The sequence below is a fragment of the Pseudomonas sp. 5.2 genome (genome assembly GCF_059025405.1).
In genome coordinates, this window is sequence record NZ_JBYBHH010000026.1 from 1 (window position 1) to 50,045 (window position 50,045).

Consider the following 50,045-nt stretch of genomic DNA (forward strand, 5'->3'; position numbering starts at 1 on the left):
CACAAGGCTGCTCCTACAAAGGGCGGGTCATGTGATCACTGCGGTACCGGCATCGCCAGGGTGATGCAGAAGGTAGTACCGGCCTGCTCTGTCGATGTGACCGAAACTTCACCTGCATGCGCCTGGGCTATCTGCCTGACAATAAACAGCCCCAGCCCAATGCTGCCGGCCTTTGCAGCCCGTTGCTGGCCACGTACCAGCGGCTCGAACAGGCGCCCAAGCAGCTCGGCAGGGATGGGTACGCCCCAATTGTGCACGCTCACGGTAGCTGCACGCCCATAACTGCGCGATGTCACTTGTATGGGCGCACCGCGCTCGCCATAGGCGACGGCATTGGCGACCAGGTTGCTGACGGCTTGATGAAGGCGGTCCTTGTCGAACAGGGCGCTGCGCTCGCCCAGGTGCAGGTGAATCAAGGGGTAATCGGGGCAGGTCAGGCGCAGCTCTTCCACGCATCTCGCAACAGCCTCTGACAGGTCGCACAGCACAGGATGCAGGGCAATGCCCCGCCCTTCTTGCAGCAACGTGTAGTCCAGAAGGTCCGCCACCAGCCGCTGGGCCCGCGCCACCGAATCGCTGATGGTGCCCAGCAGCTTGAGCGTATCGGCAGTGTGCTGGCGACGCGACAGCAGCTCTGCAGCCATGCTCACGGCCTGCAGCGGTGTACGCAGGTCATGGCAGACCATGCCCAGCATCTGCTGGGGCGACACGGTCGGCTTGTACATCGGCGCCGGTAAAGGGGGCATAAGGGCGAGGGAAAGCACGGGGCAAACTCCTATGGCGGAACAGGTTCAACGGGAGGCAGGAGCAGCATGTGCCCTCTACCCGGGCGGGTCTGTTCGCTACCGTACAGACCCAGCCTGCCTGCCCCACGCACACTGCTTATCTACCGGTCAGCTCACGGCACCCGACACCCATGGACAACCCTTGGCTTCGCGCACTCAGCTACGTGCAACGCCTGGCCAACCGTGCCCGGCGCTGGCGCGCGCCACGGCACGCGTTCACCTACGAAAGCCTGCTGCGCTCGGAGCTGTACAGCGCCAAGCAACTGGCCGAGCACGGCACCTGGCTCGCCAGCCAGCACCGCTTGAGCCAGTTGCCTGCCGACGATTCGCTGCTCGACCGCCTGGCCGATAACGAACGCATGCTCTACGCAAGCTGTACCGCCCTCGCCGCCGCCCCGCCCGACTCACGCCCGACGCTGCCTGCCGCGCAGTGGCTGCTCGACAACTTCTACCTGGTCGAAAGCCATATCCGCATCGCCAAACGCCACCTGCCCAGCGATTACAGCCTGCAACTGCCCCGGCTAGACAATGGCGCCTCTAGCGGCTTGCCGCGGGTCTATGACATTGCACTGGAAACCATCTGCCACGGCGATGGCCGGGTCGACGTCGAGAGCCTGAGCCACTTTGTCGAGGCCTATCAGCAAACCGCCACGCTGACCCTGGGCGAGCTCTGGGCGATCCCGATCATGCTGAGGCTGGCGCTGATTGAGAACCTGCGCCGCGTGGCCGCCCGGGTCATGGCCAACGGGGCGGACCGCGACCTGGCCAATGGCTGGGCCGACACCCTCAGCGAAACCGCCGAACGCGATGCCAAAAGCGTGGTGCTGGTGGTCGCCGACATGGCCCGCTCAGAACCACCGATGACCGCCGCCTTCGTCGCCGAGCTGGCCAGGCGGCTGCAGGGCCACAGCAGCGCGTTGACCCAGCCACTGGCCTGGATCGAGCAACTGCTGGGCGAGTCGGCAATGAGCATCGAGCGCCTGGTGCAGCTCGATGCGCAACAACAGGCCATCGACCAGGTCTCCATCAGCAACAGCATCGGCAGCCTGCGGCTGCTGTCGACCGTGGACTGGCGGCTGTTCGTCGAACACCTGAGCCATGTCGAGCAAGTACTCGGCCAAGACCCCGCCGCCGTGTACGCAGCCATGGACTTCGCCAGCCGTGATCACTATCGGCACATCGTCGAACGGCTGGCGCGGCACAGCGCCTTCAGTGAAGAACAGGTGGCACACACCGCCATCGAACTGGCACGTGCCGCAAGCGCGACGTCGCACTCACAGGCAGCCCACGTCGGCTATTACCTGGCAGGCGCTGGCCTGGCGTTGCTGGAACAGCGCCTGGGGGCGCGGGTGGCGCTTGCCGAGCGCTGGCAGCGCCTGTTGCACCGGGCACCGCTGGCGTTCTACCTGGTGCCATCGGCACTGCTCTCGTGCCTGCTGGCCTGGGGCTTCGTCGCGGGCATGGCCGCCGAGGGCTGGCCTGCCTGGGCAGTGGCGGCCATGGCCCTTCCCGTGCTGCTGACCACCAGCCGGCTTGCCATCGGCCTGGTCAACTGGCTGGTGACCCTGACCGTGAAGCCTGCGTTTCTGCCACGGCTGGACTACGCCGCGGGGATTCCCGTCGAGGCCCGCACCCTGGTCGTGGTGCCGAGCCTGCTGGGCAACGCGGCCGACGTCGAAGAGCTGGTCGAAGGCCTTGAGGTGCGCTACCTGGCCAACCGTGATGACCACCTGCATTTCGCGCTGTTGAGCGACTTCATGGACGCCCCCACACAAACCTGCGCCGAAGACACGGCCCTGCTCGACCTCGCCAGTGACGGTATTGGTGCACTGAACAAGAAATACGGTGAGCGCTTTTTCCTGTTGCACCGGCCGCGGCTGTGGAACCCCACCGAACGATGCTGGATGGGCCACGAGCGCAAGCGCGGCAAGCTCGCAGCGCTCAATGCCCTGCTGCGCGGACGCGGGGCCGAGTGCTTCATGCGCATCGTTGGCGACCTGCGCACGCTCGATCGGGTGCGCTACGTCATCACCCTGGACACCGACACCCAGTTGCCACGCGATGTGGCGCAGAAGTTTGTCGGTGCCATGCAGCACCCCTTGAACCGCGCCTGCTTCGATGCCGACAGCGGCCGCATCCAGTCAGGCTACGCGATCCTGCAACCACGGGTCGGCATCAGCCTGCCCAGCGTGTCGCGCTCCTCCTACGCCCGCCTGTTCGGCAGCGATGCCGGGGTCGACCCTTACACCCTGGCGGTGTCGGACGTGTACCAGGACCTGTTCCTCAGTGGCTCCTTCATTGGCAAGGGCATCTACGCCGTGGATGCCTTCGAGCGGGCCCTGGACGGGCGCTTTGCCGACAACCGTGTACTCAGCCACGACCTGATCGAAGGCTGCTACGCCCATGCCGGCCTGCTCAGTGACGTGCAGTTGTTCGAGGCGTATCCGGCGCGTTACAGCGCCGATGTAAAGCGCCGCCACCGCTGGATACGCGGCGATTGGCAACTGCTGCCGTGGCTGGTGCCGTGGCTGCGCACCGGCGTCGAAGGCCAGGCGCAGCGCCCGCTGAGCGCGCTGTCGCGGTGGAAGATCTTCGACAACCTGCGCCGCAGCCTGGAGCCGGCCGCGCTGCTGACGGCATTGCTGTGGGGCTGGCTGGCCAGCACCACGCCGCTGCTGTGGACCGTCGCACTGCTGGGCCTGCTGCTGACCCGCCCACTGCTGGACACGCTGCTCGAACTGGTGCGCAAGACCACTGATGTGCCACTGGCCGAGCACCTGCTTGCCGCCCTGCACACCTCGGGCATCTACTTCGTGCGGGCCGGGTTGTCGCTGGCCTGGTTGCCGTTCGAGACCCGCTACAGCCTGGATGCCATCGCCCGCACGCTGTGGCGGCTGACCGTGAGCAAACGCCGGCTGCTGCAGTGGAACCCTTCGCGGGAGGATGAACGCAACAGTGCCGATACCCTGCAGGCGGTGTATCGCGAGCAATGGGTACAGCCCGCCCTGGTGCTGCTGCTGACGGGCGCCTTGGCGCTACACCCCAGTGTCCTGCTGCTGGCGTCGCCCATTCTCGCGCTGTGGCTGCTTGGCCCGGCCCTGGCCTGGTGGCTGAGCCGCACGCGCGGGCGCAGCGTGTTTGCACCGCAGCCCCAGGACTTGCGTTTTCTGCACCGGCTGGCCAGGCGCAATTGGGCCTTCTTCGACCGCCATGTAGGCCCTGCCGACAACTGGCTGCCGCCCGACAACCTACAGGAGCCGCCCTTCCCCAACATCGCTCACCGCACGTCGCCGACCAACATCGGCATGGCCCTGCTCTCGCACTTGGCCGCCCATGATTTTGGTTACCTGACGGCCGGCCCCCTGTTCCAGCGCCTGACCCAGATGCTCGACAACCTGGACCACCTGGAGCGCTACAAGGGGCACTTCTACAACTGGTACGACACCCAGACCCGCGCGCCCTTGCACCCGCTGTACATTTCTGCGGTGGACAGCGGCAACCTGGCGGCCCTGCTGCTGACGCTGAAGCCCGGGCTGCTGGCGATGGCCGATACCCCCGTGCTTGACCGCCGCCTGAGCCAGGGCCTGCTGGACACGCTCGATATCCTGCACGAAACGTTCGCCACCGCAGGCCGGGCTGGCGAACCGCTGGAAGCGCTGGGCAAACAGCTGCGGAAAGCCCATGAGCAATCGGCCCCGTTGCCTGCCTCGTTGATGCAGCAGCTCGCCGAGCAAGTACAAGGGCTGATCCAACAATACGCCCCGCCCGCTACCGAGGCCGACGATTGCCTGTTCTGGCTGGAGGCCCTGCATCAGCAATGCCTGGACCTGGCTGGCGAACTGCACGCCTTGCAACTGCCACCCGGCAATGCGCCGGCGCTTCAGGCAGCGTTGAGCTGGCGCCAGCTTGCGCAGCTAGAGCCGGACCACTGGCCCGCCGACGAACGCCTGACCGTGGCCACCGTCCGCACGCAGGCCTGCCAGCGCATCGAGCAAGCGCACAGCCTGGCGCAGCGGATCGCCGCCATGGCCAGCATGGACTTCAGCTTCCTCTACGACACCCAGCGCGACCTGTTCGCCATCGGCTACAACGCCGATGAACATCGCCTGGACACCGCGTTCTACGACTTGCTGGCCTCGGAAATGCGCCTGACCAACTTCGTGGTCATCGCCCAGGGCCAAGTCCCCCAGGCCAGTTGGTTCGCCTTGGGCCGGCTACTCACCAGCAATGCCGGCGTGCCGGTGCTGTTGTCGTGGTCGGGGTCGATGTTCGAATACCTGATGCCGCTGCTGGTGATGCCGAGCTACGAAGGCACCTTGCTCGACCAGACCTGCCGCGCCGCGGTCGAACGGCAGATCGACCACGGCAACCTGCTGGGCATCCCATGGGGCGTTTCTGAGTCGGCCTACAACGCCTTGGACGCTCACCTGAACTACCAATATCGCGCGTTTGGCGTACCCGGCCTGGGCCTCAAACGCGGCCTGGGCGAAGAACGCGTGGTCGCCCCCTACGCCAGTGCGCTGGCCCTGTTGGTAGCGCCGGGCGCCGCCTGCCGTAACTTGCAACGCCTGAGCACCCTGGGGCTGGCTGGCCGCTTCGGGCTGTACGAAGCCATTGACTACAGCGAGGCGCGCCTCCCCCCGGGCCAGAGCGCCGTGGTGATCCGCTCGTTCATGGCTCACCACCAGGGCATGAGCCTGCTGGCCCTGACTTCCTTGTTGCTGGACAAACCCATGCAACGGCGCTTCACCTCCGACCCGCAATGCCAGGCCAGCCTGCTGCTGTTACAGGAACGCGTGCCGAAAACCGCCGCGCCGTACCTGCATACCCTGCAGGCACCGGCCGTGGACGCGGCAGGCCACACAGGCGAAACCCGGCTACGGGTGTTCAGCGAACCGAACCGGCGCCACCCCGCCGTGCAACTGCTTTCCAATGGCCGCTACCACGTCATGGTCAACCATGTCGGCAGTGGCTACAGCCAGCGCAATGGCTTGGCCGTGACCCGTTGGCGCGAAGACGCCACCCGCGATGACCTGGGCAGCTTCTGCTACCTGCGGGACGTCGCCAGCGGTGCATTCTGGTCAACCACTTACCAGCCCACGCGGCACCGCGGCAGTAATCAGGAGGCTATTTTCAGCGATGGCCGCGCCGAGTTTCGCATCCGTGAAAACGACTTCGACTGCCATACCGAAATAGCCGTGTCCCCCGAAGACGACATCGAACTGCGACGCCTGCACCTGACCAACCACAGTGACCAGCCGCGCACCCTGGAGCTGACCAGCTACGCCGAAGTGGTGCTGGCACCGGCGCTCAGCGATGCCCTGCACCCGGCATTCAGCAAGCTGTTCGTGCAGACCGAACTGGTCCGCCCGCTGCAGGCCATCATCTGCACCCGGCGGCCGCGCTCGCAGCAGGACGCGGTGCCGTGGATGTGCCATGTGTTGGCCGTGCATGGCGCCGACATCGATGCGGTGTCTTACGAAACCGACCGTGCGCGTTTCATTGGCCGTGGCCGCACCCTGGTGGCCCCGGCGGCACTGGACCGCCACACCGAGGCCTTGTCCGACAGTGCCGGGGCAGTGCTGGACCCGATCGTGGCGATTCGCTGCCGCATCAGCCTGGCGCCTGGCCAGAAGGCCACGGTCGACCTGGTCACCGGCGTGACCGACAGCCGCGACGCCTGCCTGCAGCAGATTGCCAGGTACCGCGACCGGCACTTGGCCGACCGGGTGTTCGACCTGGCCTGGCCCCATAGCCAGGTGCAGTTGCGACAGCTGAATGGGTCGCTCAACGATGCCCGGCTGTTCGAGCAGATGGCCGCGTCGGTGCTCTACCCCAACGCAGCGCTGCGGGCCAGCGGCGCCCTGCTGGCCAGCAACCGGCGCAGCCAGTCGGGCCTGTGGGGCCAGGGGCTGTCGGGGGACCTGCCGATCGTGCTGGTGCAGATTGCTGACCCGGCCAACCTGCACCTGGTCAAGCAAATGGTGCTCGCCCATGCCTATTGGCGGCAGAAGGGCCTGGCGCTGGACCTGGTGATCTGGAACGAAGACCAGGCCGGTTATCGCCAACAATTGCAGGAGCAGATCATGGGCATCGTCACCTCCGGCAGCGAGGCTGCGCTGCTCGATCGCCCCGGCGGGATCTTCGTGCGCCCGGCGCAGCAACTGTCGGCAGAGGACCGCACCCTTACCCTGTCGGTGGCGCGGCTGGTGCTCAGCGACAGCCACGGCACGCTGGCCGAGCAATTGCATCACCGCCACGCGCCGCCTGCCCCCGCCGTGTTCGAGGCAACCCTGGCCTACCCCCCGAGCAAACTCGATAGCCGCTCGCTGGCAGACGCACCGGCGCGGGTGCTGGGCAACCGCTACGGCGGTTACAGCGCCGATGGCCGTGAGTACGTCATCGCCCACGCTGATGGCCTGCCACCCCCGGCGCCGTGGGTCAATGTCCTGGCCAACCCACAATTTGGCAGCGTGTTGTCGGAGGCCGGCAGTGCCTATACCTGGTACGAGAACGCCCACGAATACCGCCTGACCCCTTGGCACAATGACCCGGTTTGCGACCCCAGCGGCGAAACCCTTTACCTGCGTGACGAAGACAGCGGGCAGTGTTGGTCGCCCACCCCGATGCCTTGCCCAGGCCCTGGCCGTTATCGCACCCGGCATGGCTTTGGCTACAGCGTTTTCGAATACGCCGACGACGGCCTGGACAGCGAGCTGTGGGTGTATGTCGCGCTGGATGCGCCGATCAAGTTCAGTCGGCTCAAGCTGCATAACCGCTCGACGCAGGCGCGACGGTTGTCGGTGACCTGCTTTGTCGAGTGGGTGCTGGGCGATCTGCGCAGCAAGTCGGCCATGCACGTGGTGACTGAAATCGACCCGGCCAGCGGCGCCGTGTTTGCCCGTAACCGCTATGCCGAGGCGTTTGCCCGGCATGTGGGCTTTGTCGATTGCGACCTGCCCTTGTATGGCATTACCTGTGACCGCAGCGAGTTCCTCGGGCGCAATGGCGATTGCCAAGCCCCGGCAGGCTTGCGCCAGGCGCGGCTGTCAGGGCGCACGGGCGCCGGGCTGGACCCGTGCACGGCCGTGCAGGTCAGCGTCCTGCTGCAAGCGGGCGAAAGCCGCGACGTGGTGTTCCGCCTGGGTGCCGGGCCAAACGCCGAAGCCGCCAGCCACTGCGTGCAGCAATACCGAGGGCTGCGCGCGGCCCTGGACGCTCTGGCAAAGGTCCAGGCCTACTGGCGCGACACCTTGGGCAGCGTGCAGATCGAAACCCCCGAGCCGTCCCTGGATGTGCTGGCCAACGGTTGGTTGCTGTACCAGGTGATTGCCTGCCGTTTCTGGGCGCGCAGCGGCTTTTACCAGTCCGGCGGCGCCATCGGTTTTCGCGACCAACTGCAAGACAGCATGGCCATGCTCCACGCCACCCCAGCCTTGGCACGCCAGCACCTGCTGGCGTGCGCTGCGCACCAGTATGCCGAAGGCGATGTGCAGCACTGGTGGCACCCACCGCTGCAGCGCGGGGTGCGTACACGCTGCTCCGACGACTTGCTGTGGCTGCCGCTGGCCACCAGCCGTTACGTGGCGCTGACAGGCGACCACGCGGTGCTGGACGAGCCGGTCGGGTACCTGCAAGGGCGTGCGCTGAATGCCGGCGAAGAGTCCTATTACGACCTGCCCACCCAGGCGAACCTGGTCGAGAGCCTGTACCAGCATTGCCAACGCGCCCTCGGGCATGCCCTGCAATACGGGGTTCACGGCCTGCCATTGATGGGCAGCGGGGACTGGAACGACGGCATGAACCGCGTCGGTGAACAAGGCCTGGGCGAAAGCGTGTGGCTGGGGTTCTTCGGCCACGAGGTGTTGCGGGCGTTCGCCAGCGTCGCCCTGGGCCACGGCGACAGCGCCTTAGCCCTGCAGTGCAGCCGCCAGGCCGCCACCCTTGCCGAGCACCTGGAGCAGCATGCCTGGGACGGTGGCTGGTACCGCCGCGCCTGGTTCGACGACGGCCAGGTGCTCGGTTCGGCCAGCAACCAGGAGTGCCGCATCGACTCGCTGGCGCAGAGCTGGGCAGTGCTGTCCGGGGTTGCCCCGCATGGACGGGCACGGGCTGCCATGGCCGCGCTGGACAAACACCTGGTGCGCCGCGACATCGGCATCGTCAAGCTGCTCGACCCCCCCTTCGACCACGGCGACCTCGACCCCGGCTACATCAAAGGCTACCTGCCCGGCGTACGCGAAAATGGCGGGCAGTACACCCACGCGGCCATCTGGGCGAGCATGGCCTATGCCAGCCTGGGCGATGCCGCCAAGGCTTGGGAACTGCTGCGCTTGATCAACCCGGTGCGCCAGGGCAGCAATGGGTTGATCGACACGTACAAGGTCGAGCCCTATGTGATGGCCGCCGATGTCTACGCCGTCGCCCCCCACGCAGGGCGCGGGGGCTGGAGCTGGTACACCGGCTCCGCTGGCTGGATGTACCGGCTGATCGTAGAGAGCCTGCTGGGCCTGCAACGCTGCGGGGACACCCTGCGGATTCAGCCGCTGCTGCCAGCGGACTGGCCCGGGTACACCCTGCACTACCGATTCGGCAGTACCCCGTACCGCATTGAAGTACGCAACGGCGCTAATGCCGAACTGACCCTGACCCTCGACGGCCAGCGGCTGGCCCAAGCAGTGCTGCCGCTGAAGGATGATGGCGTACTGCACCAGGTGATCGCCGAGTACCAGCCGTCCCCTTTGCCTATCAACTGAAGGCAGCCAGGAGGCAGCATGTCGTGATCGCTTTTTATCCCGACGACAAGACGTACTGCGTTCAATCGTAACCAACCCATCGCCCCTCCCCACCGGAGGATATGTCCAGCTCGGCCAAGCTATCAATAGTTATACGAGAGTCAGGACTGAGTGCATGTTTGGTTGGCGCTATAGGGTCATCTGGCCCCTGAGACGCTTCGAAAACCTAGCTAAAAAACTAAGCCACCATGGGTTCCCCGGCTTGCCCGATACGGCGTTTCCGATATCACGCGTCATACAGAGCCTATGTTCTGCATGAAAACCTTTGAAACCTCGCCAAAGCCACTAGAGGCCTAATTTTTCGCGAAACGCAATCGAACGGCTACTGGGTTGGCTGAAGGAGAACCGCCGCCTGGGTCCACGCTACTGGAATCTGGCGGCGGTATTTTAGCATGACCCGACATCAAGCTTAAGGAATTGCTTCGGCACTATTATCAACTAAAAATCCTAAACGATTTTAGCGGGTCATAGCCTTCCTCCAGCGAGTCTAAAAACTCCTTAACTTCCACATAAGGATTTCGATAGAGCTTGGCGTACACGTCCGCATTCTTGTTCCATCTTGCCAATACTTTTTCATGGGTATGATCACCTGGAATTTCTGTAACAAAATAGCTTCCCCTCACCCCCCTGAATGTTTTAGGCTTGAAGTTTGCAAATGACTCCACAGCAGCCGTGTGGTTTTGATCGAGAACTGGAACTCCTAAATGAGACCGTTTAAACTGCACTTTTTGAGGGCGCCAGCTTTGGAGAAGATCATCAACGCCTTTGCGAGTGGTAATTAATTTGGAAACTTGGGGATCGTCCCAGAACAGTATATATTTCGAATCCCCGAATCTCTCACCCACCTTTCCAACCAGCTGCATTTTCCCTTCGTAACCTTTTACTTCTATTTTTAGGTGATATGCGAGGTCCCTAGCAAATGATGAGAATGCGTCATAATTTGATGCGGAATGGCATACATGCAGTTTTATTTTTTCATAACTTCTGACATTCACTCCATGCTTCTCGAGATAAAAGACAAACTCATCTGCCCTGAGGGCACCCTCTGGCGTGTATATATGGCCGGTCGCCCTTCCCAACTCGTCCTCACCACCGTGCGCATCAACCACGAGACGGCGAACCCCTTTATGTGTGTCCTCCCACACCCTCACCTGCTCATTTAGCGTTCTAGGATTTGAGACACCGGCCATCGTCCGCTCCATCACTGCCACGTTCGATGTTGCCTTTACCGTCCGATTTTTTTTAATTACTAGAGCGATCTTATGTCGAATACTGCGCAACATCTTCCAACCCGCTCTGAGGCCATTAATAACGGTAGTGCCTACCATCCCCGCGAAACTGACAGCCATCGATGCCCAACCTAGTTTTTCTGCCAGCTCGGGATTACTACGCTGAACTGCAACCTTGGCGATTTCAAGCCCAGCAAAGGCAATTGTGGACGCATACATAACCCATTTCGCCACTCCAAGCATCTGCGTGCCAATGGCCGGTGCACTTGCCAATGCCATGACGACGTGGCCAATCGGCTCGAGTGTAGCGGATAGGCTCGGATTGCTCTGCCGTAAGGCCATACCTGTTGCCGTGATTCCTGCACCAACAGCAAGTCCAATCATGAGTACCCCCACCACTACTGGAGCGAGTAAGCCCGCCGACGCGATAATCGCGGCAGCTGAAAGCGCTACCATCACTCCCAACATTACCCACTCACCGACGCTAGCAGCCTGCGGCGGTGGTGGTTTGGTGGCTTCGATCAGGTCATCAAGATAGGCCAGGTTATTGGCCGCATCGCGACGGCTGATCATGATATGACCGCTGGGGTCGTGCCAATTGACCGGGTCGCCTGCAGCGCAGTACGCGCGATCATTCAACCCACCGGCACCGAAGGGGCTCCAGTCGTCGGGTTGATAAAACGCTTTGTGCCGCGGGTCATAGACCCGATAGCCGTTGCCCAGGTGATAACCACCCGTTACCGGATCCGCTCGCTGGCCGTTGTAACCGAGGCCGGTTTTCAGGGCATTCATGCTTTCAAGATGGGTCTCGCCCCAGGGTGTGAAGCTCACCGAACTTCGCTGCCAGTCGCCTTGGGCGTTCTGCTTGTACTCATCACCGCCGCCATTCTGAGGATCGGTCAAGGTGAACAGCAACTGATCATCTAGGGCAACAGCAATGCCCGCCATGTCATCGAGAGTCACCCGTTTGATAACCGTACCCTGTGAGTCCAGCCAGGTTTCCGCGCAAACACGCCCCTCTGCGTAACTCAGAATACGGCGCTGTTGGGTGGCGGCAACATACTGAGCGATCAGTTGATCGGCCTCATCGTACTCATAATAAGTCAGCGGCAGCGTCTGACCTTTCGCGGTTACCGAGCGAAGCTTACCGGTCTCGCTATAGGCCAGCGTTTGTTCATGTTCATTGGTTGTGAGGTTGCCATTGCGGTCGTAAGCCAATACGACCAACTTCTGTTCTCGCTTAGTCGTCCCTTCGAGCTTATGGCATTTGTAATGGGTACGGCGAGTCGGGTGCTGGGCATCTGTGTACTCATAACTCTGCTGGACAGTACTTCCATCCGCAAGCAAGGTCGTGCAACTACTCATATTGCCCAACACATCGTACGTGTAGGACTGCTGACTGATGGCTTCACCGGCAGCATCCTTGACGTCATTACCGTCGGTGGCGACGACCGTCCATTTCTGCAGTTCGTCGGTTACCCCAGTGACTGTAGTGTTGTAGGTGAATTTCTCGGTACGGGCTGGATCCATGGCGCCGTCCCGATAGAGTGTTTTTCTCAAGAGCTGGTTCGCAACAGACCAAGTCTGGTGATAACGGACCTTTATTTGCCCGCCTACACGGTAAATGCGCTCGCACTCGCGGCCCAGCGCATCGTAGCTGAATGCAACACTCATCCGCTGCCCAGTGCGCATGTCTTGAACCGTCACCAAGGCACATTGGCCGAAGGCTGTGTACTGGTATCGATACTCCAGCGAACCGCGGCGCACGCGGCTACGCTGCCCCTGAAGATTGCTCCAGGCTTCGCTGGATACCCCGCTGGCGTGCCGTACACGCGTCAGTTGCCCACGCAGCGAATAAAGCGCTTGCTGTCGCTGCTGAATCCTATGCACCGTACGCTCGAAACGCCAGGTGCCTAGCAATAGCGGCGACAAGAATTCACTGGTGACTTGACTTTGCTGGTTACCTTGCGCTTTGCGCTCGCCAGATATTCCACGGGTCAGGGCTGAATACTTGAAAGTGATCAGCGCAGTACCTGCCCCTGCCTCACCGGCCTTTTGGACGTACCAGCAAACCGAATTACCATTTTCTTCCTTCGGGTACACAACTGAACCATCAGGCTGATGGAACTTATCCGCCTTCAACGTGCTTTGATTACTGGTATCAGCGCCGCGAATAAAAGCCAGCACCACGTCACCCTGGTTGCCATTGCCCTCCAATGTCCGGCGGCCAAGCACTTTCTCGCTTCCACCGGCGGCCGTTACACTAATCTTGACCGGCACTGAACTTAGCCCTTCATAGCTCCATTTCACCTCCGAAGCGTCGGGCCGCATGAGACTGGTCTGACGTGCCAGTTCGTCCCACGCCAACGTCCACTCACGCTCTTTCAGGCCACCCTCAGGTGAGCTTTGTTTAACACTGGTAGCCAGGCCTCTGGCATCTAAATTTTCGACGGTTTTGACGCCAGCACTCTTGGTGCCCAACCAGCTCTCGCGAGCCAATGTCACAGCACCGTCCTTGTGGTTAGTCTGTACCTGCTGCTGGGTGAACAAAGGTCCTCCAGCATAACGTCCCAGTACTGACTGAACCTTGCGCGAAACAGCGCCTGTCGCACTGTTGTTTTCAACCTTCGCACTGCCATGGCCCTGCCAGTACCAGTCTTTCAACTCCTGCGGTGGTGAAAGTTGCGGATTGCCTACCCGCAACCCACCGGGCTGATAGTCATAGGCTTCCTGCCCCTCGACTTCCCCATCACTTCCCCAATTGATTTCCTCTAGCAGGCAATAATTCGCGGCGGTGTGATCATTGCCCGGCTCGCGTTGCAGTTCCCTGCGAACGACGCGCTGCAGGCCGTCGTACACCAATCTGCTGTGACGTCCCATGGCATCAGGCAGCCTGACCTGAGTACCATCGGCGGTCTGCTGATAGTCTACGGTCTGCGTATGCGTCACCTCGAGCGTTGACACATCCCCACTGTCGAACGCCTCCTGGTCGAACGCATAGGTCTTGCTACGCAGGCCCCGCCCACGGCTGTCATAGGCATGGCAAATGAAGCTGATCGGCTTGCCCTGCTCATCCTGCTGGCTCTCGCGCAGCACACGGCCTGTGCGTACAGAGACGATCTGCTGTTGCAACACCGCCTCACCGCCACCTGTAGCGAGCTTGGCGGTCTGGCGCAGTTTATTGGTACCGGATTGCTTGCCCTTGTACAACGCCTCGGTCATGGCTTGCGTGTTGCGTGCAGTGTCATCTTTGTACCAAGATGTGATCGTACGCGTCGTGCTACGGATGGCGTCTCTGACCTCGTTGTATGCGACCTGTGCCAGGGAAACACTCAAACCTTTGCGCTTTGCTTGTTTGGCAAGCTTCAACGTTTCGTCTTGGTTCCACTCGCCCACCGGCTCGATGCCCTCAAGGGTGAGCACCGTATTAGGTAGCAAGATGCCATTATCATCCCGATTACCCGTTGCGTAGCCAAACAAGGTTAGGACCGGGTCCGATTTGTTTTCAACCGAAAACTTCAAGTATTCGTACTGCGCACACAGCGGTAAAAGCGCACCCTGCTCCGTGGGCAGGCGGGGGCACGTCAGCTTCACCGCCTCTGCAAGAGTGCTACCGTCGGCCAGCGTAAGTCCGACAACGACGGCACTGACGTCCGGGACCTGGTGAGTAACAGGCAATGTGGTCGCTGACGGGGCTTGGTAGTACCACAGTTGTGTACTCATACCGTCGTCGGTGGTGAAATGGGTCGGCTCGAAGCGGCCTTTGGCATACTCGACGCGATTGGTCTCAGTCTGGCTCTTCGCAAGCGCTTGGTGGGCATCACTCATGATTGCTGCTCCTGAACTGGCAAGGTGTCGAGTGCCTCGACCGTGACGATGGTGGACACCTGCAGTGCCCGAGCCAGCGGTTTGAGTTCCAATTGATAGTCGGTCGTATCCTGCTGGTAACTGTACTGAGTAGTCCGACGCTGTTGGCCCGGTACCTCCTCGATAATGCGATCAAGCAACGATCCACCGTCGTCACAAACTGTCCAATCCCAGCGGGTAAACGGCGCATCACCGGCATCAACGCCACCGTTCAAGATCGGGGTTTTCATTGCTGAGATCACATAGTCGTAGCCCGACCATTTCCATGCATGGGTGATGTTGGGCTGGTTTGCCCCTGGGATAATCGTGTGCAGGCTGACGCGGGGTAGTATCCTCTCGCTGCTAGCTCCGTACTTGACCACCTCAACCGAACCGTCTTCCTCTGCCACGGTGGTGAGCACCCGGTCCAGTGCAAGATCCCTTGAATAACCAAATTTCACGCATTGATCGACAGTGCTACCGTCCGCATCACGGTATCGTGTCAAGGTCTTGAGCAAGCAATCTTCAATATCCAGTACGACCGTGCATTGCTCATCGGTGTCTGGCCAGAGGGTAAAGGTTGTTTTGGTGGTGCCCTCAAGGACAGGCTTTTCACCGTGACTGGCATTGAGTAATACAGTGTCTCCATCCTTGATATTTTTCAGCCGTACGTGCCCTTCCACCCCTTGCCACTCGAATGTAAGCGTTTCACCTTGCGCCGAGGTAATGCTTGACGTGGTCAAAAGCAATGCTGGGCGGTTGAGGTTTTCCAATGTTTGAACGAACTGAGCGCGCAGGCGCGCCATGGCGGCAACCTGTTCTGCTTGGGCGCGCTCAACTTCAAGCTGCTGTTTGAACTCACCCTCTGGACGTCCACAGTTCTCCCACAAGGCGTACTCGTATTTTTTTGTCAGCTTTTTAAATTCTGTTATCGCCGCTGTCGCTGCTGCTGATACAGGCGCACCTACACCATGGAAAAAAACGAATGCTGCCCCAAATAGCGCGAACATGCCTGGGTTTCCCTTCTGATCCGGCTCAGGCTCCGATTGCTTTAGAAAAACCCTGACCTTCTCGGCAAAGGATTTAACGTAAGCGCTGCCGCTCTCCTTAAGATCATGATCGCAAGGCTGACTGATCACCTCCTTACGGCCATCTGGGAACTCAAGGGTTAAGCTGGAAAGCCGGTCCTCGCTGCCTTGCGCATCAGTAATGGTAAAGCCGACGCACTGAACCCTGCTCTTTTCACCCGCAATCAGGGTTTTGATTTCACTCGGGGTCAACCGTACAGTACGGCCCGTACTCAGGGTCAACTGCCGCTCGCGGTTGTCAAAGGACGAGAAACGAAACGCCCAACCGTCTCCCAGTGCACTCTCATTGGCGCGATGGGCGGAGTAATGCAGCGATAAATCAATGACAGGGCCCCGGCCAGCCAACCCCTGTAATGTGCAGAGGGGATAGTACGCGTGGAACAATCCAGTTCGCTCGTCAACGCCATTGGTGCATGCGCCGGTGGTATCGTAGAGCTGAGAACCATTGGTGGAGGCGTAGTCAACACAGAGCGTGTCGGCCGGAAAATACTTCTTAGCAACGGGTAAGATGACTGGATTGAGCCCTACGCACTGCCAGATTTTCTCTGCGGTTACGTACCCATTCCAGATTTCTGGGTGAGTGTGCGACGAATCATTGGGGCGATGAATATCGAACAACAATTGATCAGCATGTGCCTCAGAAAACTGAAACTTGTAACCCGACGCAATGGCAGGGGGGGCAAGCATTGAAGCCAGTTGCAGGCGTTCATGGCCATGAACAGTGACCGCCACAGAGCGCCCGGACACGTTAGCCACCGTAAACTTTTCTGGCTTGACAAAACTAACGGAGCACGAAGCGCTAGCATTTTCAGGTAAATTTATGTTGCTAGGGAACGCACACAGATCAAATAACTCGATCAACTGTTTCTGGTCAGCATACTCCTCACCATCGATAACATACTTAAACATCTTGTCACGCCCCGACGCAAGCTGTCTCTCTACGTAATCATAGCCACTGACCGAGAGGTACTTCCACGCTGCCTTCGAACTAAATAGTGCCCACAGCACCTCATCCGGCATAATATTATTCAACCGAAGATCCATAGGCCATCGCCCTTTTGGATCGCGATTCTTGTAATACTCAGAAACTGGACTCTTGCAAGTTTCGTAGTCGCACAGCAATCCACTAGACCCACCTAGCCCATGATGAAAATCCGCACGATCAAAACTACTCAAATTAAGCAGCACTGTCTTTCTAAGATACCTCTCCACCATGTTGCTTACTTCACTTTGCTCTCGCTGCGCTGCCGTAAGATTTGCCTCTGCGCTTTTGTCCTTAGACGATACGCGACTTTCAAACTTATCACTTAATTTGATCCGGAGGTTTTTACCCCCCACCTTAACATCCCTAGCCCAACAATCATTCAACCGAAGCGTCGCCAAGAATTCATCATAAATTTCTCTAGGCAGCTCATTTTTCTCGCCAAAAATAAGACCACGCGCACAGAGCAGAAACACCCCCAAAACCTGATTACGCACTTCAGCAGTTGACATCGTCACCTTAACATCAGGAAGCTCAACTTCTTTGCTAATTACTCGGCCGCGAAGTTTCAACAAGACATCTGCACTGCCCTCCAGCCAAAGCGCACGAGATGACGCTGGAATTTCTTGCGCTTTTTCCAACACAGCATGCGTCGAATCGCCAACACTAGAGGCAATACCCAGGGCCTTCAGTTTGGCTTCAAGGGTTGCCTGAAGAGTTTCCACCCAACCCGACACATAGTCAGCGCTGTCACCTTTCGCCAAGGTCACCGTCCAGTTGTGACATAAGTTCCCGCTGCGACGATCACGCAGTTCAACGTACAGTTCAGTATCAGCATTGGCCTGCGCTTCTAGCATTTTGTACAGCGATATTGCTTTATTTTGATCCTTTACCTCCGAAGCTGCCGGCACCCACAGAGGGGCCCCTCCCAGCGGCTCGCTCATCCAGATCCGCAGCGGTACTCCAGCTTGCCACCACTGATCGGTAGTGGCGTTTTCAGTACGGTCCTTGTTGAAATCTTCCGCCTTTCCCAGGTGTATGTAGTCAGCGAGTAGGGACTGCTTCAGCGCTTGACTCAACGCGGAGGGCCACACGGCCTCAGCTATTTCAGCCACCTTTGGCGTGAACGTGAACGGCGAACCCGGCATCGGCACTCCGGACACATCATCGTGTACGTTCAAACAAATGGTTTCGCCTGCCGTCAGCGACCCTTCCACTGCAAAACCATCCAGTGCAAACCACATAATTGGTTCAACCGTGACACTTAGGTTCGACCCTTGAGGCACCCACAAGGCATTAGCTTCAATGGCTGCCTTGATGGTAACTTCGTCGTTTTTCAGCACCCCGGCACGAAGCAGTTTTGAATGTTGATTGATTATATTGCACACGTGTTTCTGCTGGTCCCCTTGCTCATCATGTAGGGGGTTACAGGCGACTCTATGTGATTCATGCAGGTATTGACTGGTTCGGTCGCGGACTTGAATGCAAATTCCTTCAGCCCAAGCAGGGAAGGCGTCAGGCACATAGCCTGCAATGACCTGATTGGCGACAAAAGGCGCATTGGTATACATCCGCGCGAGCGCCTCAAACACCCAGAGCCGATCAAACTCAGCACGTCCGAGTTCATCGGCTGCACAGAACTGATTACTATCAATACCCTTTTCAGCAATGATGAAACCGTCTTTGCTCAGGTGACCTGCTTGTAAAAGTGTAGAGCCTTCCACCAAGGTGGTATCTGCATTGATGGCATCGATCAGTGCCTTTGGCCATACCGTTTTTTTATAGTTATCTTCCGTAGCGGTAAGCCCGACCGACTTCAAGACACTCCCATCCAAGTGCGCTACCGCCCAAATCCATATTGTCTCACCTATTACCAAATCCCTGTCAGCGAGCAGGTAACCGGGACTGGTCCATTGGCACGAGCCACTCCCGAGCGTCATGGTTTCGAAACCAGTTATATCAGGGAGGCTGTCGGCAGCCCGCTTGATATTATATGCCTTCGGCAAGCCATCAATCTGACTGACGTCAGAAATCTCTTTGGGCGCCATTAGCACTATTGCTTCTAGTAATGCGTCACTTCCAATTGCTGCAGACCTTACGATTAGCCACTGACGCACTGACTGGTTACTCGGATTATGGAAGTCAGCACCCTCGCCATACCCATAATCCATTCCGTGACCATCATCAGACTCGAGGTGACCTTCATCAGATTCGAAGTAAGAATCTCCGTAACGTGACTGGCTTGGTGGCCCCGAGCGACGATAAGGCCTGATTTGAACATCCCCATTATACGACTGCATCAACGAGAAAACTTTGAAATTCGCAGGAGCCTCATCCAGAAACAAATACCGCTCTTCGCCTGAGGGAATCGTAATATCTCCTAACCCTGCATAATACTTTGCAGCAAAACTAGTCTTATCCAGGAGATTGAAATCCGTCGCATTTGAAACGCGCTTTTCCCTCAACAGCAATTGCAACACAGACTGTTTACTTGCACCTTCATCTACGAACACCCAAATCTCTTCGATTGTTGCAATACTCTCTCTTTTAACCAAAGCATCCACGACCCCGGGCTCCCCCCAGATCGCCTCTTTTGTACTTGAAGAAATGGCAATCTTCCGCGCATCGTCAAAGGCACTAGCAAGCACACTGTCCGCCCCGGATAAAATGCAGGGCACACTCAGTTTTTCACGCCACCGCCTCAATGCTGCGTCGACCTCTTCAATTCGCTGTTTTCCAGCAAATAAAATCATGAAACCGAATTGATCCGCTTTTGGCTTCAGACCCTCGGGCCCTGCATAAGGCCCCTTTGTAATAGCCTCCACGCCTCCCTCATGTATCCCCAATATGTAGAGCGTATAGCCGTCAGACCTTATGCAGTCGCCTCTTTTGAACCCAAGAAACTCCAACACTTTTTTACTGTACATAGAGACCCCTCAGGTACGACAACAACGCTATGTTGCCGAGACCAATATGGCGACTGTAGGAAACCGTATTGACTTACGATTATTACTGGATAGGACTACTGAAGCCTCCCACACATAAAGCACGCTAGCCACTGACAAAAATGACAGTTGACTACTTGGAGGTTGGAGGAATTTGAAGCGCCAGCCTTCCCTTTTTCCCCTCAACTGATGGGCTAAAGCAGGCGTCACAGGCTCGCGGGGGCTAATATTGTTCTTCCAGCCGCTACTCCCGACGGTCCCTCCCATGCAACCCACCTCCAACCCCCGGCAAAATTACCTGTTGGCCGCGCTGACCGCGGACACGTTCGCCCGGTTGGAACCGCACCTGGAACGGGTCAGCCTGCCACTTGGCAAGGCGCTCTACGAGTCCGGCGACACCCTGCGGCATGTGTACTTCCCCACCGATTCGATCGTCTCGTTGTTGTACGTGATGGAGAACGGCGCCTCGGCGGAAATCTCGGTGGTGGGCAATGAAGGGCTGGTTGGCATCGCCGTGTTCATGGGCGGCGAAAGCACCCCCAGCCGCGCGATCGTGCAAAGCGCCGGGCATGCCTATCGCCTACCGGGGCAGCGTTTGAAGGACGAGTTCAACCGCCATGGCGAGCTGATGATGTTGATGCTGCGCTACACCCAGGCATTGATCACCCAGATGGCGCAAACGGCGGTGTGCAACCGGCACCATTCCATCGACCAGCAACTGTGCCGCTGGCTGCTGCTGTCGCTGGACCGCCTGCCGGGCGACCGGCTGTGCATGACCCAGGAACTGATCGCCAACATGCTGGGCGTACGCCGCGAAGGGGTGACCGACGCCGCTGGCAAACTGCAGCGGCTGGGCGTGATCGAATACAACCGGGGGCATATCAGGGTGCTCGACAGGGCACACCTGGAGCAGCTCAGTTGCGAGTGTTACGCGGTGGTCAGGAAAGAGACCGAACGCCTGCTTCCCTACCTGCCGCCTGTACGTCCTGCCGTTTAGCCAAGCGTTAAGGCCTGATTTTCTGCTTCGGCTGGTAGCTGTACCGCTCTGCCGCAGAGGCTCTGGACGGGTCGGGATGGCCGGAACCTCTTTGGCTTTCCGTCGGTGTCTGCGCCTCGGTATCGTCTTCATCTTTCCCGGTTGGCCAGTCTTCGCCGTGCCCTGGTTCGACAGCAGGGGCATCAGCCTCTGTGAAGCGCTTGCCAGTGGTCATACACACCTCTCAATGCTCAGATGATCTGAGCTACAGCCAGTGTGCGCCTTCCCAATAGGCAGCAGTTTTATATCGGACCAGAGACCGCCAAGGCATTTGCTGCGCGCGCGTATTGCAGGGCTGCCCAAGCCGTATATATGATAAGCATTATCGTTTGCAACAATGACCCCTGCGGCGGCCGCACTCCATGCTCCCTTCCCCTGATCCCCTTCTGTGCGATGTGGCCCTGCTCTATCGCCAGCAACACAGCTGGCTGACGCGCTGGCTAAGGCTGCGGCTGAACTGTTCGCAAAGCGCAGCGGACCTGGCGCAAGACACTTTCCTGCGCCTGTTGAACAAACAACACGTGCCACAGTTGCATGCACCCCGCACCTTCCTGGCGAAGGTGGCGCAAAGCGTCTTGTGCAACCATTTTCGCCGGCAAAAACTCGAACGCGCCTACCTCGAGGCGCTGGCGACCCTGCCCGAACAGGTCGCGCCCAGCCTGGAAACCCAGGCAATCCTGCTGGAAACCCTGATCGCCCTCGACGCCGCCCTCGACGGCCTGGAGCGCCCGGTGCGCGAAGCGTTCCTGCTGTCGCAGGTGGATGGCCTGGGGCACGCAGACATTGCCGAGCGGCTGGCCGTGTCGATTACCACGGTGAAGCGCTACATCGTCAAGGCAGGCGCCCTGTGCATCATGCTCGATCACAGCCTGGACCTGCCATGAACGACCAGGGCTCTGCATCGATCCCGGGCGAGGTAGCCGAGCAGGCCATGCAGTGGCACCTCGAACTGCAAGAGCCGGTCGTCAGCGCTGCCACCCTGGCCGCCTGCATGAGCTGGCGCCAAGCGCACCCGCTGCACGAGCACGCCTGGCAACGGACCCAGGTGTTCGCCCAACGCATGCAGGACATGCGCAGCCCAGGTCAACGCCCCTTGGCCCACGCGGCGCTACGCCAGCAGCTGTCGCGGCGCACGGCGCTCAAGCAACTGTCGCTGCTGATGGCCGCAGGTGCCGGCGCCTGGTACCTGAAAGACGCCGCGCTGGTACAAGACTGGCGCGCGGACTACCACAGCCGCATTGGCGAGCAACGGCGCTTGACGCTGGCCGATGGCACCCAGGTACAGCTGAACACCGACAGCGCCCTTGATGTGGCGTTCGACCATCAGGCACGCCGCTTGCGGTTGCTGCGCGGCGAGGTGCTGATCAGCCGCTCGCCACGCGCCGATAGCCGGCCACTGTGGGTGGACACCGTGCATGGCCGCCTTGCATCGACACTGGCGCAGTTCAATGTAAGGCTGCACGCCGAGCTCACCCAGGTCAGCGTGTATCAGGGCAGCTTGTCGGTGCAACCCGCCTTGCAGCCCCATCCACCCCTTCTGCTCAGTGCCGGGGAGCAGGCCAGCTTCAGCCGCCAGGGCGTACTCGACCGTCAGTCCGTGCCCCCCGTTGCCCCTGCCTGGAGCCAAGGCATGCTGGTTGCCCAAGGCCAACGCTTGGCGGCCTTTCTCGACGACGTCAGCCGCTATCGCCGTGGGCACCTGGCCTGCGACCCCGCCTTGGCGGACCTTCGTGTGTCAGGCACATTCCCGCTGGATAACACCGAAAAAATCATCACCGCAGTGGCGGACACCTTGCAGCTCGACGTGCAGCATTTCACCCGCTACTGGGTGACGTTGAAGCCGCGCATGGCCTGACGAAAAAAAAGTTGCACAGAGGTGGTCCGATTTCGCGTCTCACGAGACTTAACCCTCAGCACTTCAAATCAATGGGGGAACACTCGTGAATCGCACCGCACGCAAACGCCAGGGCTGGCAGTTATCGGTTACGCAAAAACTTGCCGGCGCAGTGGTCCAGGGCATCGCTTGCATGAGTGCAAGCGCCCCGCTGCTGCTGACGCCCGGCTGGGCCACCGCTGCCGAGCAGGCGCAGGCCGATTTCGATATCGCTGCCGGCCCACTGGCGCCCGCATTGGCCCGCTTTGGCCAGACCGCGCACATTCTGCTGTCTTACCCCACGGCATTGACCGAGGGCCGCAGCACCAGCGGGCTGCAGGGCCGTTTCGATGTCGACCAGGGCCTGGCGATGCTGCTGGCTGGCACCGGGCTTGAAGCCAGCCGCGGTGTCAACGGCAACTATTCGCTGCAAGCCACTGCCACGGGGGCCCTGGAGCTGAGCGCGGTGTCCATCTCTGGCAAGGCGCCGGGTTCGACAACCGAAGGCAGCGGGCTCTACACCACCTATTCGTCGAGCAGTTCCACGCGCCTCAACCTTACCCCCCGCGAGACCCCGCAATCGCTGACCGTGATGACCCGCCAGCGCCTGGATGACCAGCGCCTGACCAACCTCACCGACGCGCTGGAAGCCGCCCCAGGCATCACCGTGGTTCGCGATGGCCTGGGCTCGGAGAGCGATTCGTACTGGTCGCGCGGGTTTGCCATCCAGAACTACGAGGTCGACGGTGTACCGACCAGCACCCGCCTGGACAACTACTCGCAGAGCATGGCGATGTACGACCGCATCGAAATCGTGCGCGGCGCCACCGGCCTGATCAGCGGCATGGGCAACCCCTCGGCGACGATCAACCTGATCCGCAAGCGCCCCACCGCCGACGCCCAGGCCAGCATCACCGGCGAAGCGGGTAACTGGGACCGCTATGGCACCGGTTTTGATGTGTCCGGGCCGCTGACCGAAACCGGCAACGTGCGGGGGCGCTTCGTCGCCGACTACAAAACCGAAAAAGCCTGGATTGACCGCTACAACCAGCAATCGCAGCTGATGTATGGCATCACCGAATTCGACCTCAGCGAAGACACCCTGCTGACCGTGGGCTTCAGCTACCTGCGCAGCGACATCGACTCGCCGCTGCGCTCCGGCCTGCCTACGCGTTTCTCGACAGGTGAACGTACCAACCTCAAGCGCTCGCTCAATGCCGCGCCAAGCTGGTCGTACAACGATCACGAGCAAACCAGCTTCTTCACCTCCATCGAGCAGCAACTGGGCAACGGCTGGAGCGGCAAGGTCGAGCTCACCCATGCCGAGAACAAATTCGACGAGCTGTTCAACTTTGCCATGGGTGAGCTGAGCCCGGAGGGCAGCGGCCTGACCCAGTTGCCCGTGCGTTTTTCCGGCACCCCACGCCAAGACAACCTCGACCTGTACGTCACCGGCCCATTCAGCCTGTTCGGGCGTGACCATGAGTTGATTACCGGCATGACTCTGTCCCAATACCGGGAAAACACCCCAAGCTGGGGCGGCTGGCGCTATGACTACGCCGGCTCGCCAGCGGGTGTGATCGACAACCTGTTCACTTGGGACGGCAAGTCTGCCAAGCCGGACTTCGTCGAAAGCGGCAAGTCATCGATTGACGAAGACCAGTACGCGGCGTACCTGACCTCGCGCTTCAGCGTGACCGACGACCTCAGCCTGATTCTTGGCAGCCGCCTGATCAACTGGAAGCGCGACACCTCGGACAGGCCGTATGGCGGCGACGAAACCGAAGTGAACCGTGAGGAAAACGGCGTATTCATCCCTTATGCCGGCGTGGTCTACGACCTCGACGACACCTGGTCGCTGTACGCCAGCTACACCAAGATCTTCAACCCGCAGGGCTCGTGGGTCACCGACGAGAGCAACAAGCCGCTCGACCCGATGGAAGGTGTCGGCTACGAGCTCGGCATCAAGGGCACCCACCTCGATGGCAAGCTCAACTCGAGCCTCGCGGTGTTCAAGCTAGAGCAGGACAACCTGGCCATCTGGCAACACGACAACGTCTACAGCGCCGAACAGGACACCACCTCCAAGGGCATCGAACTGGAGCTGAACGGCGAGCTGGCCGAAGGCTGGCAAGCATCGGCCGGTTATGCCTATTCGGTGACCACTGACGCCGACGACCAGCGCATCAACACCAACCTGCCGCGCAACAGCTTCAAGACCTTCACCAGCTACCGGCTACATGGGCCACTGGACAAGATCACGGTCGGCGGTGGGGTGAACTGGCAGAGCAAAGTCGGCGCCGACCTGCACACCTTCAGCCAGGGCAGCTACGCGGTCACCAACTTGATGGCTCGTTATGACATCAACCAGCACTTGAGTGCATCGGTGAACCTGAACAACGTGTTCGACCGTGAGTACTACAGCCAATCCGGCCTGTACGGCGTTTATGGCGCACCACGCAATGTGATGACGAGTTTCAAGTACAGCTTCTGATTCGGGCCATAGACACGTCAAATCCCCGCTCAACCCCAAGCCCTGTAGGAGCAGCCTTGTGCTGCGAAGAGGCCCGCGACAACAACGAAGATTGATGGTGTTGTCACGGGCCTCTTCGCAGCACAAGGCTGCTCCTACAGGGGGGTGCGTCCCCGGCAAGTGCGCCTATGTGTGCAAGGAGAATTGGGCGTTGGGTAACGGCATCGCTAGAAATCAGGGCAGCTGCTTCTCCATCGGCTGATAGACCAGCCCGGCAAACTCGCCCACATCGCCTGCCAGAACGAACCCATAGCGTTCGTAGGCGGCCACCGAAGACAACGACGCCCTGACCGTCACCACCGCCTCCCTCGCCTGCGCCAGTGCCGCGTTCATCAGGCGCGTACCAATGCCTCGTCGTTGCCAGCCCGGTGCGACGAACAGCATGGCCACGTGGCGGCCTTCCTTGAATTCGATCAACCCGGTGAGGGCGCCGTCCGCGACGCACACCAGCATCAGGTTATCGCCCTCCATACGCTCGGCAAACGCCTGTGCCGCCGCCACCATGGCGAAGGTGTCCACACCCTGCGCCGACAGCGAAGGCGCAACGGCCTGCATGAATGCGTCCAGGCACAGGGTGCTGGCAGAGGGCAGGTCGTCGTGGATCAGTTGGCGTATGTGCATGGTCGTCATCCGTGGCGAGTCAAAGCAGGATCATGCCCCACCGCAAGCAACCCGAGCAATCAAGGGCCTGGCCGCGATCCGTTCGGCTCATGCGAGTGGCTGCGATAGTAGGACAACGAAACCCCCGTCTGGCGTTTGAAATACCGGCACAAATACGACGCGTCGGCGAAGTTGAGCGTGTCCGCGATTTGCCCAATCGCCAGGGTACTGTATGAAAGCAGTGCCTTGATTTCCAAGGTCACCTGGCGGTCAATCAAGCCTTTGGGGGTGTCATTGAAAAAAGCCTTGCTGAGCTGCGACAGATAAAACGGCGTGATCGTCAGCGCATCGGCATAAAACTTCACCTCTCGGTGGCGCATGCAGTGTTTGCCTATCAACTCCCAGAAACGCCAACTGAGTGTTTCCTGGCGGCTGAATTGCCGGCCCGCCTGGTACTGCGCCGGTAGTTGCTCGGCGATCTTCAGAAACAAGTTTTGCAGGTGATTTCTGAGCATGATGTGCTGGTACGTGGGGCAGCGCTGCGCAATGTCCCGCATGTGCGCCAACCAGCCCGCCAGCAGCGGCCTGTCAGCATTGGCCGGCACGCAGTGTGGGTGGTCATGCAAAAAAACGAACAAGGGGTTTGGCAGCTGGTAAGCCACCTCGGCAGCGAAGCTTTTGGGCATCAAGCAAAAAAATACCCTGAAACTGCGTGAGCGACGTTTGAGCAACGCGATCGTGTCCTCGGCCAACACCATCACATCACCACGCCTGACCGCCTGGTCCTTGAAGTTGAACGCGAAGGCGGCACTGCCGGACAAGCACACCAGCAGCGTAATGTAGGCATGGCCGAAAGACAGCGGCACGCCTACCCCTTCAGCGAGTGTGGTGTCACCCAACCGCGGCGGATCGCCCGGTGTAACCAGTTTCGGAATGTGCTGCATGGTGGCTCAACGCTGCCTGCTTAAACTGCGCAAAGCTTATCACCGCTCGCTGATGGAGTTTCGAAAAGTACCGAAACTGCCGAGGTACTGACGTGTACCCATCAAGCGCCGCGCACTACCCTGTGACGCCCGAGCAACCCAGGATGAGTACAGGACATGCGACTTGAAACACAACGGCTGCGGCTGCGCCCTTGGCAAGATACAGATGCCGCTGACTTATACGAATACGCCAAGGACGAACGCGTTGGCCCTGTCGCGGGGTGGCCACCGCACACCAGCGTTGCGCACAGTGCCGAGATCATCCGCACCGTGTTCAATCACCCGGAGGTGTATGCCGTCGAACTGAAGGAGAACGGCCGTGCAGTGGGATGTGTGGGCATTCTGATAGGCGGCAACAGCCACTTCGAGATCAGCGAGCAGGAAGGCGAAATCGCCTACTGGATCGGCGTGCCGTACTGGGGCAAAGGCCTGATTCCCGAAGCCGTGCGTGAAGTGATGCGGCACGGGTTTGAAACCCTGAAACTCAAGGCGCTCTGGTGTGGCTATTTCGCTGACAACACCCAGTCTTTTGTTGCCCAATCGAAGTGCGGGTTCCGCCATCACCACACCGAAGAAAACAAATACAACCCGTTCCTTCAGGATTATCGAACCGAACACATCAGCTGCATCACTTACGCGCAGTGGCTCACGCCGGCTGACCACCCGTGAGCGACAGCAAAGCCCGGTTGATGGGATTTTCCTGGGCAATGGCCAGTACCTGTGCGTGGGTCAGTGGCTGCATCGTTACCTCCCTGGTGATTACGGGGCTGACGCTGCACCTAGCATCCAGTCATGTAGCTGCTGCCCCGCCACGCTGAGCGTACTGTGCTTGCCGTGAACGAGGTAGTAGTTCTTGCCCGTTTTGAGTACCTGCGGGAACACCTGAACCAAGCGCTTTTGCTCCACGTCGTCCTCAACCAGCCAGGGGCTGGTCAACACCAACCCTTGGCCGCGCCTGGCGGCGTCGATGGCCAGCGCCGACTGGTCAAAATGCAGGCCGCTGGCAACGCCAACAAACGACAACCCGGCGTTGCCCAGCCAGCGCGACCAGTTGGCATGGGACGTGGTGTAGAGCAAGGTCGCTTTGTGCAGGTCTGCCACCGCCAGCAACTGCAAACGCTCGCGGTATTGCGGGCTGCAATAGACCCTCGCCTCATCCTGCAGTAACAGACAGGCCTGCAGGCTGTCGTCCTTGCCATCGAAATGGCGCACCGCCAAGTCGTAGCTGCTGGTCAGGAAGTCCACGGTTTCAGCGTCGGCATTGAGGTGCAACTGCAGGCCGGGGTGCCGCTGGGTGAAGTCGACCATGCGCCGGGCGAACCAGGTGCTGGCAAACGCCGGTGGCAGGCTCAGCGACACCTGCAGTGCGCCCTTGCGCTGCACGGCGGCATTGGCGGCGTCGATCTGCTCGAGTGCTGGCCTGACCTGCGCCCAGTAGCGCAACGCCTCGTCTGTCGGGTGCAGCTTGCGCACGCTGCGAACAAACAGAGCCACCCCCAGCCACGCCTCGAGTTTTCGCAGTTGCTGCGCCACTGCGCCGGGGGTCACGAACAAACGCTCAGCGGCAAGCGTAGCGCTGCCCGTGCGCATTACAGCATCGAAACAGGCAATGGCCTTGAGTGGCGTGTCGGCTCGCATGATGCAGTTTTTCTCTTCCATGGCGTCAGGACAGATGATTTGTAACGCGTTGCTCCCGCCAAGACAATTGCCCGCATCAAGGCAATGACTTTTCCAGAGAGAGCCGCCCCATGAAAGTCCTGATCGTTCATGCTCACCCCGAGGCACGTTCATTCAACGGCGCACTGACGGCCACGGCCGTGCGTAGCCTGGCCGCGCAGGGGCACCAGGTGCGGGTCAGTGACCTCTATGCCATGGGCTGGAATGCCGTGCTGGCGACGGACGAGTTTGCAGGCTTCGCCCAAGGCGACTATTTCAACCCTGCTCACGCTCAGGAGCAGGCGTACAGCACGGGAACGGTGAGTGCGGACGTGGCCCGCGAGCAACATAAGGTTGCAGAAGCGGACCTGGTGATCTTCCAATTCCCCGTCTGGTGGTTTTCGCTGCCGGCCATCCTCAAAGGCTGGGTAGACCGCGTGCTAAGCCGTGGTTTTGCCTATGCTGCCGGGCGCAAATACGACACCGGCCTGCTCAAAGGCAAACGCGCCATGCTGAGCCTGACCACGGGCACGGCCAGCACGTTGTACACCGCCAATGGCATCGACGGCGACCTGCATCACATTCTATGGCCGATCCATAATGGCATCCTGGCTTACACCGGTTTTACAGTACTGCCCCCCTTCGCGGCGTGGATGCCAGCCCAGGTCACGGACGAGCAACGCGAACACTACCTGGAACGTTACGCCCAGCACCTTGCGCAGTTGGATGAGCTTGAGCCGCTGTTCTTCCACCCGCGACACGACTATGACCAACATCAACAGCTGAAACCGGGCGTGGTAGCGCGCTCCGGTGTGCAGTGGAACCCGCGCGCTGGCCAGTCTTTCGAGGCTTCGGCGGCCGCGTTCAAGCAGCACTGAACATTACGAGGAATGACTATGAAAGGGTATTGGATCATTTTTGCCTCTGACGTCACCGACCCCGAGGCTCAGCAAGCCTATGGCCAACTGTGGGGTTCCATCGCGGCAAAGTACGGCGCAACGCTCAAGCCGCTTGCCCCAGGTGCGCTGCGGGAGTCGCACACCAGCAGCCGCGTACTGGCGGTCGAGTTCGCCAGCTATGCCCAGGCAAAAGCCTGCTATGAGGACCCTGCCTATACAGAGGCCAAGGCATTCGCCCTGCGCGCAGCACGTCGCGAGGTGATCATCATCGAAGGGGAGTTGAGCTGACTGCCCTACCCTTCAGCCATGCGCGGTCGTGGTAGGAGCAGCCTTGTGCTGCGAAGAGGCCGGTGATAACACAGTAAATCTTCAGTGCTATCACCGGCCTCTTCGCAGCGCAAGGCTGCTCCTACACCGGGCGCGCGTGGCTGGGGTGCGCAGTCCGCTTTTCAAGCGCGCAGCTGATACCAGGTGGTCTTGAGCTGTGAGTACTTGTCGAACGAATGCAGCGACAGGTCGCGACCAAACCCCGACTGTTTGCCACCCCCAAACGGCACCGTGACATCCAGCGCATCCACCGTGTTGACCGAAACGGTGCCAGCCTTCAGCGCCCGCGCAACGCGATGCACCTGGTTGAAGTCGTCGCTCCACACCGACGCTGCCAGGCCGTAGACACTGTCGTTGGCCAGGCGCACGGCCTGCTCTTCGGTGTCGAACGCGCTGACCGCCAGCACTGGGCCGAACACTTCCTCCCGGGCCAGGCTCATGCTGCCATCGACGCCGGCAAAAATGCTCGGTTCGATGTAGTTGTCCGAGCCGTCAATGGTGAGGCGCCGGCCACCGCACACTAGCTGGGCGCCCTGCGCGTGCGCACGGTCGATGGCGGCCTTGATGCGACCGGTCTGCTCGGCATCGACGATGGCACCCGCGCGGCTTGCCGGGTCGAGTGGGTTGCCGGGCATCCATTGGCGGGCTTTGGCTTGCAAGCGCTCGATGAACGCATCGTGGATCGAGCGCTGCACATACAGGCGCGAGTTCGCCGAACACACTTCACCCTGGTTGAAGAAAATGCCGAACGCTGCTTTTTCCGCGGCCAAGTCCAGGTCCTGGCAGGTGTCGAACACCAGGTTCGGGCTCTTGCCGCCACACTCCAGCCAGACCTGCTTGAGGTTTGACTGCGCCGAGTACTGCATGAAGTACTTACCCACCTGAGTGGAGCCGGTGAACACCAGGCAGTCGACGTCCGGGTGCAGCCCCAGCGCCCGGCCCGCGTCTTCGCCCAGGCCTGGCACGACGTTCAGCACGCCCTCCGGCAAACCGGCCTCCAGCGCCAGTTGCCCCAGGCGCAGCGCCGAGAACGGCGATTGCTCGGCGGGTTTTAGCACCACGCTGTTGCCGGCCGCCAGCGCCGGCGCTAGCTTCCAGGCCGCCATGTCGAGCGGGAAGTTCCACGGCACCACGGCGGCGACCACGCCTAGCGCTTCGCGGGTGATGGTGGCGAGCGCGTTGGGCGCGGTGGGCGCTACCTGGTCGTACAGTTTGTCCAGTGCCTCGCCGTACCAGGCAAAGACATGCGCCGAGCCGGGGACGTCGATGGTGTAGGCATCCATGACCGGCTTGCCCATGTTCAGCGAGTCCAGCAGCGCGAGCTCTTCGCGGTTGGCCATGATCAGCTCGGCCAGGCGCAGCAGCACCTTCTTGCGCTCGACCGGGGCCATGCGCGACCATGGGCCTTGCTCGAAGGCACGGCGTGCGGTGGCCACCGCCAGGTCGACTTCAGCCTGACCACAGGCGGCGACCTGCGCCAGTACCTGCTGGGTGGCCGGGTTGATGGCGGCGAACGTGGCGCCGCTGTTAGCGCTCACCTGCTGACTGCCGATCAGGGCCTTGTCGGGCAAACGCAGGCTTGCAGCGCGCGTTTGCCAGTATTCGAGACGCTCCATTTTCACTCCCTATGACTGTCTTGGATTCTGGGGCTGCGCTGCAGCCCATTCGCGGCGCAAGGCCGCTCCTACAGACGATCGCCTGCACGTGTGGGAGCGGCCTTGCGTCGCGAATGGGGCGCAAAGCGCCCCCACTGGCTCAGAGCCTGCCCACTAACCGGGCAGTGCGGTCTACAGCGATACGTGTCTTGTCGACCAGTTCGTCCAGCTCGGCGCGGTTGGCCACCAGTGCCGGCGCCATGATCATCCGGCCCAAGGTCGAGCGAATGATCACGCCTTCTTCGAAGCCGAAGGTGCGGCACTGCCAAGCCAGGTCGTTCTCGTTGGCAAAGCGCTTGCGGGTCGGCTTGTGTTCAGCGAACTGCAGCGCCGCCACCAGTCCCGCGCCCTGCACCTGGCCAATCAAGGGGTGATCGGCAAACACTTCACGCAGGATGCGCTGCAGGTACGGCCCGGTGTCATCCTTCACCTGGCGCACGATGCCTTCATCGCGCAGCGCCTTGAGGTTGGCGATGGCCACGGCCGCCGCCACCGGGTGGCCCGAATAGGTCAGGCCATGGGCAAACACGCCGCCGCGTTCCACCAGGGCTTCGGCGATGCGCTTGCTCAGCACCAGGCCGCCCATGGGCACATAGCCGCTGGTCAGGCCCTTGGCGATCGACAGGGTGTCCGGCTCGAAGCCGAAATACTCATGAGCAAACCATTCGCCGGTGCGGCCAAAACCGCCGATCACCTCGTCGGCGCACAGCAGCACGTCGTACTGGCGGCAGATCCGCTGGATCTCGGGCCAGTAGCTTTCCGGTGGGAAGATCATGCCCCCGGCCCCCTGGAAGGGTTCGGCGACAAAACCGGCGACGTTTTCCGCCCCCAGTTCGAGGATCTTTTCCTCCAGCTGCAACGCGCAGCGGCGGCCGAACTCGGCCGGGGTCAGCTCGCCACCTTCGGCGTACCAGTACGGCTCGTCGATGTGCGCCACGTCCGGGATCAGCCCGCCCATCTCGTGCATGAACTTCATGCCGCCCAGCGCCGTGGCCGCCAGGGTCGAGCCGTGGTAGCCATTCCAGCGGCCAATCATGATCTTCTTGGTCGGCTGACCAACCACCTGCCAGTAACGGCGCACGGTGCGGATCAGCACCTCGTTGGCCTCGGACCCGGAGTTGGTGTAGATCGCGTGGCTGTAGTGGCCAGGCAACAGGCTGAACAGCAACTCGGATAGCTCGATCACCGCTGGGTGGGTGGTGTGGAAAAACATGTTGTAGTAGGCCAACTGGTCCATCTGCGCGGCGGCGGCGGCGGTCAGGTCCTTGCGACCGTAACCGAGTTGGGTGCACCACAGCCCCGACATGCCATCCAGGTAACGCTTGCCTTCGCTGTCCCACAGGTGCAGCCGTTCACCTCCAACCATGACCCGCGGGCCTTCGGCATTGAGCGCCTTCTGGTCGAGAAAAGCGTGGATGTGGTGCGCGGCGTCGGCGGCCTGGTAGTCACGGGTCTGGCGTTGGGGAGCGAAAGGCGCATTCATGGGTGGTTTTCCTTGTTGTCGGTGGGTATTGCAGGGCTGCGGCGCTTAGCGCAGCTTGCCCATGTAGCTTTCCAGCGGGTCCTTGCCCAGCACGCCCTGGGCATTGGCCAGCGCGTCGATGAACAAGGAAAACAGTTCGGATTGCGTGCCGATGTCGAGCTTGGCGTAGACGTTTTTGCGGTGGGACTTGATGGTGTCTTCCGACACCCCCAGGCGCTCGGCCAAGGACTTGGTCGAATGGCCACGCAGGATGAGTTGGGCGATGCGGCACTCGCGCTCGGTCAGCAACGAGCTGCCAAAGTTGTTGAGCGCGGCATGGATACGCTGCTCCAGCACGTTCTCGAAACGCCCCCCGCGGCTCCCCAGCCCGGCGAAGTGCTTGTTGAGCACCGCCAGCACCCAAGGCGTGACACGGCCGAACAGCTCGCGGCTTGGCACGTCCAGTTTGTCGGTGAAGGCCAGCGACACCGCCAGGCTCTGGCCGGGCGCGACCTGCAGGATGTAATTGAGCTCATCCTCCAGGTGCGAATGGCGGTAGAACGACTGGTAGTACTCACTCACTTCGAAGTGGTCAGGGGCCACGTCGAACAGGCCGTAGCAGCCAGACTCGACGCGCTCCACGCAGGCACCGTAGAACGGGTCGAGCAGGTAGAACCCGGAAAGGTAGCGGCTGACATTGCCTTCTGGCAGCCAGGGCGCCTTGTCATCTTGCTCGAACAGCGCGCTCGGCATGCCGTCATGGGGGTAGAGGTAGACCGTGGTGGCCTGGATCGGCCGGATGAACCCGAGCGCACCGAACAAGGTGGCGGCAAAGCCTGGTTGGCCGATCGTGTCGGTCACCTTGGCCATGTGCTCGAACCACTGCTCTGAAGCCAATTGGTCACTGTTCACTGGAATTCTGCCGGTAGCGGGAAACGGTATCGCCGTCGGGGCGGCGCGTTGTTTGCAAATACTCCCACGGCCAGGCAGAGACCGAAATCACCCTTTGGGGTGAGCGTTTTCAGGCGACGACCGGCTCACCCCAAAGGGTGATTTCGAGTGTGCCCGGGGTGTGGGAGCATCGTCCGGCCCCACCCCTGAGGGCCGCGCACCGCACGCTGGCCCAGCCTCCTTTCATGACCCCGCAACGGTATCGAGCCCACTCGCCTACCGCGGCGTCCTGCATCCGATTTCAGGAGTTAGCAATGCATACAACAAAAACTACAGCCCAACCCGCCCATGCCGCGTCGCCTTCCAGCCCTTCGGGCCGCTTCAGAAAATCCATGGGGCTGAGTGCCCTGGTGCTGTTCGGCCTTGCCTACATGGTGCCACTGGCGGTATTCACCACCTATGGCCTGGTTACCCAGATGACCAAGGGGCACCTGCCCACCGCCTACCTGCTGACCCTCGCCGCCATGCTGATGACTGCCTACAGCTATGGCCGCATGGTGCAAGCGCACCCCTACTCCGGCTCCGTGTACACCTACACCCGCAAAGCCTTCGGCACCCACATCGGCTTCATGACCGGCTGGACGCTGCTGCTCGACTACATCTTCTTGCCGTTGCTCAGCTACCTGCTGATCGGCATCTACATGTCGGAGTACTTCCCGGCCATCCACGCCTGGGTGTGGGTCGCAGGCTCCATCGCCCTGGTGACCTTCCTCAACCTGATCGGTATCGAATCGATTACCCGGGTGAACTGGATTCTGGTGGTCGTCCAGCTGGTGTTCATCATCGTCTTCGTCGGCTTGTCGATCAGCAACCTGGCCGGCCAGTCGGCACCTGTGTCATTGCTTGCGCCCTTCCACCATGAGGGCTTCAGCGTGCCGCTGATCATGACCGGCGCCGCCGTGCTGTGCCTGTCGTTTCTTGGCTTCGATGCGGTCTCGACCATGGCCGAGGAAACCAGCAACCCAACGTTTCGCATCCCACTGGCGATCATGGCCGTGTCGCTGATCGGCGGGCTGCTGTTTCTGGTGGTGTCGTACTGCGCACAGATGGTCTTCCCGGAGTGGGGCAGTTTCGCCGACCCCGATTCGGCCTCGGTGGACGTGATGCGCCGGGTGGGCGGTGAACTGTTGGTGACGGCGTTTACCGCCACCTATGTCGCCGGCTGCTTCGCTTCGGCCATGGTCTCCCAGGCAAGCGTGTCGCGGGTGCTGTTCGCCATGGGGCGCGATGGAGCGTTGCCGGCGGTGTTTGGTCAACTGGTGACGAAAAAGCGCGTACCGGCGGCGGCGATCATGCTTGTCAGCCTGCTGTCGCTGATCGCCCTGTTCATCACCCTCGACACCGTCGCCAACATGATCAGCTTCGGCGCGTTGTTCGCGTTTTCCGCCGTGAACCTGGCCGTGGTCAAGCACTACCTGATCGACCAGAAGCTGCGTGGCACGCGCAACGGCCTGCTGTACGGCGTGATTCCTGGGCTGGGGTTTCTCAGTACGCTGTGGCTGTGGAGCAGCTTGTCGAGCCTGTCGTTCACCATCGGGCTGTGCTGGATGGGCGTGGGGTTCGCCTGCCTGCTTGGGCTGACCCGGGCGTTTCGAGTGAAACTGCCCGAGCTGCAGATGGCCGAATAAGGCTCAGAGCGTCATGAGCATTTCGTGCCAGGCCATGCCACCGTGCTCGGAGGGCGATGGCTGCACGTAGGTGTAGCCCAGCTTTTGGTACAGCGCGACATGCTGCTCTTTGCACATCAGGTGGATGGTCTGCTTGCCCTGGGCCTTCATGCGCTGGATGAACTCGCTCATCAGCCGTTTTGCATAGCCTTTGCCCTGGTGTGCGGTGTCGACCACCACCGACATGATCACCACGTTCGGCGCTGCCGGGTCATGGCCGACCAGCTCCTTGAAGGCCTCGTCAGACATGACCACGTCATGCGCACAGCCACTGTTGATGAAGCCGACGGTTTCGCCCTCGGCTTCAAGTAGCAGAAAACCTTCCGGGTACTGGGCAATGCGGGTGCGGATTTTTTCCAGGGTTGCCGCTTCATCCCCTTCATAGGCGCCGATTTCGATCGCGTAGCAGCGTTCGGCGTCGGCGGGCACGGGGTTGCGGAACTGAGGGGCGCTCATGCGCTGACTCCTTGGGGTAATGACGACAGGCTGCATGATAAATCACTGCCGATTATTTTCAGCATGACAGGATCGTTTCCTGGGCTGAGCGATCTGATTACCATGCCACCCTCGCCACCTCGACACGGAAACGCCCAATGACTGCTACCGCCACGTGCCTCACCGAACCCGGCCGCTGCGCACGCCTGAAAGCGTCCAGCAGCCGCGACCACGACAGTGTCGACGCACTGGTCATGGCCGCACGCCCCTTCGAGGACCGTGAGCGCTATGCCCGCTTCCTGCAGGTGCAACACCGTTTCCATGGCAGCCTGACGGCGTTGTACCGCGACGAGCAGCTGAATCGACGGCTGCCGGGGTTGGTGCATTTATCGCGGTTCGAAGCGGTGGAGGCAGATCTGCAAGCCTTGGGGTTGCCGCTGCCTGCTGCGCCGCAACGGGTCATTACCAGCCCTGCCGAGGCGTTGGGTTGGCTGTATTGCAGCGAAGGGTCGAACCTGGGGGCGGCGTTCCTGTTCAAACAGACCCAGCGTCTGGGCCTGGATGGCAACCTGGGCGCTCGGCACCTGGCGCCCCACCCCGATGGCCGCGGCCTGCACTGGCGTGAGTTTGTCGCCAAGCTTGATGGGTTGGCACTTGAGGCTGATGAGGAAGCGGAGGTGGTTGCCGGGGTGATTGCCGCGTTTGAAAGTTATCGGGGGCATTTGCGGGCTGTGTTTGTGGCGGATGGGGGTTGATAGTGCGATAGGGCAGACAAGCGCCGCGCACCATGCCCCAGGAATAATTGGCCCGAAACAGATGAGCAGCCTTGTGCTGCGAAGCGCCGCGCGGGCGGCGCTCGATCTCATAGGCGCCAAATCAATCAACCCCTACCCCTTCTAGAACTTTTCCCTATTTAAAGGTCTATCTGCACAGGTAAATAGAACCAGAGGTTGGCTTCGCTCATGAAAATGCATGTCGCACGGTTGATGCTTCTCAGCCTGTTCACGTTCGCGGCGGTGGGCTCGGCATCAGCATCACAGATGAAGACCTCGAACGCGGTCTCCCCGGCGGCAACCGTTCAGGCACCGCAGCATCCGGCAGAAAACCCTTGGCCGACCGTGGCCAGCCTGGCGGGTGAGCACACGGCGCCGTTGCTCGCCCATGATGACCGCGACTGGCACGATGATCATTGGCACGATCGCAGAGGCGACTGGCGCCGCGAACAATGGCGCCGCGAGCAAGCCCGGCGCGAAGCGGAGCGCCGACGCGATTGGGAACGCCGTCGTGATTGGGAGCGCCGCCATGAACGGGCGATGCATCACCGCTATCAGGACGATCACCGCTACTATCGCCGTTGATGCGCGGCCCCGGTAGGAGCAGCCTTGTGCTGCGAAGAGGCCGGTACAGACCCCAGTAATTCGTGGCTGGTACCGGCCTCTTCGCAGCACAAGGCTGCTCCTGCTCACGACGCAAGCCGTGCATGTCCAGCGCGTGCGGCAGTCCCCAGGCAAAAATTGAACTACTCGCACTCCCAAGCTCTCTTACTCAGTGAGTGGTTTATTTCCTTGGGCTTGACGCTACTGGAGAACACACTATGCGCCACCTATTCCTCGCCCCCGCGCTGCTGCTCCTGCTGCCTGCCGGTGCTGCCCTGGCCCGCGTCGATGCGGGCGACGTGGCCACCTCGGCCGGTGTTTCCGCTTCGCTGTATTCGACCTTCAAGGACGATAAACGGATTATCCCGGCCCGTGACGAGCTGTCTGCCTTCGTCGCCAGCGGCGGTGCTATCCGCGGTGCCTACGTGGAATCGGCGCTGGAACAGGCACGCAAGGACCACCCCGGCCTGCAGGCCAATGACGAAGAACTGGCCCGGGCCATTCTCTCCCAGGACGATCCTGTAGCAAATCATTGAAACCTTGCGCTCAGCACACCCATGCCCGCTTCTCTTCGCAGATTGAGCAGGCGTGGGTGTGCTGCGGGCACACGCAGGCTGAAGGGGTGATACGCTTCCAACGACAATAACAATTGCCGCCGAGTGAGCCCCATGAACATCCTCTACGACGAGCGGGTCGATGGAGCGCTGCCTGACGTGGACCTGCCCGCCCTGCTCAAGGCCCTGCGCGATGCGCTGCCGGACCTGACGATTCTTCATCGCGCAGAAGACCTCAAACCCTACGAGTGTGACGGCCTCTCCGCCTACCGAACGGTGCCCCTGCTGGTGGTGCTGCCCGAACGCCTGGAACAGGTTCAGTCCTTATTGCAACTCTGCCACCAACGCGGCGTACCGGTGGTGGCGCGCGGTGCCGGCACCGGGCTTTCCGGGGGTGCCCTGCCACTGGCCAAAGGCATCCTGCTGGTAATGGCGCGCTTCAACCGCATTCTTGAGATAAACCCCGAGGGGCGCTTCGCCCGTGTTCAGCCCGGGGTACGCAACCTGGCGATCTCCCAGGCTGCCGCACCCCATGGCCTGTACTACGCCCCCGACCCGTCTTCGCAAATCGCCTGCTCCATCGGCGGCAATGTAGCCGAAAATGCCGGGGGCGTGCATTGCCTCAAGTATGGTTTGACCGTGCACAACCTGCTCAAGGTGGAGATTCTCACAGTCGAAGGTGAACGCCTGACACTGGGCAGCGACGCCCTCGACAGCCCCGGTTTCGACCTGCTGGCACTGTTCACCGGCTCCGAAGGCATGCTCGGCATCATCACCGAAGTGACCGTCAAGTTGCTGCCCAGGCCCCAGGTGGCGCGGGTGTTGCTCGCCAGCTTCGACTGCGTCGAGGATGCCGGCAGGGCAGTGGCCGAAATCATCGGCGCCGGGATCATCCCCGGCGGGCTGGAGATGATGGACAACCTGGCGATTCGCGCTGCCGAGGACTTCATCCACGCAGGCTACCCCGTGGATGCCGCGGCGATCCTGCTGTGCGAACTCGATGGTGTCGAGGCCGATGTGCATGACGACTGCGAGCGGGTCGCGGCCGTGCTGACCCAAGCCGGCGCACGCGAGGTGCGGCTGGCCTGCGACGAGGCAGAACGCGCGCGTTTCTGGGCCGGGCGCAAGAATGCCTTCCCGGCGGTGGGGCGCATTTCACCCGACTACTATTGCATGGATGGCACCATCCCACGCCGCGAGTTGCCGCGCGTCCTCAAGGGCATCAGCGCACTGTCCGAACAGTACGGCTTGCGCGTGGCCAATGTGTTCCATGCCGGCGATGGCAACATGCACCCGCTGATCCTGTTCGATGCCAACCTGCCCGGCGAACTGGAACGCGCCGAGGCCATTGGCGGCAAGATCCTCGAACTGTGCGTGGCGGTTGGCGGCAGCATCACCGGCGAGCACGGCGTCGGGCGGGAGAAGATCAACCAGATGTGCGCGCAGTTCAACAGCGACGAAATCACCCTGTTCCACGCCGTGAAGGCCGCCTTCGACCCGCAAGGGTTGCTCAACCCTGGCAAGAACATCCCCACCCTGCACCGCTGCGCCGAATTCGGCGCGATGCATGTGCACCACGGGCAGTTGCCCTTCCCTGACCTGGAGCGTTTCTGATGGGCAAGGACCGCGACATCAGCCAGGCCCTGCTGGAGCAGGTCAACCAGGCACTGATCCTGGGCACACCGCTGCGAATCCAGGGCGGCAACAGCAAGGCCATGCTCGGCTGCCCGGTCGCCGGGGAAGTCATCGATACCCGCGGCCATCGCGGTATCGTCAGCTACGACCCCACTGAACTGGTGCTGACCGCACGCGCCGGCACGCCGCTGCAGGAAGTCGAGGCAGCGCTGCACGAGGCTGGCCAGATGCTGCCTTGCGAACCCCCGCACCTCGGCCCCGAAGCGACCCTCGGCGGTGTCGTTGCGGCGGGGTTGTCTGGGCCACGGCGGCCTTGGGCCGGGGCGGTGCGCGATCATGTGCTCGGCACCCGGGTGATCACTGGCCACGGCAAACTGCTGCGTTTTGGCGGTGAAGTCATGAAGAACGTCGCCGGGTATGACGTCTCGCGGCTAATGGTCGGCAGTTTCGGTTGCCTTGGCCTGCTGACCGAGGTGTCGCTGAAAGTACTGCCGCGCCCGCGCCAATGCCTGAGCCTATGCCTGCCGATGGACCGTCACCAGGCGCTGGCGGCGCTTACCGCCTGGGGCCAGCAGCCGCTGCCGATCAGTGCGGCCTGCCATGACGGCGAGGCGCTGTACCTGCGCCTGGAAGGGGGTGAAGGCTCGGTGCAGTCGGCACGCCAACGCCTGGGAGGTGACGTGCTCGACAGCTGTTTCTGGACCGACCTGCGCGAGCAGCGCCTGGCTTTTTTTGACGACCCGGCGCCGCTGTGGCGGCTGTCCGTGCCCAACGCCACCGGGGAGCTGAACCTGCCCGGGCGCCAACTGATCGACTGGGGCGGCGCGCAGCGCTGGCTGAAGTCGAGCGCGCCAGTGGAGTCGATTCGCGCAGCGGTTGCCAACGTCGGCGGCCATGCCACTTGCTACGCACCTGGCGAACAGAGCAGCGCACCGTTGCCCGCCGCCCTGCTGCGCTACCACAAAGCCCTCAAGCAGCAGCTCGACCCCCAGGGCATCTTCAACCCTGGCCGCCTGTACCCAGACCTATGAGGGCACACCATGCAAACCAATCTGAGTGAAGCCGCCAAACGCCTGCCCCGCGCCGAAGAGGCCGAACGCATTCTGCGTAGCTGCGTGCACTGTGGTTTCTGCACGGCCACCTGCCCCACCTATCAGTTGCTCGGCGACGAGCTGGATGGCCCTCGCGGGCGCATCTACCTGATCAAACAAGTGCTCGAAGGTGCACCAATCACCGCCAGCACGCAACTGCACCTGGACCGCTGCCTGACCTGCCGCAACTGCGAAACCACCTGCCCTTCAGGCGTGAAATACCACGATTTGCTGGACATCGGCCGCGCCGTGGTCGAACAGCAAGTGCCACGCCCGCTTGGCCAGCGCCTGCTGCAGGGGGGGCTGCGGGCGGTGGTGCCGCGCCCTGCGCTGTTCAAGGCCCTGTGCCGCACTGGGCAAGCCTTGCGCCCGGTGCTGCCGGCAACCCTGAAAAGCAAGCTGCCCGCCCGGGTGACCGCACCCGGCGTACGGCCGGCGCCACGGCATGCGCGCCGGGTGCTGTTGCTCGAAGGCTGCGTGCAGCCAGCGCTGTCGCCCAATACCAACGCCGCTGCCGCGCGCGTGCTGGACCGGTTGGGGATCAGCGTCGACCCGATTCGCGAAGCCGGTTGCTGTGGTGCGGTCGATTACCACCTCAATGCCCAGGCCCAAGGCCTGGACCGCGCCCGGCGCAACATCGACGCCTGGTGGCCGGCCATCGAAGCGGGGGCTGAAGCCATTGTGCAAACGGCCAGCGGCTGCGGCGCGTTCGTGCGCGATTACGGCCACTTGCTGGAAGCGGACCCGCGGTATGCCGCCAAGGCGGCGCGGGTCAGTGCCTTGTCTCGCGACCTGGTGGAAGTGCTGTGCGAAGCGCCGGTCGAGCAGCTTGGGCTGTGCGCCGAGCAGCGTGTGGCCTTTCATTGTCCGTGCACCTTGCAGCACGCGCTCAAGCTTGGCGGTGCGGTGGAAGGCCTGCTGACTCGCCTCGGTTTTACCCTGACCGCGGTGCCGGATGGCCATTTGTGCTGTGGGTCGGCGGGGACCTATTCGCTGACCCAGCCTGAGCTGTCGCGGCAGTTGCGGGACAATCGATTGAAGGCCTTGGAGAGCGGCAGGCCGCAGGTCATTGTTACCGCCAACATCGGTTGCCAGGCCCACCTTGCTGGGGCCGGGCGCACGCCGGTGCGGCATTGGGTTGAAATTGTTGATGCGGGTTTGGGTTTGGGTTTGGGGGCGGGATAGGTATGACGTTAGATGTGTAGCGCCTATGAGATCGAGCGCCGCCCGCGCGGCGCTTCGCGGGGCAAGCCCGCTCCCACATCTGTTTCGGGCCAGTGAGGCCTGTGATATTGGTGCGCGACCGCCTTGTTGGTCCAACTCGATATTGAGGTGGGCGGTAAGGGGCCGCGCGCCCATGGAATAGGAATAACTGGCCCGAAACAGATGTGGGAGCAGCCTTGTGCTGCGAAGCGCCGCGCGGGCGGCGCTCGATCTCATAAGCGCAGAAAACCCCAAGGCCGAACACTTTCAGAAATCCCCCACAACCACGTCAGAAACGCCCTACTTGTCGCGCCTGACTGCTGAAAACATGATCCCTCTGGACGACTCAGAGGAGGCCCCCCGCATGCACCAGTCCGCTCGCCCCACCGCCGAACTGCGCCACACCCTGCGTGAACTGCTGGCCCACAAGGTCAGCAACCCTGATGACGACCCGCACCTGTCGGGTGTGCTGTTCTTCTGTGCCACCGACGAGCGCACCCGCCAGTTGATCGAGCGCATCGAGCTGCTGGCCAGCGAAGCCTTCTTCGACGCCAGTGGCCGCGCCATCACCCACCGGATGCGAGCGGCTGCGGTTGACGGGGTGCGTATCAAGCAAAAACACAAGGCACCGGCCGATGAAACGGTGATACGCATCGCCCTGCCCGACAAAGGCTACATCACGGTCAGCACGGCACGCTTGTAGGCGCACCACGGTGCATTGGCACTGTACGTCGAAGTGCGATCCGCTATCCTCAGCACTCCCCTGCACCGGATCGTTTCATGGAACTGCACATCCGCCTGGAAGGCCGTAAAGGCCTCGCCGACCAGCTCTACCAGCAACTGCGCGCGGGCATCGACAGTGGCCACCTGGCGGCCGGCAGCCAATTGCCGCCCACCCGGCTGCTGGCCGAACAACTGGGCGTGTCGCGCAAGACCGTGGCCGAAGCGTACTCCAGGCTTACCTATGACAACCTGCTCAGCGGTGTGGTCGGCCGTGGCACGTTCATCACTCCGCGCCACCCCCTGCGTTCGAACGAGGCAACGGCCATCCCCTTGGCGGCTGCGGCATCCCTCGAACGCTGGCAACAACGCGCGACCGTGCTGGGTAGGCCGCAACTGCAAGCACCGTCGCGCTATGACTTCGTTGGCGGTGCGTCGAGCAAGACGCAGTTCCCGTTCGACCAGTGGCGCAGCTGCCTGAACTACGCCCTGCGCCGCAGCCAGCGGCACCCCGAGCGGCAGTTCTCTGCCCAGGGGCTGCCTGAGCTGCGTGAAGCCATCGCCCACCACATCGCCTACGCTCGCGGCGTGCATTGCAACGCAGCGGACGTGCTGGTGTGCAATGGCGCGCAACAGGCGCTGGACCTGATCGCCCGGGTACTGATCGAACCGGGCTGCCCGGTGGCCATGGAAGACCCGGGTTACCCGCCGGCCCGTCAACTGTTCCTGGCCTTGGGCGCACGCCTGCAATCAATACCGGTCGATGATCAAGGGATGTGCGTCGAGCAGATCGCCGACGGCACGCGGCTGATCTACGTGACCCCGTCACACCAGTTCCCCCTCGGCATGCCGATGAGCGAGCCGCGCAGGCGGGCGTTATTGGCACGCGCCGCCGAGCTTGGCGCGTTGATCATTGAAGACGATTACGACTGCGAATTCCGCTACCAGGGGCCGCCCGCCGACGCCTTGCAGCGCCTCGACCGGCATGGCCTGGTGGCCTACGTCGGGACCTTCTCCAAGACCCTGCTGCAGGAGCTGCGCCTGGGCTACGCCGTGTTGCCGCCCGCGGTGCTGAAGGCTGCCTGTGTGGCCAAGCACCTGAGCGACTGGCACAGCCCGACCCTGCTGCAATGGGCGCTGGCGCGCTTCATCAGCGAGGGCCACCTGAACAAGCACATCCGCCGCTGCCACGATGTCTACAGTGCCCGCCGCGAGCGCATCCTCGCCCGCCTGGGCGGCGACCTGGCGCCTTGGTTCAGCGCCGTGCCGGCCAGCGCCGGTTTCCACCTGAGCGCATTGGCCAAGCCGGGGGTGGATGTCGAACTGCTGGCCAACCTCGCACGCAAGGTGGAGGTCGGCCTTTACTCGCTGGCACCCTTCTTCAGTGACGTGCCTGTGCGCCCTGGGCTGGTAATGGGCTTCGGCGCCATCGAATTGCTCGACATCGACCCCGCCCTTGACCGTGTTCGCGATACCCTGCAACGCCTTAGCTGACCGACGCGGCCTGGCCGTTCGGCACCGAACGGGCAATAGCTGCCGCGTAGCCGCGTGGCGCGAAACAGGCCGTCACCAGCAACATCGCCACCACGGTCACGGTCAACAGCACCCACGACGCCTGGAAGTCGCCACTGACGTCGCGCAACCAGCCCGTGATGTACGGCACGATCCCGGTAATGATGAAGCCGATCCCTTGAACAAAGGCCGCCAGGCTCCCCGCTTCGGCGGGTGTTTTCAGGTGCTCCAGGGTCAGTGTCAGGCTCTGGCTGAAGCACGCCCCCAGGCCAAAGCCGATCATCGCCACCCACACGCCCATGCTCAGCGTGGGCGCCAGCAGCAGCCCAAGGAAGCCGGCCAGCTGGATCGAAAGCGCCAGCCACAACCCAGGCCGACGGTCCACCCAGCGGCGCAGCAACAACGGCAGCCCCAGCGCGCCGGCAACTTGGAAGATCGTCATCAGCCCCACCAGGTCACCACCGCCCTGGGCGGTCCCGCCGTGCTCCAGGTGATAGGCCGGTAACCAAGCGACCATGCTGGTATAGCCACCATTGATCAGACCGAAATACACCGCCAGCAACCAGGCACGGCGGGTGCCGAACCAATGCCCGCCTGCGGCACCCGCCAGCGTCGGCGTAGCCTGCCGTGGCCGCAGCAGCGTCCAGGCCAGCAGCGCCACAAGCGCCGGGATCGCCCACAGGCCCAGCCCGGCCTGCCAATGGCCAAAGTACCCACTGATATGCGGGCCAAGCACCGCCGCCAAGCCGCCACCACTCATCAAGGCCGCAGAATACATGCCCATGGCCCCAGCCAGGCGGGTCGGGAACCAGCGATTGACCAACCCCGGCATCATGCCCTGGACCACCGCCACGCCGAGGCCGGCGACCACCGCGCTGGCAATCAATCCCCAGGCGCTGTCCAGTTGCAGGCGCCACAAGCACGCCAGCGCAATGGCCGACAAGCCGGCGAGCATGCCGCCATGTTCGCTGATCCAGCGCCGCAACCAAGGTTGCAACAACGGCACCAGGCCCATGCACAACACGGGCAACGCGGTCAGCAGTGCGGCCTGCTGATAGCCCAGGCCGGTACTGGCGCGCATGGGTTCGAGCAGCGGCCCGACGCTGGTGAGGATCGGGCGCAAGTTCAGCGCCAGCAGCACCACCAGCAACAGATTCAAGGCAGTTCTCATTGCGTGTTGGCCTGCTTCCACTCAAGGTACAGGCCGGCTTCGCCACTGGGTTTCAGCGGCCGCAACGGCAGGCTCTGCTGCTGCGGTGGGCGCGCCATCTGCGCATACACCGCAGCGGTGGACAAGCCGAAGGGTTCGCCTTCATCGTTGTCATAGGCGAACCAGGCACGCTCGATGCCGCACAGGTGCATGGCCGCCAGGCACATCGGGCACGGGTGACCGCTGGCGTAGACCTCGGCACCGTCCAGACGAGCCTGGCCCAAGGCATGCGCGGCCTTGCGGATGGCCTGCATCTCGGCATGGGCGGTCGGGTCCTGGGTGCTGTGGATCTCGTTGACCGCGCGCGCCACCACCTGCCCCTGGTAGACCAGCACCGCACCAAAGGGCCGGCCACCGGCCTGAATGTTGGTGCGGGCCAGTTCGAGTGCTTCGCGCATATAGCGTTCTTCGGACATGAATCGGTACTCCTTCTGCAAGACCTGGCCATTATCCCGGCTTGCCGGCCCCGGCAGAAATGAAGAGATTGGATGCACCTCAGTGGCCACCTGAATGCCCGGATTGGCCTCCGGGCAAAGTGTGCGATTGGCTATCGGGCTGATCGCTGCACAGCGCTAAGGTAGCGCCATGTCCACCCAACACCTTCTGGAGAACACCATGAACACACGTATTGAATGGGCCAAGCACGCACCGGAAGCCTACAAAGCCATGGTCGGCCTGGAACAGGCCCTGGCCAAGTGCGGCCTGGAGAATTCACTGCTCGAATTGGTGCGCCTGCGCGCTTCGCAGATCAACGGCTGCGCCTACTGCGTCAACATGCATGCCAATGACGCACGCCAGGCCGGCGAAACCGAAGCACGCCTGCAAACGCTCAGCGTGTGGCAGGAAACCGCCTACTTCACTGCGCGTGAACGTGCCGCACTGGCGTGGGTAGAGTGCCTGACCCGGCTGCCGGAGCGCGGTGCGCCACAACCGGAATACGAAGCGCTGCAAGCGCATTTCGAGCCGCAGGAAGTGGTCAACCTGACGCTGGCCATCGCCACCATCAATGCCTGGAACCGCTTCGGCGTCGGCTTTGCGATGGTGCCGGCCTGATGGTGTCGGCTTAGCCACTGCGCCCGGTCAACTTGGCTCGATAGCTGCCGGGGCTCTGCCCGGTCCACTTCTTGAACGCCCGGTGGAATGCACTGGGCTCCTGGAACCCGGCCTGCTCGGCAACCTCGGCGATGCTCAGCACCCCTTCGCGCAAGTGCTCGAAGGCCATCGCCCGGCGTACTTCGTCCTTTATCTGCTGGTACGAACGCCCCTCCCGCTCCAGCTGACGGCGGAACGTACTGGCGCTGATTCCCTGCACCTGGGCCAACGCGGCCAACGTCGGCCATTGCCCGTAGCGACGTGCGCGTAGGTGGCGATACACCTCGGCCACCAGGCCGTTCTGGTTGCGAAAGCGAATGACCAGGCCTTGGGGGGCGCTGCGCAAAAAGGTCTTCAAGGCCGGCAGGTCCTGCACCACTGGTAGGCGCAGGTAGGCACTGTCGAACTCCACTTCGGTACGCCCACTGCCCAGGCGTAGGTCAGGCCCCCACAGCAGCAGGTCATCGTCCTGCGCAGGGCGCGATACCGCAAGCTCGGTGCGGTCGATGGCAATGCGCCGCCCTGCCAGCCAGCACAGCAAGCCGATCATCAGCACCAGGTAGGTTTCTTCGGCATACACGCGCGTAACCGGGTCGGCAATGCTCGACTGCACGCTGATCACCGCCCTGCCGCCGCGTAGCGTGAGGCTACCGCGCAGGTCACGCAGAAACAGGCCAAAACCGCCCATGCACTGACGCAAGGCCTTTTCCAGGTTCGGCTCCTGAATCAAGCCACGGCAGATCAGGGCAAAGCTGCCCAGCGGCATGCCGTGGCTGTCGAGGCAGAAAAACTCGTCGTCCAACAGTTGGATCAGGGCCAGCCACAGCTGGGCGAATGCCTTGGCCGGCACGCGGGCCTGGGGCTGCTCGAGCAGTTGCGGGTCGATACCGACCGCACGCAGGTGTGCATCGCGCACGTCCGGGCGTTCGCGCAGGGCATGAAGCATGGCTTCGAGGAAGTACACGGCGACCGTATCGCTATCGCGCATGGCGGATTTCGCTGTCTATGCTGAGTGGCAAAAAGTGCCAGGTTGATTGAACAGATCCGGCATAGGCTCTGACAGAGCCTTTGCCTAGACTCGGATGAACGAAGGGATCGCCCGCCATTCTCGCAGAGCCAGGCCCGGTCCCGCCATGCCTTCGCAATCGGAGCCCCTATGAGCAGCGCAGAAATTTACGTCGTCAGTGCCGTCCGTTCAGCCATTGGTGGCTTTGGCGGTTCCCTCAAGGACCTGCCGCTGGCCGACCTCGCCACCGCCGTAACCCGTGCCGCCATCGAACGCGCGGGCGTGGACGCCGGGCAAATCGGCCATGTGGTGATGGGCAGCGTGATCCCCACCGAGCCCCGTGATGCCTACCTGGCGCGGGTTGCAGCGATGAACGCTGGCATCCCCAAGGAAACCCCGGCGTTCAACGTCAACCGCCTGTGCGGCTCGGGCCTGCAGGCCATTGTCTCGGCGGCACAGTGCCTGCTGCTCGGCGACACCGATGTGGCCCTGGCGGCGGGCGCCGAGTCCATGAGCCGCGGCCCGTACCTGCTGCCACAAGCCCGCTGGGGCGCACGCATGGGCGACCTGCAAGGCATCGACTACACGGTCGGCGTGCTGCAAGACCCCTTCGAACACTTCCACATGGGCATCACGGCCGAAAACGTCTCGGCCAAACACGGCATCACCCGTGAAATGCAGGACGAGCTGGCCCTGACCAGCCAGCGCCGCGCCGCACGTGCCATTGCCGAAGGCCGCTTCAGCAGCCAGATCGTCCCACTGGAACTGAAAACCCGCAAAGGCAGCGTACAGTTCAGCGTCGACGAGCATGTGCGTGGTGATGTCACCGCCGAGCAGCTGGCGGGCATGAAGACCGTGTTCAAGAAAGACGGCACCGTCACCGCCGGCAATGCCAGTGGCATCAACGACGGCGCGGCCGGCCTGGTGCTGGCCAATGGTGACGCCGTGCGCCGCCTGGGCCTGAAACCGCTGGCACGCCTGGTGGGCTACGCCCATGCCGGCGTCGAGCCCGAGCTGATGGGCCTGGGGCCGATCCCGGCAACCCGCAAGGTGCTGGAAAAAACCGGCCTGAGCATCCAGGACCTGGACGTGATCGAGTCCAACGAAGCCTTCGCCGCCCAGGCCTGCGCCGTGGCCCGCGAGCTCGGCTTCGACCCGGAAAAGGTCAACCCGAACGGTTCGGGTATCTCCCTCGGCCACCCGGTCGGCGCCACCGGCGCGATCATCGCCACCAAGGCCATCCATGAACTGCACCGCATTCAGGGCCGCTACGCCCTGGCCACCATGTGCATTGGCGGCGGCCAAGGCATCGCCGTGGTCTTCGAGCGCGTCTGAGGAAACTGACACATGAACATCGAACAGATTGCCGTGATCGGCGCGGGCACCATGGGCAACGGCATTGCCCAGGTGTGCGCCGTGGCGGGCTACCACGTGCTGCTGGTGGACGTTTCCGATGCCGCGCTGGAGCGTGGCGTGGCCACCTTGCGCAAGAACCTCGAGCGCCAGGTCAGCAAAGGCACGCTCGACGCCGAAAAGGCCGAGGCGGCGAAAACCCGTATTCGCACCAGCACCGACTACGCGCAACTCAGTGGCGCGCAGTTGGTGATCGAGGCAGCCACCGAAAACCTGCAGCTCAAGCAGCGCATCCTTCAGCAAGTGGCTGCCAGCGTGGCCGCCGACTGCCTGATCGCCACCAACACCTCGTCGCTGTCGGTCACGCAATTGGCCGCGAGCATCGAGCACCCCGAGCGGTTCATCGGTGTGCACTTCTTCAACCCGGTGCCGATGATGGCCCTGGTCGAGATCATCCGTGGCCTGCAGACCAGCGACAGCACCTATGCCCAGGCCCTGCTGGTGACCGAGAAGGTGGGCAAGACCCCGATCAGCGCCGGCAATCGCCCAGGTTTTGTGGTCAACCGCATTCTGGTGCCAATGATCAACGAAGCGATCTTCGTGCGCCAGGAAGGCCTGGCCAGTGCCGAGGACATCGACACTGGCATGCGCCTGGGCTGCAACCAGCCGATCGGCCCACTGGCACTGGCCGACCTGATCGGCCTGGATACCCTGCTGGCAATCATGGAGGCCTTCCATGAGGGCTTCAGTGACAGCAAGTACCGCCCAGCGCCGTTGCTCAAGGAAATGGTCGCGGCCGGTTGGCTGGGGCGCAAGAGCGGCCGCGGTTTCTTCACCTATTGAGGAGCAAGTGCCATGCCCCCGGTCAACGCTGCAATGCGCTGTGCCAATTTTGAAGAGCGACGTGACCGGGCCATGGCGCTGTTTGCCGAAAAGGGCTTCGGCCAGGTCAGCATGCGTGAACTGGCGGCCCACGTCGGGCTGACCGCGGGCTCGCTGTACCACCACTTCCCCAGCAAGCAGGACCTGCTGTACGACTTGATCGAAGAGTTGTACGAGGAGCTGCAGGCGACCCTGGACCTTGGGCGCAGGGCCATGGCACGGGGTGGTTCGGCGTTGTCGTGCCTGATTGCGGCGCATTGGCAGTTGCATGCCGAGCGGCCGTTGCAGTTTCGCCTGGCAGAGCGGGATTTTTGCTGCTTGAGCGAAGCGCAACAGGCGCGCCTGCTGCTGCTGCGCAGGCGTTACGAAACCGGGGTGCTGCACCTGATTGCACCGCGGGCAAGCCTCAAAGGCGAAGCACTGGCGGCAACCGCGCATGTGCTGGCGACGCTGCTCAACCAGTTGCCAGGGCTGCTGCAGGCACGGCGCCTGCCGGAAGGCGAAGGGCTGGGGTTGATGGAAAGCCTGTTGCTGGGAGGAATCGAGCGAACCCTGCGCTAACGTTCACGCTGTTGTAGGAGCAGCCTTGCGCTGCGAAGAGGCCGGCATGGGCACCTACTTCTCTATGGCTGCAATCGCGCACGCTTTTGTAGGAGCAGCCTTG

34 protein-coding genes are annotated in these 50,045 nt (G+C 61.9%); 21 read left to right on the forward strand and 13 right to left on the reverse strand.

Translation table 11 applies throughout. The features are described from left to right. Positions 1-35 precede the first annotated feature (35 nt). Positions 36-764 (reverse strand): sensor histidine kinase, encoded by a 729-nt coding sequence (locus tag AC5PZ0_RS26770; protein ID WP_493856079.1) that lies wholly within the window; start codon positions 762-764, stop codon positions 36-38. Between the two features lie 152 nt (positions 765-916). Here AC5PZ0_RS26770 and AC5PZ0_RS26775 point away from each other — a divergent pair, with 152 nt between their 5' ends. Then, positions 917-9,541, forward strand: coding sequence for a glycoside hydrolase family 94 protein (locus AC5PZ0_RS26775; protein ID WP_493856080.1), 8,625 nt, complete (start codon positions 917-919; stop codon positions 9,539-9,541). Positions 9,542-10,014: 473 nt separating this feature from the next. On the opposite strand, the gene AC5PZ0_RS26780 is transcribed toward AC5PZ0_RS26775, so the two are convergent. Together AC5PZ0_RS26780 and AC5PZ0_RS26785 are read right to left on the reverse strand one after the other, a co-directional pair. Next, on the reverse strand, positions 10,015-14,637 hold the full coding sequence (locus AC5PZ0_RS26780) for an RHS repeat-associated core domain-containing protein (RefSeq protein ID WP_493856081.1): 4,623 nt from the start codon (positions 14,635-14,637) through the stop codon (positions 10,015-10,017). Beyond that, positions 14,634-19,652, reverse strand: coding sequence for a hypothetical protein (locus AC5PZ0_RS26785; protein WP_493856082.1), 5,019 nt, complete (start codon positions 19,650-19,652; stop codon positions 14,634-14,636). Before AC5PZ0_RS26785 ends, AC5PZ0_RS26780 begins: the two co-directional genes overlap by 4 nt. Positions 19,653-19,935: 283 nt before the next feature. Here AC5PZ0_RS26785 and AC5PZ0_RS26790 point away from each other — a divergent pair, with 283 nt between their 5' ends. From AC5PZ0_RS26790 to AC5PZ0_RS26805, 4 genes are all read left to right on the forward strand, one after another. Then, positions 19,936-20,667, forward strand: a complete 732-nt coding sequence (locus AC5PZ0_RS26790; RefSeq protein WP_493856083.1) for a Crp/Fnr family transcriptional regulator — start codon at positions 19,936-19,938, stop codon at positions 20,665-20,667. A gap of 401 nt (positions 20,668-21,068) precedes the next feature. Beyond that, positions 21,069-21,590: a sigma-70 family RNA polymerase sigma factor gene (locus AC5PZ0_RS26795; RefSeq protein ID WP_099454554.1), complete on the forward strand. Its 522-nt coding sequence runs from the start codon at positions 21,069-21,071 to the stop codon at positions 21,588-21,590. Then, a complete protein-coding gene (locus tag AC5PZ0_RS26800) occupies positions 21,587-22,561 on the forward strand; it encodes a FecR domain-containing protein (protein ID WP_493856084.1) in 975 nt (324 codons plus the stop codon). Before AC5PZ0_RS26795 ends, AC5PZ0_RS26800 begins: the two co-directional genes overlap by 4 nt. Positions 22,562-22,733: 172 nt before the next feature. Further along, positions 22,734-25,073 carry a TonB-dependent siderophore receptor gene (locus AC5PZ0_RS26805; protein ID WP_493856097.1) on the forward strand — a complete coding sequence of 780 codons (2,340 nt, stop codon included), beginning with the start codon at positions 22,734-22,736 and terminating at the stop codon, positions 25,071-25,073. Between the two features lie 213 nt (positions 25,074-25,286). Here the strand turns inward: AC5PZ0_RS26805 and AC5PZ0_RS26810 are convergent, their stop codons facing one another. Both AC5PZ0_RS26810 and AC5PZ0_RS26815 read right to left on the reverse strand, forming a co-directional pair. Continuing rightward, entirely contained in the window at positions 25,287-25,733 is a 447-nt protein-coding gene (locus AC5PZ0_RS26810) for a GNAT family N-acetyltransferase (protein WP_493856085.1), read from the reverse strand. 59 nt (positions 25,734-25,792) lie between these two features. Then, positions 25,793-26,656 carry a helix-turn-helix transcriptional regulator gene (locus tag AC5PZ0_RS26815; protein WP_493856086.1) on the reverse strand — a complete coding sequence of 288 codons (864 nt, stop codon included), beginning with the start codon at positions 26,654-26,656 and terminating at the stop codon, positions 25,793-25,795. Positions 26,657-26,812: 156 nt separating this feature from the next. Between AC5PZ0_RS26815 and AC5PZ0_RS26820 the strand changes: the two genes are divergently transcribed. After that, complete coding sequence (locus AC5PZ0_RS26820; protein ID WP_493856087.1) at positions 26,813-27,364, forward strand: GNAT family N-acetyltransferase; 552 nt, start codon at positions 26,813-26,815, stop codon at positions 27,362-27,364. A 90-nt stretch (positions 27,365-27,454) separates the two neighbouring features. On the opposite strand, the gene AC5PZ0_RS26825 is transcribed toward AC5PZ0_RS26820, so the two are convergent. After that, the gene (locus AC5PZ0_RS26825; RefSeq protein WP_493856088.1) at positions 27,455-28,333 is read right to left on the reverse strand and encodes a LysR substrate-binding domain-containing protein; all 879 of its coding nucleotides are present in this window, start codon (positions 28,331-28,333) and stop codon (positions 27,455-27,457) included. A 110-nt stretch (positions 28,334-28,443) separates the two neighbouring features. Here AC5PZ0_RS26825 and AC5PZ0_RS26830 point away from each other — a divergent pair, with 110 nt between their 5' ends. Both AC5PZ0_RS26830 and AC5PZ0_RS26835 read left to right on the forward strand, forming a co-directional pair. Continuing rightward, a complete protein-coding gene (locus tag AC5PZ0_RS26830; RefSeq protein WP_493856089.1) occupies positions 28,444-29,229 on the forward strand; it encodes an NAD(P)H-dependent oxidoreductase in 786 nt (261 codons plus the stop codon). A gap of 18 nt (positions 29,230-29,247) precedes the next feature. Continuing rightward, positions 29,248-29,538: a DUF1330 domain-containing protein gene (locus AC5PZ0_RS26835; RefSeq protein WP_493856090.1), complete on the forward strand. Its 291-nt coding sequence runs from the start codon at positions 29,248-29,250 to the stop codon at positions 29,536-29,538. 161 nt (positions 29,539-29,699) lie between these two features. On the opposite strand, the gene AC5PZ0_RS26840 is transcribed toward AC5PZ0_RS26835, so the two are convergent. The 3 genes from AC5PZ0_RS26840 to AC5PZ0_RS26850 all read right to left on the reverse strand — a co-directional run bounded on the left by AC5PZ0_RS26840 (position 29,700) and on the right by AC5PZ0_RS26850 (position 33,564). After that, the gene (locus AC5PZ0_RS26840; RefSeq protein ID WP_238216848.1) at positions 29,700-31,193 is read right to left on the reverse strand and encodes an aldehyde dehydrogenase; all 1,494 of its coding nucleotides are present in this window, start codon (positions 31,191-31,193) and stop codon (positions 29,700-29,702) included. 139 nt (positions 31,194-31,332) lie between these two features. Then, positions 31,333-32,715 (reverse strand): aspartate aminotransferase family protein, encoded by a 1,383-nt coding sequence (locus AC5PZ0_RS26845; RefSeq protein ID WP_099429770.1) that lies wholly within the window; start codon positions 32,713-32,715, stop codon positions 31,333-31,335. Positions 32,716-32,760: 45 nt separating this feature from the next. Continuing rightward, the gene (locus AC5PZ0_RS26850; protein WP_099430929.1) at positions 32,761-33,564 is read right to left on the reverse strand and encodes a helix-turn-helix domain-containing protein; all 804 of its coding nucleotides are present in this window, start codon (positions 33,562-33,564) and stop codon (positions 32,761-32,763) included. Between the two features lie 335 nt (positions 33,565-33,899). Here AC5PZ0_RS26850 and AC5PZ0_RS26855 point away from each other — a divergent pair, with 335 nt between their 5' ends. Beyond that, positions 33,900-35,273 carry an APC family permease gene (locus AC5PZ0_RS26855; RefSeq protein WP_493856091.1) on the forward strand — a complete coding sequence of 458 codons (1,374 nt, stop codon included), beginning with the start codon at positions 33,900-33,902 and terminating at the stop codon, positions 35,271-35,273. Positions 35,274-35,276: 3 nt separating this feature from the next. Here AC5PZ0_RS26855 and AC5PZ0_RS26860 read toward each other — a convergent pair whose 3' ends face one another. Beyond that, on the reverse strand, positions 35,277-35,768 hold the full coding sequence (locus tag AC5PZ0_RS26860; protein WP_027596229.1) for a GNAT family N-acetyltransferase: 492 nt from the start codon (positions 35,766-35,768) through the stop codon (positions 35,277-35,279). A gap of 137 nt (positions 35,769-35,905) precedes the next feature. Between AC5PZ0_RS26860 and AC5PZ0_RS26865 the strand changes: the two genes are divergently transcribed. The 8 genes from AC5PZ0_RS26865 to pdxR all read left to right on the forward strand — a co-directional run bounded on the left by AC5PZ0_RS26865 (position 35,906) and on the right by pdxR (position 43,820). Continuing rightward, positions 35,906-36,502, forward strand: a complete 597-nt coding sequence (locus AC5PZ0_RS26865) for a biliverdin-producing heme oxygenase (RefSeq protein ID WP_493856092.1) — start codon at positions 35,906-35,908, stop codon at positions 36,500-36,502. A gap of 207 nt (positions 36,503-36,709) precedes the next feature. Continuing rightward, positions 36,710-37,105, forward strand: a complete 396-nt coding sequence (locus AC5PZ0_RS26870; RefSeq protein WP_493856093.1) for a hypothetical protein — start codon at positions 36,710-36,712, stop codon at positions 37,103-37,105. Between the two features lie 236 nt (positions 37,106-37,341). Beyond that, on the forward strand, positions 37,342-37,659 hold the full coding sequence (locus tag AC5PZ0_RS26875) for a DUF2388 domain-containing protein (RefSeq protein ID WP_099429773.1): 318 nt from the start codon (positions 37,342-37,344) through the stop codon (positions 37,657-37,659). A gap of 132 nt (positions 37,660-37,791) precedes the next feature. After that, the gene (glcD, locus tag AC5PZ0_RS26880) at positions 37,792-39,291 is read left to right on the forward strand and encodes a glycolate oxidase subunit GlcD (RefSeq protein WP_274888660.1); all 1,500 of its coding nucleotides are present in this window, start codon (positions 37,792-37,794) and stop codon (positions 39,289-39,291) included. Continuing rightward, a complete protein-coding gene (gene glcE / locus AC5PZ0_RS26885) occupies positions 39,291-40,343 on the forward strand; it encodes a glycolate oxidase subunit GlcE (protein WP_493856094.1) in 1,053 nt (350 codons plus the stop codon). The genes glcD and glcE overlap by 1 nt, the downstream gene beginning before the upstream one ends. A 9-nt stretch (positions 40,344-40,352) precedes the next feature. Beyond that, positions 40,353-41,588, forward strand: a complete 1,236-nt coding sequence (gene glcF, locus AC5PZ0_RS26890) for a glycolate oxidase subunit GlcF (RefSeq protein WP_493856095.1) — start codon at positions 40,353-40,355, stop codon at positions 41,586-41,588. Between the two features lie 382 nt (positions 41,589-41,970). Beyond that, positions 41,971-42,309 carry a hypothetical protein gene (locus tag AC5PZ0_RS26895; RefSeq protein WP_027593708.1) on the forward strand — a complete coding sequence of 113 codons (339 nt, stop codon included), beginning with the start codon at positions 41,971-41,973 and terminating at the stop codon, positions 42,307-42,309. Positions 42,310-42,386: 77 nt separating this feature from the next. After that, entirely contained in the window at positions 42,387-43,820 is a 1,434-nt protein-coding gene (pdxR, locus tag AC5PZ0_RS26900; protein WP_027593709.1) for a MocR-like pyridoxine biosynthesis transcription factor PdxR, read from the forward strand. Here the strand turns inward: pdxR and AC5PZ0_RS26905 are convergent. Both AC5PZ0_RS26905 and AC5PZ0_RS26910 read right to left on the reverse strand, forming a co-directional pair. Then, a complete protein-coding gene (locus AC5PZ0_RS26905) occupies positions 43,813-45,009 on the reverse strand; it encodes a cyanate transporter (protein ID WP_274888666.1) in 1,197 nt (398 codons plus the stop codon). The genes pdxR and AC5PZ0_RS26905 overlap by 8 nt on opposite strands. Beyond that, positions 45,006-45,464 carry a nucleoside deaminase gene (locus AC5PZ0_RS26910; protein ID WP_027593711.1) on the reverse strand — a complete coding sequence of 153 codons (459 nt, stop codon included), beginning with the start codon at positions 45,462-45,464 and terminating at the stop codon, positions 45,006-45,008. The genes AC5PZ0_RS26905 and AC5PZ0_RS26910 overlap by 4 nt, the downstream gene beginning before the upstream one ends. Before the next feature lie 199 nt (positions 45,465-45,663). Between AC5PZ0_RS26910 and AC5PZ0_RS26915 the strand changes: the two genes are divergently transcribed. Next, entirely contained in the window at positions 45,664-46,101 is a 438-nt protein-coding gene (locus tag AC5PZ0_RS26915; protein ID WP_027593712.1) for a carboxymuconolactone decarboxylase family protein, read from the forward strand. A 10-nt stretch (positions 46,102-46,111) separates the two neighbouring features. Here the strand turns inward: AC5PZ0_RS26915 and AC5PZ0_RS26920 are convergent, their stop codons facing one another. Further along, complete coding sequence (locus tag AC5PZ0_RS26920; protein WP_099429779.1) at positions 46,112-47,128, reverse strand: AraC family transcriptional regulator; 1,017 nt, start codon at positions 47,126-47,128, stop codon at positions 46,112-46,114. 168 nt (positions 47,129-47,296) lie between these two features. On the opposite strand from AC5PZ0_RS26920, the gene AC5PZ0_RS26925 reads away from it, so the two are divergent. From AC5PZ0_RS26925 to AC5PZ0_RS26935, 3 genes are read left to right on the forward strand one after another with little or no spacing between them, the layout of a single operon-like run. Continuing rightward, positions 47,297-48,481 carry an acetyl-CoA C-acyltransferase family protein gene (locus AC5PZ0_RS26925; RefSeq protein WP_274888671.1) on the forward strand — a complete coding sequence of 395 codons (1,185 nt, stop codon included), beginning with the start codon at positions 47,297-47,299 and terminating at the stop codon, positions 48,479-48,481. A gap of 12 nt (positions 48,482-48,493) precedes the next feature. After that, on the forward strand, positions 48,494-49,342 hold the full coding sequence (locus tag AC5PZ0_RS26930; protein ID WP_493856096.1) for a 3-hydroxybutyryl-CoA dehydrogenase: 849 nt from the start codon (positions 48,494-48,496) through the stop codon (positions 49,340-49,342). A gap of 12 nt (positions 49,343-49,354) precedes the next feature. After that, positions 49,355-49,942 carry a TetR/AcrR family transcriptional regulator gene (locus tag AC5PZ0_RS26935; RefSeq protein ID WP_265967340.1) on the forward strand — a complete coding sequence of 196 codons (588 nt, stop codon included), beginning with the start codon at positions 49,355-49,357 and terminating at the stop codon, positions 49,940-49,942. The last annotated feature ends 103 nt before the right edge of the window (positions 49,943-50,045 follow it).

Bases quoted from the DNA above. Each gene is read 5' to 3' on its own strand.
- AC5PZ0_RS26775 (WP_493856080.1), top strand. From the start codon at position 917: ATGGACAACCCTTGGCTTCGCGCACTCAGCTACGTGCAACGCCTGGCC.
- AC5PZ0_RS26780 (WP_493856081.1), bottom strand. From the start codon at position 14,637: ATGAGTGATGCCCACCAAGCGCTTGCGAAGAGCCAGACTGAGACCAAT.
- AC5PZ0_RS26785 (WP_493856082.1), bottom strand. From the start codon at position 19,652: ATGTACAGTAAAAAAGTGTTGGAGTTTCTTGGGTTCAAAAGAGGCGAC.
- AC5PZ0_RS26790 (WP_493856083.1), top strand. From the start codon at position 19,936: ATGCAACCCACCTCCAACCCCCGGCAAAATTACCTGTTGGCCGCGCTG.
- AC5PZ0_RS26795 (WP_099454554.1), top strand. From the start codon at position 21,069: ATGCTCCCTTCCCCTGATCCCCTTCTGTGCGATGTGGCCCTGCTCTAT.
- AC5PZ0_RS26800 (WP_493856084.1), top strand. From the start codon at position 21,587: ATGAACGACCAGGGCTCTGCATCGATCCCGGGCGAGGTAGCCGAGCAG.
- AC5PZ0_RS26805 (WP_493856097.1), top strand. From the start codon at position 22,734: ATGAGTGCAAGCGCCCCGCTGCTGCTGACGCCCGGCTGGGCCACCGCT.
- AC5PZ0_RS26810 (WP_493856085.1), bottom strand. From the start codon at position 25,733: ATGCACATACGCCAACTGATCCACGACGACCTGCCCTCTGCCAGCACC.
- AC5PZ0_RS26815 (WP_493856086.1), bottom strand. From the start codon at position 26,656: ATGCAGCACATTCCGAAACTGGTTACACCGGGCGATCCGCCGCGGTTG.
- AC5PZ0_RS26820 (WP_493856087.1), top strand. From the start codon at position 26,813: ATGCGACTTGAAACACAACGGCTGCGGCTGCGCCCTTGGCAAGATACA.
- AC5PZ0_RS26825 (WP_493856088.1), bottom strand. From the start codon at position 28,333: ATGCGAGCCGACACGCCACTCAAGGCCATTGCCTGTTTCGATGCTGTA.
- AC5PZ0_RS26830 (WP_493856089.1), top strand. From the start codon at position 28,444: ATGAAAGTCCTGATCGTTCATGCTCACCCCGAGGCACGTTCATTCAAC.
- AC5PZ0_RS26835 (WP_493856090.1), top strand. From the start codon at position 29,248: ATGAAAGGGTATTGGATCATTTTTGCCTCTGACGTCACCGACCCCGAG.
- AC5PZ0_RS26840 (WP_238216848.1), bottom strand. From the start codon at position 31,193: ATGGAGCGTCTCGAATACTGGCAAACGCGCGCTGCAAGCCTGCGTTTG.
- AC5PZ0_RS26845 (WP_099429770.1), bottom strand. From the start codon at position 32,715: ATGAATGCGCCTTTCGCTCCCCAACGCCAGACCCGTGACTACCAGGCC.
- AC5PZ0_RS26850 (WP_099430929.1), bottom strand. From the start codon at position 33,564: ATGGCCAAGGTGACCGACACGATCGGCCAACCAGGCTTTGCCGCCACC.
- AC5PZ0_RS26855 (WP_493856091.1), top strand. From the start codon at position 33,900: ATGCATACAACAAAAACTACAGCCCAACCCGCCCATGCCGCGTCGCCT.
- AC5PZ0_RS26860 (WP_027596229.1), bottom strand. From the start codon at position 35,768: ATGAGCGCCCCTCAGTTCCGCAACCCCGTGCCCGCCGACGCCGAACGC.
- AC5PZ0_RS26865 (WP_493856092.1), top strand. From the start codon at position 35,906: ATGACTGCTACCGCCACGTGCCTCACCGAACCCGGCCGCTGCGCACGC.
- AC5PZ0_RS26870 (WP_493856093.1), top strand. From the start codon at position 36,710: ATGAAAATGCATGTCGCACGGTTGATGCTTCTCAGCCTGTTCACGTTC.
- AC5PZ0_RS26875 (WP_099429773.1), top strand. From the start codon at position 37,342: ATGCGCCACCTATTCCTCGCCCCCGCGCTGCTGCTCCTGCTGCCTGCC.
- glcD (WP_274888660.1), top strand. From the start codon at position 37,792: ATGAACATCCTCTACGACGAGCGGGTCGATGGAGCGCTGCCTGACGTG.
- glcE (WP_493856094.1), top strand. From the start codon at position 39,291: ATGGGCAAGGACCGCGACATCAGCCAGGCCCTGCTGGAGCAGGTCAAC.
- glcF (WP_493856095.1), top strand. From the start codon at position 40,353: ATGCAAACCAATCTGAGTGAAGCCGCCAAACGCCTGCCCCGCGCCGAA.
- AC5PZ0_RS26895 (WP_027593708.1), top strand. From the start codon at position 41,971: ATGCACCAGTCCGCTCGCCCCACCGCCGAACTGCGCCACACCCTGCGT.
- pdxR (WP_027593709.1), top strand. From the start codon at position 42,387: ATGGAACTGCACATCCGCCTGGAAGGCCGTAAAGGCCTCGCCGACCAG.
- AC5PZ0_RS26905 (WP_274888666.1), bottom strand. From the start codon at position 45,009: ATGAGAACTGCCTTGAATCTGTTGCTGGTGGTGCTGCTGGCGCTGAAC.
- AC5PZ0_RS26910 (WP_027593711.1), bottom strand. From the start codon at position 45,464: ATGTCCGAAGAACGCTATATGCGCGAAGCACTCGAACTGGCCCGCACC.
- AC5PZ0_RS26915 (WP_027593712.1), top strand. From the start codon at position 45,664: ATGAACACACGTATTGAATGGGCCAAGCACGCACCGGAAGCCTACAAA.
- AC5PZ0_RS26920 (WP_099429779.1), bottom strand. From the start codon at position 47,128: ATGCGCGATAGCGATACGGTCGCCGTGTACTTCCTCGAAGCCATGCTT.
- AC5PZ0_RS26925 (WP_274888671.1), top strand. From the start codon at position 47,297: ATGAGCAGCGCAGAAATTTACGTCGTCAGTGCCGTCCGTTCAGCCATT.
- AC5PZ0_RS26930 (WP_493856096.1), top strand. From the start codon at position 48,494: ATGAACATCGAACAGATTGCCGTGATCGGCGCGGGCACCATGGGCAAC.
- AC5PZ0_RS26935 (WP_265967340.1), top strand. From the start codon at position 49,355: ATGCCCCCGGTCAACGCTGCAATGCGCTGTGCCAATTTTGAAGAGCGA.